Source organism: Spiribacter pallidus (assembly GCF_040838495.1).
Lineage (GTDB): Bacteria > Pseudomonadota > Gammaproteobacteria > Nitrococcales > Nitrococcaceae > Spiribacter > Spiribacter pallidus.
Window position 1 is genome coordinate 57,672 of the sequence record NZ_JBAKFM010000003.1, and the last position, 57,316, is coordinate 114,987.

A 57,316-nucleotide genomic window follows, 5' to 3' on the forward strand; every position below is an offset into this window, starting at 1 on the left:
GTCCTGCCCCCATAGACCGGAGATATGGCGCGAAATCCCTGGAACCCGCGATCGCGCAGCGGCTGGAAGTTGTCCGTGAAGTGCAGCGTATCGTGCCAACAGGCCTCACAAAGAATGACGATGACTTCATCGACACTGCTCGGCGGATCAGCCGACCGGCCGGCAGCCTGCTGATAGGCTTTTTGTTCGGCTTCTGTTGCCGCATCCGGCAAAGCGATGCGCCCGGTGTGCAGGACATGCCAGAAAAGGCCGTTGTAACGCACATTCAGCGACCAGTCGAAGGATAGATACCGTATGCCCATTTTGCTCAGCACCACTTCCATGGGCTGGGCCACCGGTTCCACGCTGCGGCTGAGCGGTGCATGCAACACCAGCGGTGTCAGGAGCACGGCCGTTAGGAAATAATGCCGGGAAGAACGCAGACAACGGCGGCGGAAGTAAAGCACAGAAACCGTGACTGCCGTTATGGCGAGGCTGATCGCCCCAACATCCAGGGCACTGGCGTAGGGCAGGACCACATCCAGGTTGGCGGTGCTGGAGATATCCGACCAGACCAGCGGTTCACCGGTCTCGGCAAACTTCACCTCATTCATGCGCGAGAGCACATACCCCGCCAGCAGGGCGATCGCCGCCGCCAAAGGCCGAGCCATCACCGTGGCAAGAGCGATATACAGCCAGACCAACGGCAGTGTGGCGAGAATGGCCTGCAGAGCCCGGCGCTCTCCGCGGAACACCAGGGAGAAGTCCTGCATCTCCACGGCAAAGAGCAGGCCAACAGCAGCGACGAGCGCGATAAAAAATAAAGACTTGGCGAGCGCTATTGGCTGCAGTGCGATGAAGTTCCTAAGCCCATCCACCACGTTTTCGGCAATCCATTTCCGACGGTGTCATACAATGGTAGCAATCTCGCCGGGGATTATTGAAAGACAAGATCGTAATCCCCATCAGCGCTCAGACAGGGATGCACACCTTCACCGGCCGGCCAGTCCGGCCAGCGCTCACGCCAGCGCCGCCGGTCCGACGCCGGTATCCGGGCGTCGACGAACAGGTCGGCCTTGCCCCGGCCGCGGCCTGGAAGGAGTTTGAGACTGGCCGCCGGCAGCCAGATATTGTGTAGCCCGGCACGGTGGGCGCGCAGCATGAGATCCACCGCGGCGAGATGGCTGTGGAAGCCCTCGTCAAATCCATCAAGGGACTCGAAGGTGCTGCGAGCGATGGCGACGGCCAATGGCGATAAAGCGGCGTAGCGCTGATGCAGCACCGCCCTCGCCCCATAGCCGTAAAGGCCCCGACGCCAGTCCTGGAAGACGAAATGCGCCGCATCGTTGTCTGAGAAAACAAGCCCACCATGATCCAGCCGGCGACGGGTCGACCACACCCGGGGGGCAACACAACCGATGCGCTCCTGCATCGCCCAGGCACCGAGATGCTCCAGCGCACCCGGCGAGGCACTGGCGATGCCATCATCAAGGAAGAAAAGGACATCCGCCTTCGAATGCGCAACCGCCCGGTTGAACCGGCGGGCATATCCCCCCTCTCCACGGGCGTCGAAGTAGTCCACCCGGGCATCTTCAACGGTTTTTTCGATCGGCGACTGGGACACCGGGTCGGCGAGGGCTGCGGTCACGGCAAGCCCGAAAGCGCCATGGCGGTAGTTGACCGACTGAAAGATAGTTAAATCCGGGCAGGGCTCAACCCGCGCCTGTTGCCCGGTACGCTGCAGGTGCTCGGTCACCGCGCGGGTGGCAATCCCCGTGGCGTATCCTTTTTCGTCGTTGGCAAGGGCTGTGCTGCCGGCAACGGCCCGCCAGTGGTAGAGCACCCGGGGGATGTGAATGACCTGCTCGGGGCGGATGCGCTCAATCACCCGCAGGGCGAGATCCAGATCCTGGGAACCCTCGAAGCCCTCGCGGAAACCACCCACCGCTTCCATCTCGCTTCGCCGGTAAACACCCAGATGACTGATGAGGTTCTGTGCGAGAAGCAGCTCATAGTCATAGTCCGCCTTGAAGTAGGGGTCGATTCGACAATCTGTATTCTCCGCGATACGGTCCTCATCGGAGTAGAGAATGACGGCCTCCGGGTGCGCATTAATGGAATCGGCAACCGCCAGCAACGCCTCCTCCGCGAGCAGATCATCCTGATCAAGCAACGCCACGTATTCACCGCTGGCCGCCTCAAGCGCTGTATTGGATGCCGCTGATATGTGGCCATTGCTCGACCGATAAACCGCTTTAATCCGCTCATCCCAACCCTCGGCTTCGGCAAGAAGCGCTGCCACCGCCGGGTCTGTTGAGCAATCATCGACAAGGCAGAGTTCCCAGTGCGGATAATACTGCCGGCAGACCGAGTCAATCGCAGCCTTCAACAAATCCGGCGGCGGGTTGAAAACGGGTACCAGCACGGAAATGCGGGGTTGGTAGGCGAGCGACTCAACGCCCGCGGTGTCGGCTCGCGTCGACTGCCGACCAATCCACCGCTGATAGGCCTCGGTGGTTTGCGGCTGATTAGGGCTGCGCCATGCTGCGATCAACGCCTTGATGGCCGCGAAGACGCCGTCGTGGCGATCAACTTTTTCAACCACGGTGGCCTGCCAGTCCCGTGCCCAGAGGCTGATCAGCCGCGGCCAACGCAGTGGTGCGCTGGCCCGCCAGCTTGCCGACCGCCGCAGGGCGCCCACCTCCTCCCGTGCTGCCTTGAGCCTTTCGGCCAGATCATCGCCGCGCTGCTCCGCCGCGAGCCGTGCCCGATCGGTCTCGAGGTAATCCCGCCTCAACGCCGCAAGCTCCCGACGGAGGGTTTTCACCTCTTCGGCTGGTGTTTGGCGCGGTTCATCCATCCGGCGCGCCACCCGTGTGTAACCCGTGGTCTGCCAACGCTAAGTCCTCCCTTGCCCTGGACAGGTTGGCATTGTAGAAAGGATCCGTGTTGAGCTTCTCACTCCAGCGCGCCCGCATAATTCGACTCTCTTCCGCCAGGCGTTCGGCCTTCCTGCCGGATACATCGCTTCCACGGGAAAGCGATTCATGGTGTTTCAGCCGAACACCGGGAACGAGCAGATTACTAAAACCATGACTCATCATCTTCAAGCAAAGGTCAACATCGTTGTAGGCCACTGATAGCGATTCGTCCATCCCACCGACCGCATCATAAGCAGTCTTGCGGGTGAAAAGCGCCGCACCGGTGACCGCACTGACCTCGCCGACACCCCCCAGCATCCCAGCGGCCTCTGTGCGTCTGGGATCAAGCCCCCGCATGGGATGCCCCGCAACACCCCCCAACCCAAGTGCGATCCCGGCATGTTGAATGCTGCCATTGGGATAAGTCAGCAATGGCCCGACACACCCAACGTTCCGCCAGGCGCATGGCACTGACAGATGGCCAAGCCAGTCACGCTCTTCTGGCGGTTCAATATCATCGTTTAAAAGACCAATGACTTCATTGCGGGCGTGATGCACGCCAAGGTTGATCATCGCTGCGAAGTTGAATGGTTCATTGAACGAAAGGATCGAAACCTGAAGGTGCGAGCCGGGCACATGGCCTTTTTGCCTCAGTTGATGCAAAGACTCGAGACTCTCCTCATCGCTCGTCTGATTGTCCACCAGAATCACCTCCGTCGAGTCTGCGGACACTGAGCCGGACAGACCTTCTAGCAGCCGCTTGAGGTGCTTGCCTCCGTCTTTAGTGGGGATCACCAGACTAACGGTGGGCTTTTCTTGCTTGGGTTCCGGTATTACCGAGACGGTCGGCTCCTGGGAAGATGCAGGCGACTTATGGAAAAGCACCAGTGGGATGTGAGCGATCTCATCAGCCGGCATGCTCTGGTCAATCGCAAAACCGCTTCGTACGAAGCGGCTCCGGTCTATGTAGTCACCATGGTCATAGCGCACTGGTGACCAATCAGGCTTCAATCGTGGATCATGACGGAATCCATTTTCATCCATCTGATCATGGTCGCAGTAGATGACTTTGAGCTCGGGACGGTCAGCAACCGTGCGCTCGAGACAAGCCAGGGCCTCGGGATGGAGCCGATCCCCCGGACACAGATCCATCGACCACTCCCCATTCTCACCGGTGCGCTCGGCGTCTTTTTCGTTAATCAGTCGAATGCGATGGTCTCGCCCCTCACCCAACCCTAAGTACTTGCCAACCTTTTCCAGGCCCGTCGACGAGCCAAAAACCACAAACTCCCAGGGACCATGCGTCTGTTGCCGAAGCGACTCGAGCGTCCTTTGGAGCAGGTCTTCCCGGGAACCCACCCGGCAACGGAACGTGCACGGACAGCCGGCTGACCTGGGAAGCGGTAGACCGGAGGCCACAACCCATCCAGCGATCAGCCTCGGCTCAACTTCCGCAATCCACCGGGCGTAACTCAGGCATTCATCCGGGCGACGTTCAAATTGGCCGTTGTACGACCACCAGTCGAGATTGGTGGTCGGCAACTTTTCCACGGAAAGGGCCTTAATCCGAAAGGGTCCTACGAATTCAACCGGATCGATGCGCAGCCTCGCCGGCCTTTCCAGGCGAAGGCGGCGCTCGGCCACTTCGCCACTTCGATATGGCAACCCCATGGCTGTGTCGGGCTCGTCACCACGATCGGTCGTCTTGTAGATCCGGGCATTTCCATGGATGCCATCAAGCTCACGGGAATGCGTTTCAATATGGAGGCGCAGCCAGTAATCACCTGGTTTCAACCGCACTACGGAGCGCAGATTCGCCCCTGGCTCAATCGTCTCTGCGACACGGCCAGAGGTCCAGGCAATACCCGTTGAATGGGAAAAATCCCTCACTGATAGCCGGCGCCGGAAAAAACCCAGTATGACGCCAGTCAGGCGATTCGAGCGGTAAACCAAACCAAATGTCACAAACAACCTTCTCCTCAGCCACCTGGCAGCAATGCCCGGTAGGCCTCGAATATTTCGTTGCTCGCGTAGTAGCGCAACATCAGTGTTTCATGAACAAGACCGGCGGTGTAAAGGATGACACCGGCGCTGACGGTGATGAACACCACGGCAATGAGACCGACCATCCGCACCCCGCGCGCGGCGAGCAGGGTGGCAATCGCCAGAAAGCTGAAGGGGAACAGGAAAATCGGCAGAAAATAGCGGCCCTGCACGCCAGGTCCCCAGTCGTTCGGGCCCGAGCCGTGGGCGTTATAAATTCCGTAGGCAGCCAACGCCACGGCAAGGGGTACGCACACAGCGACCATGGCTAGAACCGCGAGCCGGCCAACGGGGGCGGATGTTTCAGCCACCGTCGGCGTGCGGGCACTCCATAGCCGCCGCCACAGCCGCACCGCCATTGCAACGCCCGCCACAAGCAATCCACCAAAAACCCAGGACTTGTACGCGATGACGGCCCGCTCGGGCATCACGGTATCCAACTGCCCCAGCACCCCGAAAAAGCTGTTGTAATCGAGCAGGCCGAAGCTCACATTCAGATGCAGCATCTCAAGCAGGTGCATGTAATAGAGCCCCGGGTATTCCGCACCGGCCAGCGTGCCCGGCAAACGGAACGGGATGACGTGCCGATAAGCATCCATCAGCTGCAGCAGGACGGGCCCCGCGGCAATACCGCCCAGGGTGATCACGACCGGCAGCCACAGCCAGAGGGGATGCGGGCGCCATTGGTAGAGCCCGCGACCGGTCAACCAGAGCAGTAACACGCCGGCCACCGCCAGATAGGCGACAAGGTCGTTTGCGAAAAGAAAGAGCGCGAGGGCCAGCAAGACGGGGGTCACCAGTCGATGCCAGTAGAAAAATGACACGAGCAAAAACATCCCAATCGGCACGGCATAGCCTGAATCGTTGACCACACTGGTCATGAAAAGCATCTGCGGCATCGCCGCGTAGACAACCAGCGACACCCCAAGCCCCAGGCGCAATCGGCCATCACCGGCCTCACTCAGCCAGGGCCGCAGCAGTGACTGTCCACGGGCGAGCACCCAGAACAGAACGCCATACAAAAAGTAAGTGAGCAGCGTCTGTCCGTGACGCACCAGCGTTAAATAGTCGACAGCCGGTGTGTCGGGATTGGCACGAAACCACAATGCCGGCAGCGGGTTGTAGAGATAGGTAAGCGCATACTTATCGCCACAAGTTTGTCGACTCACCCGCTGCAGCGGGGTCTCGGCGGTGGGCGGTGCGTTTTCTCGCAGACGCTCGAGCACATCCACATGCGCCTGTGTCACGGGCAGTCGGTGCCGTCTTGCAAGCGGCATGTAGTCATCCCGCGCAACCACAAGATCCTCCCAGATATGCGCACATCGGCCCTCGCCATCGAACGCCATTTGGTGGAAGCCGGCGAACGCCACCGGGATCTGCGCCTCTTCATCCGGTCCCTGATAGAAGGGCACCATTCGGGCAAGCTCAAGCTGAAAGGCCAGCAGCAAAGGCAGCGCCACCAACCCGAGTATCCCCACAACCTGCTGCGGCCGGTTTTCAATAAGGGTGCCGATCGCCGCCAACAAACCACCCAGGCGCTGCCCAACGGCGATGACGCGCTGCCGTCCTGCCCATCGCGCCGCGAGCTCGAACAAACCCCACAACAACCCGCCCAGCAGCAGTGCCGGTAATACGGCCAGGGCTTTCTGCAGGGGGGCGGGTTTAAAGAGAGCCGGTTCAATCGCGATGCGGAACTGCGGGTCCCGACCGGTTCCCGGCAACAGCAGGCCTTCGCCGACCAATCGCGGCGGGCCAATGTCATGGCGCCCGGACATGGATTCAAGGAGACGGGCCGGTTCCAGCGACTGGGTGTTCCAGCGGCTCTCCAATTCGACACGGCCAATGATGACATCAATGGCCCGCTTGGCGGGATCCAGCCTCAGCTCACGCCAGGAATAGAAGACGTTGAAATCAAGACTGACGCCGACCGTACGACTAGCGTCGAGCCGGGCCTGACGACTGCGCTCGGCGACGTACTGACCGGGCTGCTCGGCCACGAACGCCTCCGCCATCGCCATCTCGGCGGATCGGGCATCAAACCGAATGGTCAGTGGCTGGTGGATGGAGATGAACGCCCACCAGAGCAGGGCGGCGGCGAGCGCGACAGCTACTACGCGTCGCGGCGCCGTCGCCAGCACGCTCACCCGGGGTTTGCGCGCCATCCGCTGTCAGTCTTGCGGATCGACGGGCCCGCGCTGTGCCCGGGCGTTGACGAGGAACTCAGCAAAAAAGGCCGCGAACACCCCGAGCATCAGCCCGAGCACCGCACCAATGGCGATGATCTGTTCCGGCCCGGAGCTCACCGGTTCATCGGAGGCGGTCGGCGGGCGCTGCACCTTCGTGGGGCCAGCCTCGGCACGCAGTCTATCCAACACCATGAGCCGGTCTTCGACGGCCCAAAGGTTCTCCATCTGTCTGGCCATGAGGGAGACGATCACCTCCTGCAAGCGGGGAGTCTCACCGCTGGCACCCTCCGCAACCCCCTCACGGCGCTCATCATCCGGTCCGCTGGCCGTCTGGCTGTAGCGCTCATCGATCCGCTCCTGTAGTTGTTGCAACCGCTGGATCCGGACATCGAGCGTTTCCGCTTTCGTTTGCCATTCCGCGTCATGCACCTGCACGAGCTCGGCAATCACTGCATCCATGAACGCCCGCGTCGGCGCTTTTGCGGCATCGACCACCTCCGCGCTCAGCCGCAGCAGCCTACCCTCGTCATCGGCGATGGCGGCGGTCACCTCGGCAAACCCGGCGTCCAGGAAACTGTCGCGCTCGCGCAGCTGTGGAATGATAATTTCATTAATCCGCGTCACGGCCGTTTTGGTGGCGGTGAGCAGCTCCATGCCACCCGCCGCGTTGGAGGCCGTTTCCACCACGCGGCCGGGAACCTCGCCGATCTCGATGATGGCCTCCATCTCTTAGACCGGCTCACGACTAAGGGCAAACACCGCCGAGGCGAGCGCGATCACGGCGGTGGTGATGATAACGACCATCCGCCGACGCTGCAGGATATCCCAGAGCTCGTAGAGACTGATCTCGTCATCCGGATAGTACTGAACGGGAGCGGGCGGCCGCGGGTCATTACTGCTCATCGATTACCGTCTCCTAGCATGACGGCAGTATCCACATATGGGGCCGGTTAGCAAGGCGGGACGTCAGCCGAGGGCGTGGCCAACCGGCCATGGCCAACCGCCTCAGGCCCTCACCACCGAGGCTTCGGGGAAGAGCATCTTCTGGGGCTGTTTCATGATCTCGAGCAGCAGCATCACCCGATCCTCGCCACAGCGGCCGTAGAAAAGCCCCTCATAGCCGGCGAAGGCCCCTTCCCGGATCACCAGCCGGTCGCCTTTTTTGTAGTCCGCCTGGGGCGTGGGGATGCAGCCCACTTCATCGACGTTTTCACGCAGACAGTCGACCACCGGGTCGGGGACGGAGGGTACCCGGTCGCCCCAGCGCACCAGACCGGCAACCCCGCGGGTGGACCGGATGGGCGCCCAGTTCTGAGTGATGTCGTCGAGGTGGATGAAAAGATATCGGGGGAAGAGTGATTCGATGAGGGTGGTCATGCCACCGCGGCGCCTGCGCCGGACCCGATGCTTGGGCCGGAAGACCTCGAAGTCCTGGTTCTGGAGATGCAGCTCGGCGCGCTCGTCTTCGCGGGGTTTGCAGTAGACCGCATACCAGTGTTGCACGCTGCCTTGGCCTCCTTATACGTTCATCCGCTGAACGATGATTACACACAGATTGCCAAGAGTTGCGGTGAATGGCAATCCCCCGAGGGGTGATGCCCGCGTCTCGTCGGCAGTGAGACGGGTGGGGGCTGAGGGCTCGGCTTTGGTGGCGCCGGACGTCCGCCCCCGGTATCGTTCCCCCATGAAGATCCTGGTCACCGGCGCGGCCGGTTTTATCGGTTATCACACCTGCAAGCGGCTCCTGGCCCGGGGCGATACCGTGGTCGGGCTGGATAATCTCAACGATTATTACGACGTCAGCCTGAAGGAAGCGCGCCTCGCCCGGCTGAGGGAAGAGGGCGGCGGTTGCGGCGATTTCCAGTTCCATCGCTTGGATCTCGCGGACGAGTCAGCCATGCAACGGCTTTTTGCCGAATCCGGTGTCGACCGCGTCATCCACCTCGCCGCCCAGGCCGGTGTGCGCTACTCGCTGGAAAACCCCCAAGCGTATGTGGACAGCAACATCACCGGCTTTTTAAACGTCCTCGAAGGCTGCCGCCACAACCAGGTGGAGCATCTGGTCTATGCCTCGACCAGCTCGGTGTATGGCGCCAATACGCAGATGCCGTTTACCGAACACGAGCCGGCGGACCACCCCCTGGCCATCTACGGCGCGACCAAGCGGGCCAATGAGTTGATGAGCCACAGCTACGCCCATCTCTTTGGCCTGCCCTGTACGGGGCTGCGGTTTTTTACCGTCTATGGCCCCTGGGGCCGGCCGGACATGGCGTTATTCCTTTTCACCCGCAAGATCCTGGCCGGCGAACCCATCCCTGTCTTCAACCACGGCCACCACCAGCGGGATTTCACCTTTGTCGAGGATATCGTCGAGGGCGTGGTCCGCGCCTGTGACAACCCGGCCACCGGCAACCCGGACTGGGACAGCGACGCGCCGGACCCGGCCACCAGCGCGGCCCCCTGGCGGATCTTTAACATCGGCAACAACCAGCCGGTGCAGCTGTTGCTCTACATCCGGGTGCTTGAGGACTGCCTGGGCCGCAAGGCGGAAATGGAGATGCTGCCCCTGCAGCCCGGTGACGTCCCCGACACCTGGGCCAGCGCGGACGATCTCGCCGCGGCCGTGGGGTATCAGCCCGCTACGCCGGTGGAAGAGGGCGTGCGCCGGTTTGTGGACTGGTATCGGGAGTATTACGGGATCTGAGCCCGCCGGCGCTCACTGCCAACGGCGGCGGCCACGCCCAGCGCCAGGACACCGTTCAAAAGAGCGGCGCCGGCCAGCGACATAACCAGCGGCGAGAAAAAGAGAAATGCCAGGACCATCCCCATTGCGCCATGCGCGGCAATGGCATGGGCAAGCGGCCAATGACCGCCGGCGCCGGCACGCGCGATGCCAACGACCGCACTGAACCCAATCAACAAAAACAGTCCTAGCGCCGTCCAACCCCCCATCAGCGCCAGCACGGCGTATGCCGATGATTTCTGGTCGGCAAGCGCGGACAGGTGAGGCGCCTCGCGGCCAGTCACCTCACCGACCGCTCCGTCTTGCACGCCATCCACGTCGGACACCGACAAAACACCCCAGCCGGCTAATGGCCGTTCCGCGACGGCCTTCCAGGCGCGACGCCACTGATCCAGGCGGACAGCCACGACCGGGTAACGCTCGCCCGCCAGTTCGGTTTCTCCGGCGGCATATAGCATCGCCGACTGCACCGGCTCCCAGTACTCTTCAGTAAGCGACAGGCCTGGGGGCTTGAAGGCGTTGGCGAGCAGACTGGTGGCTAACACCAGAATGATGGCGCAACCGACAATCCCGGCCCAGACCCGCTGTCCAACGCCATGGGCTGCCGATGCAATCACGAGCACGAAAAGCCCGATCAGTGCCGCAGCGAGCGCCGTTCGCGAACTGGTCCCAAGCAGCAATAACAGCGTAATCGCGATGGTCACCAATGCGGTCACCGCCACAGCCCTCGCACGCCAGCGCTGGCGGAAGGCTGCCAGGCCAGTCGCGGCGGCCACCGACAACGGCATCAAGACCAGCGCTAGCAACAGCCCGTCAGCCGTCGGGTTACCCCAGTGACTACTGGTCTGGATGAAGCCTGCTTCCAACGCCGGCCATTCGGCGGCGCTGCCTAGCGCAAGTAGGGTGCTCGCCACCAGCACAACCAATAGCGGCAGACCATGCGTACGAAGGCGGACCAGCCACCAGCCAAGTGGCAGCGCCAGTAACCCGCTCAAGGCAACGGGCAGCCAGCTAGCTGCCACTGCCGGTGTTGGACCTTGCCACATCGCCAGACTCAGCCAGACACACAACCCCAGCGCCAACCAGGTAAAAGGCAGGCGTCTAAGATCGGCTGCGACAGCCCTGATGCAAAGAGCACTGGCAAGCAGAACCAGGCTATAAGCGGCCAGCATCAGCCGCTCTGCGGCAAATGGCACCGCCGCGAGCCCGATGTATCCCCCGGCCAGCGCCATACGTGTCGGCCAGTCCATAGGGCCTGCCTGGGCTCGTAGACGTTTCAGTGCACGGGTGCTGCGCCAGGCATAGCGGACAAACAGATAATGGGCTCCGGCCACGGCGATCAGCGCGCTGCCCAGCACCACATCGGGCACACCGATGGCCGAGCCACCGACACCAACCGCACCCAGCCCGGCCGACAGGGCAATCAATATCGCTGCGGACTGCCCGGTGCTAAACCCGGCCCGTCCGAGAATGTGGTGCAGGTGATTACGGTCGGCATGGAACGGGTTCTGCCCCCGCAGCAGACGCCGAAGCATGAGGCTGACGGTATCCATGACCGGCAGCACCACAATCCAGGCAATGCCCACCGGCGAGATCACCCGCTGCGGCGCCTGCGAGATCTCAATGGCAAGCCAGGCCACCGCAAACCCCAGCGCCAGACTGCCGGCATCCCCCATGAACACGCTGGCGCGGCGCCGGAATGGAGAGCGCAGGTTGTGGAGCAGAAAGCCGAGCACGGCGGCGGCGAGCAGAAGCGACAGATAGGCGGCGTCCTGCGCGCCGGCAAGCGTTGCGGCATAGGCAAGCCAAAGCAGCATCACCGCAACGACTCCGCCAGCCAGACCATCCAGGCCATCGAGCATATTCACGGCGTTGACGAAGCCGACCAAGGCAAAGACCGTCAACGGAATCGCTGCACCGCCAAGCGCCATGCTCGAGCCCCCAGGCCAGGTGCCCAAATCTTCAATCACCAGACCACCCAGAACCGTGGCGATGAGTGCAGCCGCCAACTGCGCCATCAATTTTGGCCAGCTCCGAAGCCCTTTGAGGTCATCCAGATAGCCGACAAAGGCCAGACCCGCCAGGCCGATCCAGGCCGGCACGCTGATCTGTGCCGGTGGAGAGAGGCTGTAGGCGGTCGCGAACCCGGCGACAATGGCCAGCCCGCCGATGGTGGGGGTCGCACGCTTGTGCGCCTTGCGCCCGCCGGGCTGGTCCACCAAGCCCATACGCATGGCCGGCCGACGCAGAGCCTTTAGCAGCATCGCCACGGTGGCAAACGCCAGTAACAAGACCGGCCAGTGCTGCGTCGCTATCTCAATCAAGCTCACCGCCCTCCATTGCCGCGAGTCAGTATAGCCCCCGCGGGCGGCGTCAAGTGCTAGCCCAAGCGCAACGTTTACGTCTGCTCCGCGGCATTGGCGACAAACTCCCGGCCAAAGGCCGCAAAAACCCCTAGCATCAAGCCGAGCACAGCACCGAGGGCGATGATGGTGGTGGGGGGCTGACCCTCGGGAGAGTCCGCTATGGCCGGTGGACGGACCATGGCGGTTGACTGAAGCGATGACAAGCGAGCTTCAAGCGAGGCAACCGTCTCATTCAGTCGGACAAAGTCGCTGTTGATGTCGCGGGAAACCAACGTCTCGACGATGCCCTCGAGCATCGCGGCGAGCTGCCGATCGGCGTTGCTGCCGGGCTGCTCGGCACCGCCACCAGATCCACTGTCGGAATTAGGGCTGGCGATAGACACCCGCTCGCGGGTTTCTTTGAGCGTCTGCAACTCTGCCCGCAGATCAGCCACACGCTGCTCGAGACGCTCACGCTGAGTAGCGAGCTGATGGTCGTGCATGTCTACAACGGCGTCCACGATGCCGCGCAGCACCGGATTCATTGCCTCGGCTGCCTCCGCCGGGATAGCAACAGCCACCCGCAGAAGGCCAGCGTCTTCATTGAGCACTTCGGCGGCCGGCACTGGCAGCTGTCCCGGCACCTCGGCCTCCGACACCTGGGCGGCCGCCTCGCCTGCGCCGCGCTTTTCCATCACACGCGGGATGATGAGCTCGTTCAGACGGCTTGCCAGGGCCCTGGGGCTTTCGATCCGCTGCATTCCTGCCTCGTCGAAGCTCGGCACTTGCCCGACTTCGATCACCGCATCGAACTGGTAGGTCGGCGTCCGGGTGAGAGCGTAGGCAGCGGCCACGACAGTGGTCAGCAGGAACACCGCGCCAATCAGAAGACGGCGTTCGACTAGGGTGTTCCAGAGCTCATAGAGGCTGATTTCATCGTCTTGGTAAGGGTACGGGTACGGCGCTATTGGTGCCTGAGGCGGCTGCTGAGCCTGCTGTGGCTTTCCCTGCGGCTGCGAATTCGATCCCTGCTGCTCAGCCATATCAATGTCCCGTGAGTGCCTATCAGTTCAGTGCGACCTGGTTGGTACAACCTAGTCGATGCGATCCAGTCTTTGCGACCTAGCGCGGTATTGCGACCCGGTTATAACTCGAGATGTCGAATTTGTTTGAGTCGAGAGGATATCGTTTTCTATCGATCACAGGTAGGAGAGATGCCGTGGTGAGGCCTAACGACGGCACTGACCTTCAGCGTTAGTTCAGTTACGGATTGGGCGTGAACTCGGCGTGGTGTGGCGTGGGCATGCGCGCGGGGCTCGGGCTCGGGCTCGGGTGTAGGCGTAGGTACGCGGTCAGGGCTAGAGCTCGAGCTCGGGTATGGGCATGCGGTCGGGGGTCAAGCTTGAACTGGAGCTTGGGCTTGGGCATGCGGTCGGGGCTCGGGCTTAAGCTGAGGCTTGGCTCGGGCATGCGGTCGGGGTCGGGCTAAGGCTCGGGCTAAGGGTCGGGCTTGGTCTTGGGCATGTGCGATACGCATTCCGTAACTCGTCGACTCGGGCGGTACGGCCGATGCTCAATGCCTTCCGGCAGCCTATTCACGGCTGCCGTATAACGCCTCGACGATTAACGGAAACCGACTTCCGTCACGCGTAAAAAACTGGGCCCTAAACGCCCATCAGCACCGGTAAGCGATTGATTTATTGTGACATCAAGAGGCGCTCAGGCCCTATGACGCGTTACGGAAGACGTCATCCGTCGAGATGTTGTACGGCAAACCAGGAAATTGCCTGAGAAAGGGGGTACATCCTCCCCGGCAAGAAAGCCTGCCCCTCGATGTTTCGGTGATAGCGCCTGTCCCCCATTCCCGCGACGGTGTCCGCACCGGTGGCCCCGGGCCCCGCCAGCCGGGGGCTCCGACAATCGCCATCACGGCATCGCGCCCCCATGCCCCGGGGGCCTGCAAGCCCCCGATCCCTTGATCAATCACCGGTCAGCAGGGACTCCACGGCCGCTGCCAGTGACTGAAGCCGACGGTCAGCAGCACGGATTTGTTCGGAGACCGCATGCTCTTTCGCCTCTCCCGCCATATCCACACCCCCGATCTGCGCCGGCTCACCGCTCCGGGCCGCCTCATGAATCTGGTCCGACTCATCGCCCTGACCGGGCTCATCGGCTTGATCCGGCGCACCGATCTGACCTGGATCGCCCAGGTACTCCAGATAGACCTTGAGCTTGGGTTCGGTGCCGCTGGGCCGGATGCTGACCAGGCATTCGTCGAAGGCAAGCTGGATGAGGTCCGTGTTGGGGAGCGCGATCGGCTCGGCGTCCAGTCGCTCGCGGCGCGAACCCGATGGGATCTGTTTGGCCTGCGGGCTTTCCGCATCCGCCGGTTCCGCCTCGCCGGGTTGGAAGCTCTCGGCGCCGGCATAATCAAAGACCCGGCGGACCGGCAAGCCGTCCAGCGATGCGGGCGGGCAGGCGCGGAGGCCGGCGAGCTGGCGGGTCATGCGCTCGTGGGCATCGGCGCCTTCGAGCTTGAGGCTGACCTGGCGATTGACCGCAACCCCTAAGCGGGCATAAAGCCCCATTAATCGCTGGTGGAGGCTGCGGCCGCTGGCCAGGGTGTCGCGGGCGAGTTCCGCCATGACCACCGCCGCGGCGATGCCGTCCTTGTCGCGGACCCGGCGGGTGGGGCAAAAGCCGATGGCGTCCTCATAGGCAAAGATAAGCTGCTCGCCGGCGGCTTCGCGTTGCAACGCGCGATGCCAGATCCACTTGAACCCGGTGAGCGTTTGTTCAAAGCCAACCCCATAGTGCTCGGCGATGCGCCCCAGCAGACGCGAACTCACCACGGTGTTCACCACAAACCCGGCCGGCATGGCCCCGGCCGCAGGCGAGGCACCCCCCCGCTCGGCGTCGGCTGCCCGGCATGCCAACAGGTAATCCGCCATGAGCGCGCCGATCTGATCGCCCATCAGCACCTGCCAGTCACCGGCGGCATCGGGGATCGCCACGGCCAGGCGGTCGGCATCCGGATCGGTGGCAAGGGCCAGATCCGCCTCTACCATCGCGGCCAGACGGGTCAGCCGGTCCAGGGCGCCCGGCTCCTCGGGGTTGGGGAAGTTGACCGTCGGAAAATCGCCATCCGGCGCGGCCTGATCGGCTACCTCGTGCAGCTCGATATCTCCCTGGTTAGCCAGGGCCGTCTTGAGCAGTTCGCCACCAACCCCGTGCATGGCGCTGTAGGCGATTCGAAGGGGTGCCGGTCCGGCCGATGCCGCGGAACCACTCGATGCCACCGGCCCCGCCGATGTCTCCGATCCGGACGGATCCGTCGCCGTGGCGGCACCCTCCCCGGACCGCGGAATCGTCTTCTGGGGCCGCGGGATCACCTTCTGGGGCTCGGGGATCGTCCTCCGGGGCCGGGCGATCGCCTCTAGATACCGACGACGCAACGCATCGCCATGGACCTGCCAGTACGGCGCATCGCCCGGTTGCTCCGGCGTGGCCGTCGGCAGCCTTGCATCCAGCGGGAGTGCGGCGAGGGCGCGGGCGATTCGCTCATCGAGCGGCGAGACCAGCTGGGCGGCGTTGGACCAGTAGACCTTGTAGCCCAGATATTCCGGCGGGTTGTGGCTGGCGGTCAGCACCAGGCCGGCGGCGGCCTCGAGCTCGAGCGTGGCAAAGGCGGCCAGTGGCGTGGGGCTGTAGCCATCAAAGGTGTGTACTCCGATGCCCGCGCCGGCCACCGTGCGGGCGGCGGCCTCGGCCAGGGCCTGCGAGCCGTGGCGGGCGTCATAGCCGATCACCACGCCGCGGCGGACCGCGTCCGGGACTTCGGCGATGAGGACATCGGCGATGACTGCGGTGACCCGCTGGATGAGCAGCGCGTTCATATGCGCCGGCCCGGGCCCGGCAAGGCCGCGGAGCCCTGCGGTGCCAAAACTCAGCGGTGGATCGAAGCAGTCACGCAGCGCATCAAGGGCGCCGTCGGCGGACGCCGCCGCCTCAGCTGATGCTGGCGCCTCGGCGGGTGCCGCGCTTTCTGCGTTCGCTGGCGCGTCAACCAGAGTTGCCGCCTCGGCCCGTGCGATCAGCCGCGCCAGCTGCGATCGGGTATCGGGATCCGAATCAGCGTCGCGCCAGGCGCGGGCGCGTTGCAACAGCCTGGCGATGCCGTCCGTGCGCTTGCCCATGGCCGGGGGCTAGTCGGCGTTCTGCAGGGCCTGGAGCGCGGCGTCGTAGTCCGGCTCCTGGCGGATTTCCGGGACCAGCTCGGCGTGGATGACGGTGTCATCCCGGTCGAGCACCAGCACTGCCCGGGCGGTGAGCCCGGCCATGGGGCCGTCCAGCTGGAGGATGCCGTAGTCTCTGGCAAAGCTGTGGTCGCGCATCATCGACAGCGCCTCCACCCCCTCGATGCCCTCGGTCTCGCAGAAACGGGCCGCGGCGAAGGGCAGATCGGCAGAGATGTTGAGCACCACCGCGTCGTCGAGGGCTGCTGCCTTGACGTTGAACTGACGGGCGGACATGGCGCAGGTGGGCGTATCCAGGCTGGGGACAATGCTCAGCACCTTGCGCTTGCCGGCATAGTCGGCCAGCGTGACATCGCTCAGGTCGGTGCGCGTGAGGCGAAAATCCGGCGCCTTGTTGCCGACCCGCGGCAGATCGCCGCTCAGCTGTACCGTCTCACCCCGTCTTGTCACTGTGGTCATTGTTGTTCTCCTGTTGAGGGCCTCAAGCCGAGCCCTAGCGCTCCTCGGCTACCACCTCGGCGTAGCCGTCGGCGTCGAGCAGTTCCTCGAGCTCACCCGGGTCGGTGGCCTGCATGACAAAAAGCCAACCTTCGCCGTAGGGGTCCTGGTTGACCTGCTCCGGGGCGTCGGCAAGCGCTTCGTTGACGGCCACCACCTCGCCGTCCACCGGCGCGTAGATATCCGAGGCGGCTTTGACCGACTCCACCACCGCGCAGGTATCGCCGGCCTGGACGTTGCCCTGCTCCCCCGGCAGCTCGACGAAGACCAGATCACCCAGCGACTGCTGCGCATGCTCGGTGATGCCGATGGTCACACGGCCGTTGCCTTCGTCGCGGACCCACTCGTGGGTGCGGGCATAGCGTAAATCAGCGGGAATATGGCTCATCGACAAGGGCTCCTCGCAATCATCGGCGCATCATACGGGATCGCGGCAGAGTTCGGGGACATCGCCGGCGGCGCCGGTGGCCTGTTTAAGCAACGCCCGCCGCGCCGGCGGGAAGAGATCGAGCAGCGTCAGCCCGACATTGCGCGCCGCCACCAGCGGCAGGAATTCGTTGGAAAAAACCCGCACCAATCCGTCGGTAAAGGTAAAGGTGCGGCGATAGTCGCTGCGGCGGCTGCGGGCATAGGCGGCCAGCCGGTCCGGGTCGCCGGGGTCCGCGGGCCCGGCGGAACCATCCGCCTCGGCCGGTGGCCCCAACTCGCCCGTCTCCGCCGGCCGGCATGCGTCGTCGGTCTCGCCGGCCTTGCCGAGCGGCCTGCCACCGCCCAGCGCCTCCACCAGCCCGGCCACATCTCGCAGCGCCAGGTTGAGCCCCTGGCCGGCCACCGGGTGCAGGGCGTGGGCGGCGTTGCCCATGATCACCGCCCGCTGGGCGCAGAACTGATCGGCGGTGACCGCCCAGAGCGGATAGACCTGTCGCTTGCCCACCGCCTCGAGCCGGCCCAGCCGCCAGCCGAAGGCCGATTGCAGCGCTTGCAGGAACGCCGTCTCGCTCCACTGCGTCGCCGCCGCCTGGGCCTCGTCATGGGGCAGGGTCCAGACCAGCGAGGCGGCGTCCTCCCCCGCCGGCAGCACCGCCAGCGGCCCGTCCGGAGTGAACCGCTCGTAGGCAGTGCCGTGGTGGGGATATTGGGTGCGCAGGTTGGCGATGATCGCGCTCTGGCCGTAGTCGCGCTCATCAAGCCCGACCCCCAGGGCCTCGCGGGTGGTCGAGCGCATGCCATCGGCGACCACCAGCAGCCGGGTCGAGACGGTCTGCGGGCCGGACTCGGTTTCGATGACCACCTGACGGGCAACGGCCTGCGTCTCCGCCGGCGACGAGGTCGCATGGCCCGCCGGATCATCCGCCGGGGCGCGCGCCGCATCCGGGTCCGATCCCGCCTCGGCGGGTTCCATCACCGGATGGGTCTGGGTAATCCGCGCCGGGCAGAAGACATCCGCCGCCTCGGCCATGGCCGGCGCGAGCACCGCGCCCAGCACCCGGTTGGGGGCGACATGGCCGAGTGCCGGCAGGCCCTCCTCGGCGGCATCCAGCCGGGTGAACCCACCATGCCCCCGGTCCGAGACATGGATGCGGCGGATCGGCGAGGCGCCGGCCTCGATGGCCTCCCACAGCCCCAGGTTTTCAAAAAACCGCCGCGAGGTGGGGGCCAGGGCCGTCTGGCGATCGTCAAAACTGGGCTGAGACTCGGCCTGGGGCGGGACCGGTTCGACCACCGCCACCCGGTAGCCCGAGCCGCGCAGCGCCACCGCCAGACTGGCCCCCACCAGGCCGCCGCCGGCGATGACGATATCGTAGTCAAAGCCGCTCATCGCGCCGACTCCATCATCGCCTCGATCTCGTCGATGGCCTTGGGTGCGGCCTCGGTGAGGTTTTCATGGCCCTCGCGGGTGATCAGGCAGTCATCCTCGATCCGCACGCCAATGCCCTGCCAGCGCGCGTCGACATCGCTGCCCGGCGGGATGTAGAGCCCCGGCTCGACGGTCAGCACCATGCCGGGTTCGAGCTCACGCCAGTGGCCGTCGACCTTGTAGTCGCCCACATCGTGGACATCCATGCCCAGCCAATGGCCGGTGCGGTGCATGAAAAACCGCCGGTAGTCGCCCGACTCGAGCGCCTCGTCGACACCGCCCGAGAGCAGCCCCAGGTCAACCATGCCCTCGGTCAGCACCCGGGTGGCGGCCTCGTGGCCGGCGTTCCAGTGCTGACCGGGGCGAACCTGGGCCAGCGCGGCGCGCTGGGCATCGAGCACCACCTCGTAGACGGCGCGTTGCTCGGCGCTGAACCGGCCGCTGACCGGCAGGGTGCGGGTGATATCGGCGGCATAGCCGTCGATCTCGGCGCCGGCATCCACCAGGATCAACTCGCCCGGGCACAGCTCGGCCTGGTTGGCGATGTAGTGCAGCACACAGGCGTTGGCCCCGCTGCCGGCGATCACCGGATAGGCCGGGTGGCCGTTGTGGCGGCGAAAATCGTACAAAAGCTCCGCCTCGATTTCGTATTCGCGCATGCCCGGGCGGATGACACCTAAAAGCCGGCGATGGGCGGCCGCGGTCACCCGGGCGGCGTAGCGCATGCGCGACTGCTCGGCGCGGGACTTTAAAAGCCGCATCTCGTGGAGGACATGCTCGAGGGCGACATACTCCATGGGCACCCGCACCCCGCTGCGGGCCCGGCCGCGCAGGGCGTTGACCCAGCCGATGAGGCGCTGGTCGAAGGCCGGGTCGGCGCCCATGGTGCAGTAGACCTTGCTGCGGCCTTCCATCAGCCCCGGCAGGATGTCGTCGATATCATCGATGGGAAAGGCGTCATCCGCGCCGTAGACATCCACCGCGGCGGTCTGGCCGATGGTCCGGCCCTGCCAGACCTCTCGGTCGGGGTCGCGTTCGCGCGAGAAAAGGATGTAGGCGCCGGCCTCGCGGCCGGGGACGAGCACCGCCACGGCGTCGGGCTCGTTAAAGCCGGTGAGATAGAAAAAATCGCTGTCCTGCCGATAGGGGTGGTGGACATCGCGGTTGCGCGGCCGCTCGGGCGCGGCGGGCAGAATGGCGATGCCATCCTCGCCAAGATGCGCCATCAACCCCTGGCGGCGTTTTCGATACTCGAGCATTTCCATGGTACTTGGACGCCCTAGCTGTCCAGAAAATCCCCGCCCGCCGGCCCGGCGCCGGCCACCGGCTGGGCCGAGGAGGGCAGCGCGGTGTGTTCACGCAGCAACAAGGTCGCCGCCCGCAGGTACTCGACCAGCTCGGTGAAGGCCATTTCGTTGTCTTCATCGGCGCTCAGATCCGTATCCACCCGGGCGATCTCGGTGAGATCATTGACTACTTCGTTGGCCTCCCGCGGCAGTTTGGCCGGCTGGTGGCTGCCCGCCACCCCCAGGCCAAACAAAAACCCCTCGCACCACTGGCCCAGCTCGCGGGCCCGCTCGGGCAGGGGCGCCGCGTCGTCGGGCAGCAGCGGCTCGAACTCGAGGCTGTCATTGCGCAACCGCTCGCGGGTGTCCTGGTAGGTCTCGGTGAGCGCCTCGAGCACCTCGCGGGCGGCATCGCCCTTGGGCGAGAGGCCGTCGAGGACCTGGGCGATCCACTGGGCAGTCTCGGGCTCGTCGGGGCTGCAGAAAAGCCCGCAGAGCATCCCCTGCGCCCCGGCGGCGGTGACATCGGCGTCGATCGCCTGCAACGCGGCGGCGAGCTTTGTGTAGCTTTGTGTCTCGGTCATGGGGCAATATCCTAGCATTCGTGCTAGCCTCCGGGGGGTCGAAGGGAGGTCGCTCAAGTGGTTGATTCCGTTAGCGAACAGATCGCACAGCTGGAGACGCGGGTGGAAGAGCTCATGCGGCTTTGCGATCGGCTGCGCGAGGAAAACCGTCTGCTGCTTGAGGCCCAGGAGTCCCTCAACGCCGAACGCGCGGCGCTGCTTGATAAAAACGAAACCGCCCGGGCCCGGATCGAGGCGATGATCAGTCGGCTGAAAGCGCTGGAGCAAAACGCATGAGCGAACCGGTCAAAGTCGAAATCCTCGATCGCGAGTTCATGGTGGCCGCCCCGCCGGAAGAGCGCGAGGGGCTGATGGCCTCGGCCCGACAGCTCGATGCGCGCATGCGCGAGGTCCGGGATACGGGCAAGGTGGTGGGCATCGATCGCATTGCCATTATGGCCGCGCTTAACATCACCCACGAAATGCTCCAGGCCCAGGCCTCGGCATCGACGGCGAGCGACGCCGGCGAGCGCATCGGCCGGCTGAGCGAACGGCTCGAGGCGTATCTAGCCGAGGCCAACGGCGGCGATGGGCCCACCGATCGGGGCTGAGCGGTCTCATCGATGACAGCGCTGGACGGCCCTCGCTGGTGTATGCAGACTGGAGGTGGGTTTCCTGCGGCGTTCGAGAACGGGCTTTCAGCATTCTTGACCCTACAATCATGCGCCTCAGGGGAGTTGTTGTTTTATCGCCAGTGTGCAGGTCCGCCACGCAGCGGAAAGCCTAAGGCGGTATTCGCCCTCCCCGACCTGAACCACAGGGTTCAAGGGCGTTGCCCGAACGGCGCTGCGGGACCCATCCATTGTCTATCGGGGCGACAGGGCCCCGTTATCTGCCATGACCCTCGAGGATAAGCCCGGCCTGCGTCGCTGGCTGCGGCAACGACGACGCGCCATCTCCCCGGTCGATCAGCATCGCGCCGCCCAGGCCGCGGCCGAGCGACTGAGCGCGCTTGCCCGTTGGCGTCATGCAAAGCGCGTGGCGGTCTATCTGCCGGCGGATGGCGAGATGGGCACCGCCGCGGTGATGGACGCCGCCTGGCAGGCCGGCAAGGCCATCTATCTGCCGGTCATCCAGCCCCCGCGGGGACAGCACGGGGCCGCCGCGGCGCGACGCGCCGGGCATCTGGTCTTTCGCCGCTACCAACCCCGCACCCCGCTGCGGCCAGGGCTGCTGGGCATTCCCGAGCCGGTCCGCGGTGCCGCGCCATGCCTGCCGCTGGCAGCGCTCGATGTCCTGGTCATGCCGCTTGTCGGGTTTGATGCCCGGGGTCGGCGGCTTGGCATGGGCGGTGGGTTTTATGACCGCACCCTCGCCGGCCGTAACGGCCATCGACGCCCCTGGCGGGTGGGGCTTGCCCATGCCATCCAGCAGATACCCGCCCTGCCCGAGGACCCGTGGGATCAGCGGCTCGATGCCTGTGTCACAGAATCGTCGACGTGGCTCTGGTAAACTGATCGGTTATGGCGTATTGGTTGATGAAATCCGAACCCGATGTCTATGGCATCGACCACCTGGCCGCCGAGCCCGGCGGGCGGGACCACTGGGATGGCATCCGCAACTACCAGGTGCGGAACATGTTCCGGGACCAGTTCAAGGTCGGTGATCAGGCGTTTTTCTACCACTCCAACACCAAGGTCCCGGGGATCGTGGGGGTCATGGAGATCGTCAGCGAGGCCTACCCCGACCACACGGCCTTTGACCCCAACGAGAAGTACTACGACCCGAAAAGCGATCCGGACAAGCCGCGCTGGCTGATGGTGGATGTGCAATACCGCCGCCACACCCGCCGGGTGATCCCCCTGGCGGAACTCAAGGCCGATCCCGCCCTCTCACAGATGAAGCTTGTGCAGCGCGGCAACCGCTTGTCGGTGATGCCGGTCAGCGAGGCCGAGTGGCAGCACATCCTGGATCTGGAAAAGCAGGGCGAGACAGGTGAGTGAACCGGCAAAGGCGTTGAATCAACTGCGGGCCTTGATCGATGCCATCCCCCTGACCGCACTGGTCCTGGGGCTGGCGTTGTGGTGGATGGGCTGGCCGGGTATTGCCAACAGCGACGGCGAGATCCCGCCGCTTGAGCCCGTCCAGGCCCAGAGCGTGGAACAGCTCGAGGGGATTTTCAGTCAGGCGGGCTATTTCTGGCCGGCCCGGCAGGTGCCGCCGCTGACCTTAAAGGCCTTCCCCAACGACATGGGCGAGGCGCCGAGCGAGCAGCGCAAGGCGTTGTTCTTTCGCGCGCTGATGCCGCTTGTCCTCGCCGAGAACGAGCGTATCCGGCGCCAGCGGCATCAGCTCCATCAGGCGCTCAGCGAATCGCTGCCCGAGCAGCGGCGCAAGAACATCCTCAATCGCCTGGCCCAACGCTACCGGGTGGATGGCCCGCCCCTTGCGGCCGAGACCTGGCAGGCGCTGGAGCGGCGCATCGATACGGTGCCCGCGGCGCTGGCCCTGGCCCAGGCGGCCAAGGAAAGCGGCTGGGGCACATCGCGGTTTGCCCGCGAGGCCAACAACCTCTTTGGCGAGTGGACCTGGGATGCCTCGCAGGGCCTCAAGCCGCTGGATCGGCCCGAGGACGCCGATCACTATGTGCAGGTGTTCGATAACCTGCGCGACTCGGTGCGCAGTTATCTGCAAAACCTCAACAGCCACCCGGCCTATGCGCGTTTTCGCGCCATTCGCGCCCGGGCGCGCGGCGAGGGCCGGGCCATGACCCCCGCCGAGATGACCGCCGGGCTCGAGAACTACTCGCAGCGCGGGATGGCCTATGTCGAAGAGGTCCGCGCGATGATCCGCGCCAACCGCCTCCACCGGCTGGCCACCAACACCACCCTGGCCCGCAAGTCCAAGCGGGTCGCGCTGCGCTGATCCGCCGCTAGTCCGGCGTCAGGGCCTTGGCAAGCACCCGGGACGCCCGGTCGGGCTGATAGTCCGCACGCCGGGCCGGCGGCAGCGCCTCGGGGTCGGTGGGCTGATACCCCCGCTCGACAAACCAGTGACTGGCCTGGGTGGTGAGCACGAAAAGCTGCCGCCAGCCCCGCGCCCGCGCCTGTGTCTCGAGTTTTTCAAGCAACTGCTCGCCCCGCCGGCTGTGGCGGTATTCCGGGTGCACCACCAGGCAGGCGATCTCGCCACCGCTCGGGCTGCCATCACCTCCATCGATGCCATGGAGGGCGGCACAGGCAACGATGGTGCCTTCGCGCTCCATGACCAGAAAATCATCGATCTCGGTCTCGAGCCGCTCGCGGGTGCGGGCCACTAGCACGCCATCGGCTTCGAGGGGCCGGATCAGCGCCAGAATCCCCGGGATATCGCCGGTGCCGGCGGTGCGCAGCTGCTCGAAGGGCCGCGCCGCCACCAGTGTCCCCACCCCGTCCCGGGTGAAGAGCTCGCCCAGCATGGCACCGTCCTGGCGCCGGGGCAGCAGATGCACCCGGGGCACACCGCCGCGGCAGGCCGCCACGGCCCGGGCCAGTTGCTGGCGGATCATCTCTGGCATGGCCTCTGCCTCGGCGCTTGCGAGCAGCCCCCGGGCCTCGTCCAGGGTGAGTTCGCCCCGGCGGTGGCCCTCGCCGTCCACTAACCCGTCGCCTTCGTGGAGGAACAAAAGCTTGTCGGCCTGCAGCGATCGGGCCACCGCCACCGCCACGTCGCCGGCGTGGAGGTTGAAAAGCTCGCCGGTGGGCGAGACCCCGAGGGGGCTGACGATGACCACCGCCCGGTCGTCCAGGCGCTGGCGCAGGGCATCGGCATCCACCCGCCGAACGGTGCCGGTGTACGCATAATCAACCCCCTCGAGCACGCCCAGGGGCCGAGCGGTGACGAAGTTGCCGCTTGCCACCTGCAGCCGCAACCCGGCCATGGGCGAGTTGGCAAGGCCCATCGAGAAAAGCGCCTCGAGCTGCAGCCGCACCGCGCCCACCGCATCGCGGACACCGTCCATGGCCGTGGCATCGGTGATGCGAAGGCCATTGGCCCGTCTAGGCTCGATGCCGGCCCGGGCCAGGCGCTCGTCCACTTGGGGCCGGGCCCCGGGGACCAGCACCAGCCGGATACCCAGCCCGCTTAAAAGCGCCAGGTCGTGGACCAGAGCGTCCGCGGCCTCGGCATCGATCAGCGCCTCACCGTCGAACCCCACCACAAAGGTGCGGTCACGATGGGCGTGGATAAACGGTGAGCTGTGCCGAAACCAGGCCACCAGCTGTGCAAGGGATTGCGTCATCACCGGCCTCTAGAGATCGCCCCAGCTGCTGCGCCGCCGCCAGCGAACGCGCGTCACGGCAATGCCAAGCAGCATGCCAAACACCACCACCGCGGCGCCGGCGACAAACCAGTCCTGGCGCTCGCGCTCGGCCATGCGCTCGGCGCCGCGTTGCAGATCCTGCACCTGCCGCTCGAGGTCGATGACCTGCTTGCGCAGACGCTGGTTTTCATCGGCAAGGGCCAGGCCCTCGCCGGCCTCCTCGAGGCGTTGGGCCATCCGCTGGTTGTCGGTCTCGAGGGTTTCATTCTGCTGCGAAAGGGCCTCGAGCCGCTCGCGGGCACGGGCCAGCTCGGCCTCGAGGCGACGGTTATCGGCACGCACCCGCTCGAGCCCGGCTTCGGTCTCGGCCAGCCGGGCGGCGGCAACGGGCTGGTCATCCAGATAGATGCTGCGCACGAACCCCTCATCCTCGCCCACCTGCACCCGGGTCCAGGTCTCGCCCCGGCTTAAGACGCTCACCTCGGCCCCCGAGCGCAGCAGGCGGATGATGCGATAGTCATTGCCCTGGCCGCTGCGCAGGGTGATCTCGAGCTCGTCGGTGACATAGGCGCGGGTCTGGGCCTGGACCGCGGTGGCCGCGAAAAGGCCCACCACCAACAGCATCAGCAGCATCCCAGCGATTTTTCCTGACACACGCCGCACCGGCGAACTCCCCGTTGAACAGTCACTTCGGAACAAGTGTTGCAGTCTAGCGTAAGCCCGGTGGCCGGGACACCCGAAGTGCGTGTCATCAAGTGCCTCGATCGGTCACAATGCGCGCATGCTGCAGTATCCGGCAATCGACCCGGTGGCCATCTCGATTGGCCCGCTGGACATCCACTGGTACGGGGTGATGTACGCCATCGGCTTCGGGCTTGCCTGGTGGCTGGGGCGGCTGCGCGCCCGCCGGCCGGACACCCCGGTGGGACCGGCGCAGATGGACGATCTGCTGCTCTATGGCGCCATCGGCGTGGTGCTGGGCGGCCGCATCGGCTACATCCTTTTTTATGCCGCCGACGCGTGGCTGGCCGACCCGCTGTCGCTGCTGCGCGTCTGGGAAGGGGGGATGTCATTCCACGGGGGATTGCTGGGGGTGATCGTGGCCATGGCCCTCTATGCCCGGCGCCACCGCATCCCGGCGCTGGCGCTGGGGGATTTCATCGCGCCGCTGGTGCCGCCGGGGCTGGCGGCCGGGCGGCTTGGCAACTTCATCAACGGCGAGCTCTGGGGTGCGCCCACCCAACTGCCCTGGGGCATGGTCTACCCGCCCCTAGGGCCGGAACCCCGTCACCCCTCGCAGCTCTACGAAATGGCGCTCGAGGGCCTGGTGCTGTTTGCGCTTTTGTGGTGGTTCTCGCGCCGTCCCCGGCCGGCCGGGGCGGTGACCGGGTTTTTCCTCATCGGCTATGGGCTGGCGCGCTTTGCGGTGGAGTTTGTGCGGCTTCCGGATGCCCACTTGGGGTATCTGCTCGCCGGAATGACCATGGGCCAGCTGCTGTCGCTGCCCATGATCGCCATAGGCGTTATGCTAATCGCCGCCGCGCGACGGCAGACGCCGTCATACTGATCGGTCGCTAGAAGGGATATCCGCACCGCCATGCAGCAATACCAGACGCTCCTCGGCCATGTCCGTCACCACGGCGTGGAGAAATCCGATCGCACCGGCACCGGGACGCTTTCCATCTTTGGCTGGCAGATGCGCTTTGATCTGGCCGATGGCTTTCCGGTGGTGACCACCAAAAAGCTCCACCTGCGATCGATCATCCACGAGCTGCTGTGGTTTCTGGCCGGCGAGAGCAACATCCGCTATCTCAAGGAAAACGGGGTGCGGATTTGGGATGAGTGGGCCGATGAAAACGGCGATCTGGGCCCGATCTACGGGGTGCAGTGGCGCTCGTGGCCGGCGCCGGATGGCCGCGCCATCGACCAGATCCGCCAGGTGGTCGAGCAGATCAAGACCCACCCCGACTCGCGCCGGCATATCGTCACCGCCTGGAACCCGGCCGAGATCGATCGCATGGGGCTGCCGCCGTGTCATTGCCTGTTCCAGTTCTATGTGGCGAACGGGCGGCTTTCGTGTCAGCTCTATCAGCGAAGCGCGGATATCTTTTTGGGCGTGCCCTTTAACATCGCCTCGTACGCGCTTTTAACGCATATGGTCGCCCAAGTGACCGGCCTCGAGCCCGGGGAATTCGTCCACACCTTTGGTGATGCGCATCTGTATCTCAACCACCTCGAACAGGCCGATCGGCAGCTTGCCCGCGAACCCTTGCCGCTGCCGCGGCTAAAGCTCAACCCAGAGGTGGACAGCCTGTTTGATTTCCGCTTTGAGGACATCGAGCTGGTGGGCTACGAAGCGCATCCGCATATCCCCGCGCCGGTGGCGGTTTAGCCCGTCACCGGGCCACCAACCAGGAGCCCGCTCATGACCGAGACCGCCAACCACTCGCCCCGGATTGTCATGGTGGTGGCCATGGCCATGAACCGGGTCATTGGCCGGGACAATGACCTGCCCTGGCGTCTGCCGGATGACATGCGGCATTTCGTGGCGCTGACCCGGGGCAAGCCGATCATCATGGGCCGCAAGAACTTCCGCTCCATTGGCCGGCCCCTGCCCAACCGGCGCAACATCGTCATGACCCGCGACCCGGACTGGCACCACGAGGGCTGCGAGGTAGCCGGCGGGGTGGACCAGGCCCTCAAGATGGTGGCGGATGCCGACGAGGTGGCCATCATCGGGGGCGCGGATATCTACGCGGCCTTTCTGCCCATGGCCCATCGCCTGGAACTGACCCGGGTTCATGCCGAACCCACCGGGGATGTGTTTTTTCCGCCATTCGAGGGGCCGGCGTGGCGCTGCACCCAGACCACCCACCACCCGGCGGATGCCGAACACGCCTACGCCATGGATTTCGAGACTTGGGAGCGGGTCGATCACTGACCGCGCGCCGGCGCCCGCTTCACCCAGTTCGAACCCGCATAACCCACGATATGCACGAAAACCGTCTGTGACGGATCATCGACCGTAAACGCAACCACCGCTTTCCGGCCCGCGGGAATGGCCCGAAGCCCCGGAGCAATCTCATCACGTAGGCTGCCTTTGTGGGGGGTATCCGCAAGACCTAGGACGGCGCTTTCGATCTCCGCCAGGCGACGCTTCGCGGCTTCCGGCCCGGCATAATCGGTAATCATCTCTGCGATGGATTGGAGATCTTCGGCGACTGCAGGGTGCAGTCGGATCCGGTAGGTCATTCTGAAACGGCGCTAGCGGTCGTCTTTTTTTGCAGCAGCAAATACATCTGCGGGATCAACATACTCGTCAGAGGGTGTCTGCAAGCGCGCCCGGACCGTCTCTGCCACGAAGTCGAGCCACAAGGCCCGCTCCTCTTCATCACGCATCATTTGCTCAAGGGCGGCTGCCACAGCGGCACTTTGCGAGGCAAAGACCCCCTCACCCACTTTTTCGCTTAAAAAGCGGTGGTGACGCTCGGTAAAGCTAAGGGTCGTTTTATAAGTCATGCCGCACCTCCCGGTATGACTTAGTAGTCTGCCCGGGTCTCAACGACGTCGCAATACCGACACAAGGTCTTCCCACTCGCCGTGACGAGATCACCTAGCGCTTCATCGCCTGGAAGAACTCGTTATTGGTCTTGGTGTCCTTGAGCTTGTCGAGCAAAAACTCGATAGCGGCAAGCTCATCCATGGGGTGCAGGAGCTTGCGCAGGATCCAGACCTTCTGGAGCTCGTCCGGGGTCATCAAAAGCTCTTCGCGCCGGGTGCCGGAGCGATTGATGTTGATGGCCGGGTAGATGCGCTTCTCGGCGATGCGGCGGTCCAGGTGGACCTCCATGTTGCCGGTGCCCTTGAACTCCTCGTAGATCACATCATCCATGCGCGAGCCGGTCTCGATCAGCGAGGTGGCGATGATGCTCAGGCTCCCGCCCTCCTCGATGTTCCGGGCCGCACCGAAGAAACGCTTGGGCCGGTGCAGGGCGTTGGCGTCGACACCCCCGGTGAGGACCTTGCCCGAGCTGGGCACCACCGTGTTGTAGGCCCGCGCCAGCCTCGTGATGGAATCAAGCATGATCACCACATCGCGCTTGTGCTCGACCAGGCGCTTGGCCTTTTCGATGACCATCTCGGCGACCTGCACGTGGCGGTTCGCCGGCTCGTCAAAGGTCGAGGACACCACCTCGCCGCGCACGGTGCGCTCCATCTCGGTAACTTCCTCGGGCCGCTCGTCGATGAGCAGGACGATGACGTAGGCCTCGGGGTTGTTGGCGGTGATGGACTGGGCGATGTTCTGCAGCAGCATCGTCTTGCCGGCCTTGGGCGGCGAGACGATGAGCGCGCGCTGGCCCTTGCCGATGGGCGCGGAGAGGTCGATCACCCGGGCGGTGAGATCTTCGGTGGAGCCGTTGCCCCGCTCGAGCACCAGCCGTTCTTTGGGGAACAGCGGGGTGAGGTTTTCGAAAAGCACCTTGTGCTTGGCCGCCTCGGGCTTTTCGAAGTTGATCTCATCGACCTTGAGCAGGGCGAAATAGCGCTCGCTGTCCTTGGGCGGGCGGATCTTGCCCGAGATGGTATCGCCGGTGCGCAGCGAAAAGCGCCGGATCTGGCTGGGCGAGACGTAGATATCGTCGGGCCCGGCCATGTAAGAGCTGGTGGTCGAGCGCAGAAAGCCGAAGCCGTCCTGGAGGATCTCGAGTACGCCATCGCCCCAGATATCCTCGCCGTTTTTGGCATGGGCCTTGAGCAGCGCAAAGATGACCTCTTGCTTGCGCGAGCGGGCCATGTTCTCAATGCCAAAGGACTGGGCGAGTTCGACGAGTTCAGCAGCGGGTTTTTGTTTGAGTTCGGTGAGATTCATCGCTGGTTCCAGGCCGCCCGGCGGGCGACCGTGACACGGGTGGATAGGGCCCTGTCGCTACAGATTGCTGTCGATAAAGGCAGAGAGCTGGGCCTTGGACAGGGCGCCAACCTTGGTGGCCTCGACATTGCCGTTCTTGAACAGCATCAGGGTCGGGATACCGCGAATGCCGTACTTGGGCGGCGTCTCGGGGTTTTCATCTATGTTGAGCTTGGCGATCTTGATCTTGCCGTCGTAACCGGCGGCCACCTCTTCGAGGATGGGCGCGATCATCTTGCACGGCCCACACCACTCGGCCCAGTAGTCAACCAGCACGGGGGCGTCGGATTGCAGGACCTCGGTCTCGAAATCGGCATCGGAGACATGGACGATGTTGTCGCTCACGGAACAACCCTCCAGGGGAAACAAGCTTGTGAGTGTCGGGGGTGGAGTGCCCGCCTTGGCTGCGGCGCTATGGCTGAAATCATGACGGGGGAATCCGCCCCTTAGGGCGCGATGTGCGGACGATAGCCCCCTGGCCCGGGCATGTCAACTGACCCCCCGCCAAGGTAGGATGATGGGCTGATTGAAAGGCCAAAGGCACACCCAATGTCCGCCACCGCTACACCGAGCCTGCTCGACCCGGCCGTTCAAATCGCCGAGGCCGCCGGCCGCGAGATTCTGTCGATCTATGCCGCCGGCTTCGAGGTCGAGACCAAAACCGACGACTCGCCGCTGACAAGCGCCGACAACGCCGCCCACCGCTTGATCCAGACCCAACTCCAGGCCCTGACCCCGGCCATCCCGGTGCTCTCCGAGGAAGGCGGCATCCCCGCCTTTGCCGAGCGCCGGCAGTGGCCGCGCTACTGGCTGGTGGACCCGCTGGACGGCACCCGTGAGTTCATCAAGCGCAACGGCGAGTTTACCGTCAATATCGCGCTCATCGAGGCGGGCCGGCCGGTGCTGGGGGTGGTGCATGCCCCGGTGCTGAGCCGCACCTACACCGGCATGATCCCCGCCGATGCCCCGGCGGTGGCCGAGCGACAGGACAGCGAGGGGCGGGCGGCGATTGCCACCGCCAGGATCGACGCGGGGCCGCTGCGACTGGTGGTCAGCCGCTCGCACCGCCACCCCCAGGTGGAAGCCCTGCTCGAGCGGCTGCCGGCGTTCGAGACCGTCTCGATGGGCAGCTCGCTGAAGTTCTGTCTGGTGGCCGAGGGGGCGGCGGACTGCTATCCGCGATTCGGGCCCACCTCAGAGTGGGACAGCGCCGCGGCGCAGTGCGTGGTCGAGGCGGCCGGCGGCAAGGTCATGAGCCCGGACGGGACGGCGCTTTGCTATAACACCCAGGATTCGATCCTCAACCCCAACTTTGTGGTGGTGGGCGACCCGCAATGGCGCTGGATGGACTACCTCGAAGGCCTGCCAGTGGAGCGACGCTGAGCCCGGCTCAGCGCATTAGCACATACTCGCCCGGGGCATCGGCGAAGGGCGCGTAGCCGGCCCCGGGCGCGCCCATGGCCGGCGGGTCGACGGGCTCGCCGCTGAGATCGGCCAGCCATTGCTGCCAGGCCGGCCACCACGAGCCCGGCTCGGCGACCACCTCGCGCTCGAAACGCTCGGCCGGGCAGGTCGGATCATCCGGGCTGAAATGGGCCAGCTGGTATTCCCGACGCGGATGGCCGGGCTCGCTGACCACCCCGGCGTTGTGGCCCCCGGCGCTCAGGGCAAAGGTCACATCGGTTCGCGCCAGGCGCACGATCTTGTAGACCGACCGCCAGGGGGCGATGTGATCGCGCCGCGTTGCCAGTGAGAAGATCGGCACATCGATATCGCCCACCGACACCGGCCGGCCGTCGATGTCGTATCGCCCCTCGACCAGGTCGTTGTGCAGGAAAAGATCGCGCAGATAGTCACTGTGCATGCGATAGGGCAGCCGGGTGGCGTCGGCGTTCCAGGCCATGAGGTCGAACATGGCCTCGCGCTCGCCCATGAGGTAGTGCCGAATGTGACGCGACCAGATCAGATCCTGCGAGCGCAGCAAGTGAAAGGCGCCGGCCATCTCGTCACGACCCAGATAGCCCCGGGCCCACATCACGTCTTCGAGAAACGAGACCTGGGACTCGTCGATGAAAAGCTCGAGTTCGCCCGGCTCGGTAAAATCAGTCTGGGTGGCCAAAAGCGACAGGCTGGCCAGCCGCTCGTCCCGGTCGCGGCCCATCGCCGCGGCGGCGAGCGTGAGCAGCGTCCCGCCCAGGCAGTAACCCACACCGTGGACCCGCTGGCCGGGGCAGACCGCGTTGACCGCCCGCAGGGCCGCCTCGACCCCCAGGCGGCGGTAATCGGCCATCCCCATCTCGCGGTCGCGGGCATCCGGGTTTTTCCACGAGACCATGAACACCGTATGGCCCTGGTTGACCAGGTATTCCACCAGCGAGCGCCTCGGCCGCAGATCAAGGATGTAGTACTTCATGATCCAGGCCGGGACGATCAACACCGGCTCGGGGTGGACGGCGCCGGTGGCCGGCTCGTACTGAATCAGCTCCATCAGCGCGTTGCGATGGATCACCCGGCCCGGGGTGGTGGCGAGATCCTCGCCCACGCGGAATGCCCCGGTGGGGTGTTCATCGCCGCCGGCCAGGGTCTGCTGGGCATCTTCCAGCCAGTTGGAAGCGCCCCGCAGCAGGTTCCAGCCGCCATCCTCGGCGGTGCGATGCAGGACCTCGGGGTTGGTGGGCAGAAAGTTGGACGGCGAGGCGATATCCAGCATCTGCCGGACACTGAAATTGACCACCTCTTCGTGGTGGGGATCGACCCCGGGGACCCCGGTGGTGGCCACATGCCACCACTGCTGCTGGAGCAAAAACCCCTGGTGGAGCAGCGAAAACGGCCACTGCTGCCAGGCCGGATCCTCGAAGCGATCATCATTGGCGAGCGGCTCGATGCAGCGGCCCCCGGCGTCACCGGCGAGGCAGTGACCGGAGTAGGCGGCAAGCCGCATGGCCTTGCGCATGCCCTTTTCCACCAGCGCCAGCTGACGGCCGGGGTTGAGGGCAAGATGGGCGGTCCAGTCAAAAAAGGCGAGCTGCAGCGCGGTGGGTGACAGCCCGCCGGTCAGGCGCCCGATGCCGGCGTGAAAGAGCCGGTCCCAGGGCACGGGACCGGCGACGTTTTCTTCAAAGGCATGCTCGAGGCGCGTCATGGCGGCTCCGCTCCAACCCGCGATTCCTTTTGGGCTGCGTCGCCCGCGCCTCAGTTCCTCATGCGCTGTAACCGAATCTATCCGCCCTCGCGCAACAGACGCATGGGTGAGGCGCGGTAGTAGCGCCTCGCTCCCAGGCTCCCCGCCGCCCAGACGGTCACCACTCCCACCAGGGCGCCGACAATCAGCGTCAACGGCCGGAACGGGTAATCAAGGCTGAAAAGCACCTCGGCCACCACCGCCCCCGCGGCGGTGGCCGCGCCACCGGCAAGGCCGCCGGCCAGCGCGCCAATGAGCAAAAACTCCAGCCGCGCCATGCCCCGAATACGCCGTCCCGAGGCCCCCAGCGCCCGCAGCAGGGCGCTTTCAAAGCGGCGCTGCTCGCCGGTGATCTGCAACGCCGCCAGCAGCACCAGCACCCCCGCGGCCAGGGTCAACAACGCCATCAACTCGACCACCCGCACCCCCTGGTCGATGATATCCCGCACCAGGCGCAACACGCTGGTGACATCGATGGGGGTGACACTGGGGAAGTCGCGGATCAGCTGGTTCAAAAGCCCGGTCTGGTCATCGGGCAAATAAAAGCTGGTCAGCCAGGTCCGCGGCAGATCATCGAAAGTACCCGGCGAGGCGAGGACAAAGAAATTGACGTTAAAGCTCTCCCAGCGGACCTCGCGCAGGCTGGTGATCGGCGCGGTCACCGACTGCCCCCCGGCGCTGAAGGTCAGGGTATCGCCCAGGCCGACGCCGATCTCCTCGGCAAAGTCGGTCTCCACCGACAGCTGCGGGGCCGGATCCGGCTGCCCGCCCCACCATTGACCGGCGGCGATGCGGTTGTCCGGCTGCAGGGTATCGGTCCATGAGAGATTGAACTCGCGGGTGGCCAGCTGCCGGGCCCGGGGGTCATCGTAGTCGCGGGGGTCCACCGCATCGCCGTTCAACTCGGTCATCCGGGCCCGGACCATGGGGTAGAACACCGTCTCGATGCCGGCATCGGCAAGGGTCTGACGAACCCCGTCCACCTCGTCGGACTGGATATTGATCAAAAACTGGTTAGGAGCATCCGGGGGGATTTCGGCCTGCCAGGCACTGAGCAGATCATTGCGCACCACCGCCAGCAAAAAGAGGCTCATCAACCCGACCCCGACGGCCACGGTCTGGATGATGGCGGTCACCGGTCGGCGGGTGAGCCCGGTGAGCCAGAGCAGCCGGCCGCTGTCGCTGCGCCGCGACCACCGCCGGGCGCCATAGACCAGCGCCGCGGCACCTGCCCCCAGCAGGGCCAGTGTGGCCACCACGGCGGCGAAGACACTGCCTGTCACCCGCCAGTCTCCGGCCTGCCAGGCCATGAGCGCGACGATGATCACCACCGCGGCGAGCAGCGGATAGCCTGCCCGCAGCAGCCCGCCGCCCAGGTCCTGGCGCAGCACCCGCATGGGCGGGGCGTGCCTGAGGCGGACCAGCGTGGGCAGGGCAAAGCCAAGCAATGCGGCGGCGGCGGTCAACCAGCCGGTGGCAAGCGGCTGCCAACCCGGTGCCGGCAGCTGGCCACCCAGAAGATCCGCCACCAGCGCCAGCATGGCGAGATGCAGCCCGTAGCCAAGCGCCGCCCCTAGCGCCCCGGCAAAAAGGCCCAGCCAGACCAGCTTGCCGATGAATAGCACCATGACCCGGCTTCGGGTGGCACCCATCGCCCGCATCACCGCCACGCCGGTGATCTGGCGCTCGGCATAGTGACGGACGGTGAGCAGCACCGCCACCCCGGCGACAATCACCGTCAACACCGCCGCCAGGCCCAGGAAACGCTTCGCCTGGTTGATGATCTCGGCCGTTCCCCGGCCCTGCTCGGCCGGGGTTTCGATTTCGACCTGGTTGCCGAGCGCCTCGGCAATGCCATCGGTATAGGCATTGACCGTCTCGAGCGGGCCGGCCAGCAGCAGCTTGTGTCGCACCCGGCTGCCCGGGCCGAGCAGTTCGGTGGCCGCCAGATCGGCCTGATTGAACATCACCCTTGGGGCCAGGTTGCCAAAGCCCTGGCCGCGGTCCGGTTCAAAGCTCAGGATGGCCGCCACCCGCAGCTCGCGCGCGCCGAGGGTCAGGATCTCCCCAACGGCCAGATCCAAAAGCCCCAGCAGCCGCGACTCGACCCAGGCGGTGCCCGGCGCCGGGCCCTGGGGGGCGCGCTGTTCCGGCCCGCCGGGCTGGCGCTGGATACGCAGCTCGCCGCGCAGCGGGTAACCCGGGCTGACCGCCTTGGCCGAGACCAGCCGATTGGCGCTTTCGGTGAGCACCACCGTGGGGAACACCGCGGTACGGGCGGTCTCGAGGCCCTGGGCCGTGGCGCGCTGGATCCATTCGGCGGGGATCGGCTCGGTGGATTCGACGGCCCGGTCCGCCGCCAGCAGATCCGCGGCCCGGGCCTCGGTGGCCCCGGCCACCCGATCGGCCAGCCAGGCCACACCGGTCACCGCCGCCACGGCAATCACCACCGCCAATGCCAGCAGCCGCAGCTCGCCGCCGCGCCAGTCCCGATAGAGCAGTTTGAGCGCCAGCATCAGCTTGCGTCCTCGACCAGCCGGCCTTCCCGGAGATAGGCCACACGCTGACACCGGCCGGCCACCGCCCGGTCGTGGGTGACCAGCACCAGGGTGGTGCCATGGTCGCGGTTGAGGGCAAAAAGCAGGTCGATGATCTGCTCGCCGGTCTGGTGGTCCAGGTTGCCGGTGGGCTCGTCGGCAAAGAGGATCATGGGCTCGCCCAGAAAGGCCCGGGCCAGGGCCACGCGCTGTTGCTCACCCCCGGAGAGCTGGGCCGGATAGTGGGCGGTGCGATGCGCCAGTCCCACCCGCTCGAGCGCCTCCCGGGCCTGGGTGCGGGCGCGGCTGTCGCCGGCGATCTCGGCCGGCAGCATGACGTTCTCCAGCGCGGTCAGCCCGGGCAACAGGTGAAAGGCCTGAAAGACAAAGCCCACCCGACCGGCCCGCTGTCGGGCCCGGGCATCCTCATCGAGGGCATTGAGATCGGCGCCATCCAGGGTGACACCGCCCCCGGTGGGCAGGTCCAGGCCGGCCAACAGCCCCAGCAGGGTGGATTTGCCCGACCCCGAAGTGCCCAGGATGGCCAGAGAATCGCCGGGTGCGATGCTAAGATCGAGATCTTCGAACAGACTGATGCGACCTTCCGGTGCCTCGAACTGCATGGTCAGGGAACGCGCCTCGAGGACGGCGGTCTGTGGATTTGCCCCATTGGGTTGCGTGGCCATGGCGATGAGACTCCTGATCCTTTTGTTTCTACTGCTTGCAAGCGGTGCCGGCACGGCGGCCGAGACCCGGGTACTGGTCATCGGCGACAGCCTCTCCGCCGCCTACGACATGCCCACCGAGCAGGGCTGGGTCGCGCTGCTGGATGAGCGGCTGGGCGAGCGGGCCGAGGTCATCAACGCCGCCATCAGCGGCGATACCTCGGCCAGTGCCCGGGCGCGGCTGCCCCGAGCCCTCGACGCCCATGCCCCGGATGTGGTCATCATTGCCGTGGGCGGCAACGACGGCCTGCGCGGCATCCCGCTGGCGGCCCTGCGGGGCAACCTCACCGCCATGATCGACCAGGCCCGGGCCGCCGGCGCCCGGGTCCTGATGGCCGGGGTGCGGCTGCCCACCAACTACGGCCCGGCGTTCATCGACCGCTTTCTGGCCACCTTTCAACAGGTGGCCGATGCAACCGGTGTCGCCTTTGTCCCCCGCATCCTCGAGGGCGTGGCCGGCGACCCGGCATTGATGCTCGACGATGGCATTCATCCCAATGCCGATGCCCAGCCCATTATCCTCGACAACATCTGGCAAGCGCTCGCGCCCATGCTTGCCACCCAGCACGCCGGCTGATCAGACCCGCAACGCCGCCGGCAGGCGGATGGCCATGGTCAGCGGCAGATGATCCGAAAGCGGCGCATCGAGCACCCCCACCGACTCCACTGCCAGGTGAGGAGACACCAGAATGTGGTCAATGTTGCGCTGCGGCCGCCAGCTCGGATAGGTGGGCTGGTCGTGGTGGGGCTCGCTCAACCCCGCCTCGGCGCAAAAATAACGCAGCTCCGGGCTGTCGGCGTGGCAGTTCATGTCACCCATGACGATCACATGCTCGGCCTCCGCCACCAGGCCGGCCACGAATGCCAGCTGCCGCAGCCGCGCCCGCTGGCCGAGCGCAAGATGCAACAGCACCACCACCAGTTCGGCGCCGGGCGCGCCCAGATGCAGCACCAGCGCCCCACGGCCCGGCACCGGTCCGGGCAGGCGGTGCTCGGTGACCTGATAGGCGCCAAAGTGGCTGAGCACCCCATTGGCGTGCTGGGCCAGTCGCCCCAGGGGGCGGTTGGTCTGCTGATACCAGTGCGGAAACCCGCCCTGCTCGGCCAGAAACCGGGTCTGCTCGACAAAGCCACTGCGCAGGCTGCCCCCGTCGAGCTCCTGCAGCCCCACCAGGTCGTAGCCGCTCATCAAATCGGCGATCCGCTGGAGGTTGGGCAGCCGCCCGGCGTCGGGCAGCACATGCCGCCAGCCGCGGGTGAAGTACTGGTAGTAAAAACGGGTCTCCATCCCGGCCTGGATGTTGTAGCTCATCAGCCGCAGGCGCGGCGGCAGCCCCGGGCCGGGATCGGCGGCGATGGCGGTCACTTAAGGGGCGTCGCCGGCCTCTTCGACCAAGCCCTCGGCCACCTCGAGCATGCCCTGCTGGCCGCCGGCGGCGCGGACATCGATCAGATAGCGCCCGGCCACGCCCACCGCCGGGGTGCCCCGCACTCCGTAGGCGGCCACCAGCCGCTCGGCGCGGTTGACGCTAGCGCCGACGGCAAAGCCGTTAATGGCCGCCAGCGCATCGGCCTTGGCCACATCGGCCACCTCGGCAAAGAGCGCGGCGACATCCTCGGGACGGCGAAAGCGCCGGCCCTGGTCGTGGATGGCCTCGAACATCGCCCCATGGGTGGTATCCAGAATCCCCAGCGCTTCAGCCGCGTAGTACGCCCTCGAGAGCAGCCGCCAGCTGTCGCGGCCAAAGGTCACCGGGGTGTGGACCACCTCGATGCGCTCGCCCATGCCCTCGGCCCAGCGGCTGAACTGCGGCTCGAAGTCCCGGCAGTGGGGGCAGCCGTACGAGAAGAACTCGCGCACCTCGACGCCCTCGCCGCCGGTGGACTGAGGCACCTCGAGCACGGTGTAGGGCTGGGCCTGGGCCGCGGTGGCGGTGAGCAGCACGGCGGCGAGCATCAGCCACCGCCGGATGGGTTGTGCCATTGGCATGCCTTGTCTCCGTTATCTAGAGCTCGCCATAGGAGTGGAGTCCCGAGAGGAACATGTTGACCCCCAAAAAGGCGAAGGTGGTGACGAAAAGGCCGATGATGGCCCACCAGGCCATGGGCTTGCCGCGCAGTCCCTTGGTAAAGCGCATATGCAGCCAGCCGGCGTAGTTCAGCCACACAATGAGCGCCCAGGTCTCTTTGGGGTCCCACGACCAGTAGGCGCCCCAGGCCTCGGCGGCCCACAGCGCGCCCAGGATGGTGGCGACGGTGAAAAAGGCAAACCCCAGGGCGATGGCCCGGTAGCTGACATCATCGATCTGCTTGAGCGTTGGCAACCGCGCCGCCCACGGACTGTCATCGGCCACCCGGGCGCGGATGAGATAGGCCACCCCCAGCATGGCGGCGATGGCAAAGCAGCCATAGCCGATGAAGTTGGTGGGCACGTGGATTTTCATCCAGTAACTCTGCAGCGCCGGGACCAGGGGCTCGATCTGATAGGCCTGGCGGTCGAAGTGGTACCACAGCAAAAAGCCCACCGACGCGGCGATCACCAGCGAGACAAAAAAGCCCATGGTCCGGGCGCGGTAGGCGCTTTCGTAGTAGAGGTAGATCAGCGCGGTGATCACCCCGAAGAGCACGAACACCTCGTAGAGGTTGCTCACCGGGATATAGCCGATGCCGCCTTCATAGAGATGGGTCTCGTGCCAGCGCACCAGCAGCCCGATCAACCCGGCGCCGGCGGCCAGCCAGGTAAAGCGACTGCCCAGCCGGCCCATGAAGTCGTTGCCGGTGAAAAGCGCCGCCCCGTAGGCCAGGGTCGCTGCCGGGAAAAGCGCGCTCATCCACATGATCGCCGACTGGCTGGAGAGCAGGTATTTCAAAAAGAAATCCGCCTCGGCGGCGGCCAGGTCGGGATAACGACTGATGGCAAAAAGGCTCAGGCCACACACGGCGATCATGTAGCCCCGCGAGGCCGGCCAGTGCCACCCGAGGCCGATCATGGTGGCGGCGGTAAAGGCGGTGATCACCACCTCGTAGCCATTCATGACATCGCCCAGGACAATGTAGGTGCCGGCGGTGGCGGCCACCACCAGCGCCGCCCAGGCCCAGTCCAGCACGCCCAGCCGCTGCCAGAGCGAGGGCTGCCGCATCTGCCGAATCATCTCTTCACGGGAAGCCACCATGCCTGATCCCTCACTGATCCTCGGTTCGGGCCGATCCCGCCTCGGGCCGGCCGATCTGTCCGTCCACCGCGTTGGCGATGGTCTCGAATTCCTGCTCGAAGGCCTCGGGGCTTCGCTGGTTGACCCCGGCCATGATGAGCTCGCTGCCGCCCCCCTCACCGGGCCGGACCATGGCCCAGACCCGGCGCTGCGAGACGTAGAAGAGCATGAAAAGCCCCGCCACCAGCATCGCCGAGCCGGCGTAGACCACGTTCTTGCCCGGTGCCTTGGTGATCTGAAGCCCGGTGGCCTGGCGGTGGTTGAAATGATCGATCTCAAAGATGATGGGCGCGCCGTAATCGGCCACGCCCGAGACCGCATTCACCGCATCCTCGAAAAACGCCTGTTCGTCGGCACCGATCTGTAGCTGATCCGGGCTCACACCGCGGCGGGTCGCGAGCGATTCGCGATAGAGCTCGAAGAGCGTTCGCTGCAGCACCGCCTGCGAGAACTGCCGCAGCATCTCGGGTCGCGAAGCATCGGCGAGGCGCGCTTCGAGCCGGGCGTTGACCGCCCCCAGGCCGGCCTCGACCAGGGTGGCGACCATGTCATCGGTGGTCCCCGCCACGCGGCTTGCCAGATCCGGGTTGGCCACCCCCATCTGGGCGAGCACCGCATCCGCCGCCCGCTGTCCGGCCCGGCGGACCCGGTCGCGCTGGTGGAGGGCCTGATGGAAGGCCATGAAGGTATCCATCGAGGCGTTCTCATCGGCGGGGATATGCAGATAGCGGAAGGGCTGGCTGGCGTCGGTGCGCATGCCGTGGAGGTAGTACCAGCGCTCCTCGACTTCCACCGGGGCCATGTAGGTGTGGAAATCGCGGGCCTGGCCGGCTTCGTCGCGCAGGCTGTAGTTGAACGACGGGCCGACGTTGACAAACTCATCCCGCGCCCCGGTGCGCTCGACCGAGCGCGGATCGCGGTTGACGTTGAATAACTGAAAGTCATTGATCTCGAGTACCCGCTCAACACCGCCGAGCTGCAGCCGCATGTCTTCGAAGACCCGGCCGTCGATGGGCAGCGTCTGGCCCGAGCCATCCAGGATATGGCCGGTGAGATCAAGCTGGGTGCCGCCGTCGGTAAAGCTGGCCTGATAGATGGTATGCCCCCGGTGGGTGAGCGGGTGGTTAACCGAAATGGTCTGCCGGATGGGTTCATCCAGGGCCGGGTCGTGCAACACCAGATCGCTTTCGTAGGACCGCGGCATGCCGTTGGGGTAGTGGTCGATGCGGAAATCCTCGACGACAATCTCAAAGGGCAGTTCCTGGACCACATAGCCATCGCGCAGCTGCAAAAAGACCACGCCGCTGTTGCTCTGCTCGGGGATGGTGACATTGCCGCGGAACGAGCCGCTGCCCACCGGCAGCCAGCTGTCCCCCGGCACCTGCGAGAGGGGCAGATCCCGGGTCTCGACGGCGAGGTTGCCGGTCATCTCGCGGATCTTAAGCCCGATGTTGCCATCGGCAAGCGCCCCCAGGGCGATCACCACCACCGCCACATGGGTGAGCACATACCCCATGCGGGTGGCAGCACCTTTCATGCCGGCGACGATCACCGCATCGCCACGCCGCTCGGTGCGGGTGCGAAAGCCATGCCCCTGGAGTGCGGCAGCGGCGACGTTCTCGGCGTCATCCGGGCCCTCGGCAAGACGCCAGCGGCGCTTTTGCGAAAGCGCCATGAGGGATTGTTCACGCACGTGGGTGCGGTAGCGGGTGATCTCGCGCCACACCGAGGGGATGTGCCGCGAGATGCACACCCCGGTGGAGAGCACCAGAAAGCCCATGATGGCCAGAAACCACCAGGCGGAGTAGACATCGTAGAGGTTGAGCAGCCGGAAGACCTCGAACCAGAACGGCCCGAACTGGATCAGGTACTCGGTATAGGCCTGGTTCTGCGGCAACACCGTGCCGATGACCGAGGCGATGCTCACCACCACCAACAGGGTGATGGCCAGGTTCATCGAGCCGAGAAACTCCAGCCACACCCCCGCCAGCCCGCGGCGCGTCTGGCGGCGCGCCGGGGATTCCGTCTGAGATAGGGTGGCGGCTGTCTGGACCATGGCGCTCGATGTGGTTAAAGGCTGGGCGTGACCAACGTGACTGATCGATTAAATAGACCACAAACCGAGGCGATAATTCTTGCCCGGGATCAACCGGGCGGCCAACGGTTATTCGGCGGCCATCTCCGCAGGATACAGGCCACGGACATAGGCGGAGACGGCCTGGATCTCGTCATCGGTGAGATTGGCGGCGATGCCGTTCATCACCGAGGCCTGGCCGTAACCGGAACGCTCACCCGAGCGGTAGAGCATGAGCTGATCCATGGTGTACTGGGTTTTCTGGCCACTGAGGCGCGGATACCCGCTGCTGGGCAAACCCATGCCGGCCGGCCCGTGGCAGCTGACACAGGCCGGTACACCCTTTTCGGCGATCCCGCCCATGTAGATGCTCCGCCCGGTGGCCAGCAGCTCTTCGGGGGTCTCGCCGATCTCGGCCTCGAGGCCTTCGTAATACACCGCCAGATCGGCCATGGTCTGCTCGTCCAGGCCAGCGGCCTGGCCCAGCATGATGGCGTTGGCCCGCTCACCGGATTTGTAGTACTTGAGTTGCTCGAAGATGTAATCGGCATGCTGCCCGGCCAGGTTCGGCCATTCCGGCGACATGCTGTTGCCCTGCTGGCCATGACAGGCCGCGCAGGCCGCCGCTGCGTTCTCGCCGCGCTTGGGATCGGCATTGTCCAGTTGCGCCCAGGCCACCGGGGTCAGCAGCAGAAAGGCGAACAGCGCGGGGATCAGATGTTTGGTCATGGTCGGCACAACTCTCGAGTACAATCGTCGGATTTATACCAACGACCCCTCGAGGGGTCAATTTGAATCGGGGATTTTGCCGTGTCGCTGGACTACCGTCAGGCCGCTTTCTCGCTCTCTGCACCGGACAGGCAACAGCTGCCGGCGGACACCGGGGCCGAGGTGGCCTTCGCCGGGCGCTCCAATGCCGGCAAATCCAGTGCACTGAATGCCATTACCGATCAAAAGCAGCTGGCCCGGGTCAGCAAGACCCCGGGCCGTACCCAGCAGATCAATGTCTTTCCGCTGGATGCGACCCACCGGCTGATCGATCTGCCGGGCTACGGCTATGCCAAGGCACCACCAGCGGTCCGCGAGCACTGGCAGCAGGCCCTGCCCGCCTATCTGGAATGCCGCCAAAGCCTGCGCGGGCTGATCCTGATCAGCGATATCCGCCACGCCCTCAACCCGCTGGACGAGCAGATGCTCGCCTGGTGCGAAGCCGCCGGGCTGGCGGTGCATATCCTTTTGAGCAAGGCCGACAAACTCCGCCGCGGCCCGGCGGGCAACACCGCCGCGCGCATCGCCCCGGCAGCGGCGCGCCTTTGTCCCGGTGCGACGGTGCAGCTTTTCTCGGCGACGACCCGGCAGGGCGTGGACGAGGCCCGGGCCCGTCTGGACGAGTGGCTTTTGGCCGATGATCGGGCATAAAAAACCCCGGAGCCCATGGGGAGTGGGCCCCGGGGACCTTGGGGCCGGCCTTGGGGGCAGAACCGGCCCCGAGTGGCCCGCTAGCAAGGGAGGGAGTAGCGGGCCGCGCCGGGCACTGGCGCAACTGTAATGACAGCAGCCGGTGGCGATGAGTTCAGTGGGCGGCGTCCCAGTTTTCGCCCACGCCGATATCCACCTCCAGCGGCACATCCAGCTCGGCGGCGTGGGTCATGAACTCGCGGATGCGCTCGCCGACCGCCTCGGCCCGATCGGCCGGGACCTCGAGTACCAGCTCGTCATGGACCTGCATGACCAGCGCCACATCGCTCGCCTCGGACTCAATCCATGCGTCCACGGCAATCATGGCGCGTTTGATGATATCCGCCGCGGTGCCCTGCATGGGGGCGTTGATGGCCGTGCGCTCGGCGTACTGACGGCGCTGGTTGTTGCGGCTGTAGATCTCGGGCAGATAGAGCCGCCGACCGTAGACCGTCTCGACATAGCCCTGCTCGCGGGCCTGGGCGCGGATTCGGTCCATAAAATCCCGCACCCCGGGGTAGCGCTCGAAGTAGCGATCCACATAGGTCTGGGCCTCGCCGCGCTCGATGCCCAGCTGCCGGGCCAGTCCCCAGGCGGACATGCCGTAGATCAGCCCGAAGTTGATGGCCTTGGCCGCCCGGCGCTGCTCGTCGCCGACCTGGCCGGGCTCACCGCCGAAGACCTCGGCGGCGGTGGCGGCATGGATGTCCTCGCCCTGCTCGAAGGCCTTGAGCAGCCCGGCATCCCCCGAGAGATGGGCCATGATCCGAAGCTCGACCTGGGAGTAGTCGGCGGCCATCAGCACGTGGCCGGCGGCCGGGACGAAGGCACGCCGGATACGCCGGCCCTCGGCCGAGCGCACGGGGATGTTCTGCAGATTGGGGTCGGATGAGGAAAGCCGCCCGGTGGCCGCCACCGCCTGGTGATACGAGGTATGCACCCGGCCCGTTTCGGTGTTGATGAGCTGGGGCAGTTTTTCGGTATAGGTCGAGCGCAGCTTGGAGACCCCGCGATAGTCAAGGATCAGCCGGGGCAACTCGTGGCCCTGGGCGGCGAGCTCTTCGAGCACCGACTCGGCGGTGGATGGCGCACCCTTGGGGGTTTTGGCGAGCACCGGCAGGCCCTGGCGCTCATAGAGGATCTCCTGGATCTGCTTGGGCGAGCCCAGGTTGAACGCCCCGCCGGCGGCTTCGTGAGCCTCGCCCTCGAGGCGCTGCATGGTCTCGGCCAGCTCCTGGCTTTGCTGGCGCAGCCGATCGGCATCCACCCGCACTCCGGTCCGCTCGATGCGCGAGAGCACCGGCAGCAAAGGGATCTCGATGTCTTCGTACACCGATCGTGGGCCTTCGAGGTCGGCGAGCTGCGGCCAGATGGCCTGGTGCAGCCGCAGGGTGATGTCCGCATCCTCGGCGGCATAGTCCACCGCCTGGTCCAGCGCCACCTGGTCGAAGGTGATCTGCTTGGCGCCCTTGCCGGCCACCGCCTCGTAGGCGATGGGCTGGTAGTTGAGATACTGACCGGCCAGGGTGTCCATGTCGTGCCGCGAGGCGGCGGCGTCCAGGCAATAGGACTCGAGCATGGTGTCGTGGACCACGCCCCGCAGGGTGATGCCGTGGTTGGCCAGAACGCTCATGTCGTATTTGAGGTTCTGCCCCAGCTTGGGCCGGTCCGGGTCCTCGAGCAGCGGCCGGAGCCGCTCGAGGGTGGCATCGCGGTCGAGCTGCTCGGGCTGGTCAGGGCCGGTATGGGCAAGCGGCAGGTAGGCGGCCTCGCCGGCTTTCACGGCAAACGACACCCCCACGATGCGGGCTTTCATGTACTCGAGGCTGTCCGTCTCAAGGTCAAGGGCAAAGCACTCGGCCTCTGCCAGGCGCGCCAGCCAGTCATTGAGGCTTGCCTGATCCTGGATGCCGACATAATCGGCATCGGGGCAGTCGCTGTTGTACCGGTCCACGGCCGGCTGGCCGGGCGGGTCGCCGGCGTCATCGCCTGCGAGTTCGCGCAGCCAGGTGTTGAACCCCAGCGACTTGAACCACCCCACCAGGGCCTCGCGATCGGGTTCGCCCAGGCGGATATCCAGCGGCGCCAGGGGCAGGTCGACATCGCAGTGGATGGTGGCCAGTTGCTGCGAGAGGGCCAGCTCGTCGAGATGGGCGCGCAGGTTTTCGCCCACCTTGCCGCCAATCTCCTCGGCGTGCTCGCGAATGCCCGCCAGCGAACCATACTGGTTGAGCCATTTGACCGCGGTCTTGGGCCCCACCTTGGGCACACCGGGGATGTTGTCGACGCTATCCCCCACCAGGGCCAGATAATCGATGATGCACCCCGGCGGGATGCCGAATTTCTCGACCACCCCATCGTGGTCGAGCACCGTGTTGGACATGGTGTTGAGCAGGGTGACATCGCCGTTGACCAGCTGCGCCATGTCCTTGTCGCCGGTCGAGATCAGCAGACTGAGGCCGGCCTCGCGACCGTGCACCGCCAGGGTGCCGATGACATCGTCCGCCTCGACGCCACCGACCTCGATCAGCGGCAGCCCCATGGCCTGGACCACCGATTTGAGCGGCGCGATCTGGCAGGCCAGATCCTCGGGCATGGACGGGCGGTTGGCCTTGTATTCGGCGAAAAGCTCATCGCGAAAGGTCTTGCCCGGGGCGTCGAAGACCACCCCCATGTGCACCGGCTGGTAGTCCTGGATCAGCCGCCGGAGCATGCTGATGACACCATAAATGGCGCCGGTGGGCTCACCGGCGGGGTTGGTCAGCGGTGGCAGCGCGTGGTAGGCCCGGTAGAGATAGGACGAGCCATCCACCAGCAATAACCGTTTGTCGGGATCAACCATGAGCGCCTCCTGCTGACTGTATCGGCATGATAACCGCGCAAGCGGCTCAGGTGGGTTGCCCATCGCCGGCAACGCCCATGCGATCATGGGGTCTGACAGGTGTGAGGAGCGCAGCAATGAGCGTCGAACCCGGACATCCATCCAACCCCGACCCGGACGGTGGCCTGCTCAAGGGCGAGTCCTGGCGGATCTTTCAGATCATGGCCGAGTTTGTCGAAGGCTCGGAGCGGCTGGCGGCGCTGGGGCCGACGGTGAGCTTCTTTGGCTCGTCACGGGTGGCCGCGGATCATCCCTGGTATGAAAGCGCCCAGGACACCGCCCGGCGGCTGGCCGAGGCCGGGTTTGCCATCGTCAGCGGTGGCGGGCCGGGCATCATGGAGGCCGCCAACAAGGGAGCCCAGCAGGGCGGGGCGACCAGCGTGGGGCTCAACATCCAGCTGCCCCGCGAGCAGATCCCCAACGCCTATCAGGACATCCGGCTGTATTTCCGGCATTTTTTTGCCCGCAAGGTGATGTTCGTGAAATACGCCTCGGCCTATGTGGTCTACCCCGGCGGCTTTGGCACGCTGGATGAGCTCGGCGAGATCCTCACCCTGATCCAGACCGGCAAGAGCCGCCGCATCCCGGTGATCCTGGTCACCCAGTCCTACTGGCAGGGGCTATTGGACTGGATGGCGCAAAGCCTGGTGGCCGAGGGCAGCATCGACCGCACGGATCTGGATTTGCTCTGCCTGGTGGACCGGCCCGAGGCGGTCCTCGAAGCGGTGCTCGATCATTACCGCGGCCGGGGGATCGAGCCTTCGCAGGAAGAGCGCGAGCGCCAGCTCGATCTCTAGAGCCGCTCGAGGTTGGCGTAGGCAGCCACCAGCCACTTGGCGCCGACATCATCGAAGTTGACCTGGATGCGGGCATTGGGGCCGTTGCCCTCACAATCGAGCACCACCCCCTGGCCAAAACGGCTGTGCTGGACCCGCTCGCCCAGGCCGAACGCTGCCTCGGCCACCGCGCCGGCCCCCAGGCCATCGCCAGCGCCGGCCGCGCCCGGGCCGGTCACCGAGAACCGGGCCCGGACCTCGTCCACCAGCTCGGCGGGCAGCTCGCGGATAAAGCGCGAGGCGATGCCAAAGTCATCCCGGCCGTGTAGCCGGCGACGCTCGGCGTAGGTGATGACCAGCTGGCGCCGGGCTCGGGTGATGCCCACATAGGCAAGCCGCCGTTCCTCCTCGAGCCGGCCGGGCTCCTCGACGGACATGCGATGGGGGAAAAGCCCTTCCTCGACGCCCACCAGAAAGACCACCGGAAACTCCAGGCCCTTGGCCGAGTGCAACGTCATCAGCTGGACGCAGTCCTCCCAGGCGTCGGCCTGACCCTCGCCGGCCTCGAGTGCGGCGTGGGCCAGAAAGGCGGTGAGGGTGTCCATGCCCTCCTCGATTTCACCGTCCTGCTCAAAGCTGCGAGCGGCGGTGATGAGCTCATCCAGGTTCTCCAGCCGGTCCTGGGAACGTTCGGAGCGGTCCTTGGCCACATGGGCGCGCAGACCGGTTCGCTCGAGCACGGTTTCGATGCGATCGGGCAGGGTCATCTCGGCGGTCTCGGCGGCCAGCCGGTCGATCAGCCCGACAAAGGCGCCCAGGGCATTGACCGCCCGGGCCGAGAGGCTGCCGCGGTTTTCCATCAACCCCCGGGCGGCCACCCAGAGGCTGACCGCCTGCTCGCGGGCGGTCAGGCGGATGGCCTCGAGGGTGCGATTGCCGATGCCCCGGGTGGGGGTATTGATGACCCGCTCCAGCGCGGCGCTGTCATCCCGGTTGGCAAGCAACCGCAGGTAGGCGAGCGCGTCCTTGATCTCGGCGCGCTCAAAAAAGCGCAGCCCACCATAGACCCGATACGGGATACGACGGGCCAGCAACGCCTCTTCAAAAGTCCGCGACTGGGCATTGCTGCGGTAGAGGATGGCGATGTCGCTGCGGCGCAGGTTGTCCTCTTCGACCTGGCGCATCAGCCGTTCGACCACAAAGCGGGCCTCGTCCTGTTCGTTGAACGCCGCATAAAGGGCGATGGGCTCGCCCCGCTCGCCCTCGGTCCAGAGCTTTTTGCCCAACCGGTCGCTGTTTTGGGCGATCAGCGTGTTGGCCGCCTCGAGGATGGTGGCGGTGGAGCGGTAGTTCTGCTCCAGCCGCATGACCTGGGTGTTGCTGTAGTCGTTGCGAAAGCGCTGCAGGTTCTCCACCCGGGCGCCCCGCCAGCCATAGATGGACTGATCGTCGTCGCCGACGATAAAGACATCGGCCTCGGGGCCGGCGAGCAGCTTGAGCCACTGATACTGAATGCCATTGGTGTCCTGGAACTCGTCCACCAGGACGTGGCGGAACCGCCGACGGTAGTGGCCGAGCAGCTCGAGGTGGTTTTGCAGCATCTCGACGGTGCGCAGCATCAGCTCGGCAAAATCCACCACCCCGGCGCTGCGGCAGGCGGATTCGTAGGCCTGATAGACCCGGCCCATCTGGCCGCTGTAGGGATCATCCAGGTCCAGGTCCTCGGGCCGTTCGCCGGCATCCTTGCGGGCATTGATAAAGCCCTGGACCTGGCGGACCGGCCAGCGGTTTTCATCCACCTCGAGATCGCGCATGACCCGTTTGACCAGCCGGCGCTGATCCTCGCTGTCGAGGATCTGAAAGCCCTGGGGCAGACCGGCCTCGTGCCAGTGAAGCCGCAACAGCCGGTGGCTGAGCCCGTGAAAGGTCCCCACCCACATGCCTGAGCCGGAGACCCCCAGCAGTGACTCGATGCGACCGCGCATCTCGCTGGCGGCCTTGTTGGTAAAGGTCACCGCCAGCAGGTTGTACGGGGTGGCACCCTCTACCCGGACCAGCCAGGCGGCCCGGTGGGTGAGCACCCGGGTTTTGCCACTGCCGGCGCCGGCCAGTACCAGGGCGTGGCCGAGCGGGGCGGAGACCGCCTCGCGCTGGGCGGTGTTGAGCGGGTCGATGAGATCAGAGACATCCATGGGCGGCGAGTATATCAACCGGCCCGGGGCAGGGTGTCGGGCAGATCACGCACCGGCGGCAGCTCGCGAATGAGGTCGGCGAGGGCGTTGATCACCGGCTCGCGGGCACAGCCCCGGCGGCGGTAGATGGCAAGCTCACGGACCGGTGGCTCGCCGGCGAAGCGTCGTACCACCAACCCCTCGGTGGCGGTGCCCGGCGGGTCCACCGCCAGCGCCGGCAACAGCGTCACCCCGGCGCCCGAGGCGACCATCTGCCGCAGGGTCTCCAGGCTGGTGGCGCGAAAATCCTGTTGCTGCTGAGCGCCCACCCGTGAGCAGAAATCCAGTGCCTGATCGCGCATGCAATGGCCTTCCTCGAGCAACAGCATGGGCGCGGCGTCCAGATCGGCTCGCCGGATTTTGCGCTGCCGGGCCAGGGGGTGGTCCGCCGGCATGGCCACCTCGAAAGGCTCACGGAAAAGCGACTGGGCGATCAGGCCTTCATCAGGTACCGGGGCGCCCATGATGGCGGCATCCAGGGTGCCCTCCTGCAGCCGCTGGGTGAGTCCACTGGTGCGCTCTTCATGCAGCAGCACCCGCAGCTTGGGGTAGCGCTCGCGCAGCACCGGGAAGAGATGCGGGATGAGGTAGGGCCCCAGGGTGGGGATGATCCCCAGGCGCAGCTCACCGCTCATCGGATCACCGGCGGCCCGGGCCACATGCACCAGATCGTCCACCTCGGCGAGGATCTGCCGGGCCCGCTCGGTGACCACCCGGCCGATGGGGGTGACCAGCACCTTCTTGCTGGTGCGCTCGACCAGCTGGACTTCGAGGTAGTCCTCGAGCTTTTTGATCTGGGTGCTGAGCGTCGGCTGGCTGACATAGCAGGCCGCGGCGGCGCGGCCGAAGTGCTGGTGATCGGCCACCGCCACCAGATAGCGCAGGTCACGGAAGTTCACCTGAATCATGATGCCGCTTAGAGCTCCCGTGCGAGTTCGGACCACAACCGCGCATAGGCCACACTCGCCGGCGAACGCGGTGCGAATGCCATGAGCGGCTCACGTCGTAGACTCATCTTCTCTACCTCCGTCGAGTAGGGAATCCATGTCTCGTAGCACCGGCGCAACGAGGTGGGCCTGGCCGCCACCCAGTCACGATGGAGCCGGCGCCGTCGGTCGACCATGGTTAAAAACGCCCGCAGTTTGTCACGCCCGTAGCGCCTCCGGTCAAAATGCCCCTCCATCTGCCGCCAGGCATTGAGCGATAACGGGGCGGGGATCAACGGGCAAAGGACCCGGTCGGCGGCCCGGACGACCGCTTCGGCCAGTCGCGAAAAACTCGGCGGGCAGTCCAGGAGCAACAAGCCATAACTCTCGGAGAAGGGCTCGAGCAGCCCGTGCAAAAGCCGCCCGCCATCCTTGCCCTTTTCGATCAGCGCATCGAGATGACGCAGCGACTCGTCGGCGGGTAACAGATCCAGATAGGGCCAGCGGGTGCGCTGACGCTCTTTGCCAATCGGCGCGTTGCGGCGGAACAGCTTCTTGGGTGCCCGCCCAAGCCCCGGGCGGGCGTTCAGACACCAGGTCGCAGCAGCCTGCGGATCGAGATCCCATAGCAGCGTCGGCAACCCACCACGAGCCGCCTGGTCGGCCAGATTGACCGCCGCGGCGGTTTTACCGACGCCGCCTTTTAGATTGTGCAGGGCAACGATATGCATGACCCGGCCACGCCGACTTGAAAAGCCGATAGTCTAGCGCGCTGACCGGGTCTTTTGGCGGCTTCGCCAATCCGCGAGCCGCAATCGTTAATTGCCGAGGCAATCCATCATGCGGTCGGCGAGATCACGCAACAGCGTCGGGTAGAACGACGCACCGCTTGGGATGTCGCTGCCAAGCGGGTCGAGTACCCCGGTGTCCGCATCGGTGCCGTCAACCACGCTGGCCACCAGTCCGGGATTGAACTGGGGCTCGGCGAACACACATCGCACGTCAGCCTCGGCGACGGCGTCGCGCACCCGGGCGATGCGCGCGGGGCTGGGGTCGCTGGCATCACTCAGCGCAATGGCGCCGGCGTGGTTTAACCCGAAGCGCGCCTCGAAATACTGATAGGCGTCGTGGAAAACGATGTAGGGCGTGTCGCGGACCGGCGCCAACTGCTGGTCGATCGTCGCGGTAAGTTCCGTTAACCGGGACTGGGCCGCGCGGGCGTTTCGCTGGTAGACCGCCGCGTTGGCCGGATCGGCGTCAGCGAGGGTATCAGCGATTAGGCCCAGCCAGGCCCGGGCATTGCCTGGATCCAGCCAGGCATGGGGGTCGACCCCGTCGTGGGCATGATCGTGATCATGGGCGTGTGCATCCGAGTGATCATCGTGATCGTGCGCTTCGTGTCCGTGCGAGTCATGAGTCTCATGGTCGTGCGAGTCATGATCGTGGGCTTCGTCTCCCTCGGGCTCATGCGCTTCGTGGTCGTGGGCGTCGTGATCGTGGGCATCCGCGTGATCGTGGCCATCTTCACGGAACATCCGCTGATCGGTCACCGAGGCGGCCAGCAACCCAACCTGCCGGGCGTCGCCGGCCAGGTTGCCGAGTCCGTTGGCAAGCCAGGGGGTGAGCGCCGGCCCGATCCAGAAAACGATCTCGGCATCCTCCAGCGCCGCGGCCTCGGAGGGGCGCAGCGAGTAGCTGTGGGGTGAGGCGCCCCGCTGGATGACGAGCGCGGGCTCGCCGACGCCGTCCATCACCTGGCTGACCAGCGAGTGAACGGGGGTGATATCCGTGGCGACCTGTGGCGCGGCCTGCGCCGACAGGCCCATCACCAGCATAAGGGCGGTTGCAGCGCCCATAAGCCGGCTGATCAATGCTCGGGGTGATCGGTTGATGGTTGACATCATGACCTCCTGCCGAAAACGTTATGTTATACTATAACACTACCGATTGCGTTATCGTCCACGGGCTCTCACAGATGGATACCGGCGCCGCCATGCACCCGACCCACTCACCCACCGCGCTGATCGAAGCCACCGACCTCTGCGTGGGGTTTGGCGGTCGCTCGGTGCTCGAGCATATCGACCTCGCCCTGAACCCCGGTGAAATCGTCACCGTGGTGGGGCCCAATGGCTCGGGCAAATCGACGCTGCTGCGCGCCCTCATCGGCGCCATTGATCCTGACCGGGGGCAGGTGCGCAAGGCGGCGGGGCTGCGCATCGGCTATGTCCCCCAGCGACTGCACATCGACCCGACGCTGCCGCTTAGTGTGCGGCGGTTTCTCAACCTGCCCGGTCGCCACCCCCGCGCGCAGGTCGACAAGGCCCTGGCTCGGGCGGGCATCCCGCAACAGGGAGACATCGCCATGACCCAGCTCTCGGGCGGGCAATTCCAGCGCGCATTGATGGCCCGGGCGCTGATGGACGAGCCGGATCTTTTGATGCTCGATGAGGCCTCGCAGGGGCTCGATCAAACGGGCACCGCCGATTTCTACCGACAGCTCGAAGTCATCCGTGATGAGATTGGCTGCGGCATCCTCATGGTCAGCCACGATCTGCACGTGGTGATGCGGGCCGCCGACCGGGTGATCTGCATCAACCACCACATCTGCTGCCAGGGCCGGCCCGAGGCGGTGACCGCCGCGCCGGAATACCGCGCGCTCTTTGGCACCGACGACGAGACCGCACTCGCCATCTTTCGCCACGATCCCCACCAGCACCCCCACGATCATGACGACGAGGTGCGGGATGCTGGATGATTTTATGGCGCGCGCGGCCCTGGCCGGGCTGGGCGTGGTCCTGGCGGCGGCACCGCTTGGCTGTTTTGTGGTCTGGCGCCGGATGGCCTTTTTTGGCGCCGCCACGGCCCATGCCGCGGTCCTGGGTGTGGCGATCTCGCTGGCGCTGTCGATCTCGGTTTTTGCCGGCGTGCTGGCGGTGGCTTTGCTCATGGCCATTCTGGTCACCCTGACCAGCGGCCGGGGCTATGCGATGGACACCCTGCTGGGGGTGATGGCGCACTCGTCGCTGGCCTTCGGGCTGGTGGCGGTGTCGTTTCTCACCGATGTGCGCATCGATCTGATGGCCTATCTATTCGGGGATATCCTGGCGGTGGGCCGGGGCGATCTGGCGGTGATCTGGAGCGGCTCGCTGCTGGTGCTCGCGCTCATGGCCTGGCGTTGGCAACCGCTGCTGCTGGCCACGGTCAGCGAGGATCTGGCCTATGCCGAGGGCGGCACCCCCCGGCGCGAGAGCCTGTATCTGACCGTGGCCCTGGCCGTGGTGGTGGCGGTGGCCATCAAGGTGGTCGGGGTGTTGCTGATCGCCGCGTTGCTGATCATCCCCGCCGCCACCGCCCGGGCCTTTAGCACCACCCCGGAGGCCATGGCCGGCGGCGCGGCGGTGGTGGGTGTGGGATCGGTCCTGTTGGGGCTTTGGGGGTCGTGGGAGCTGGATACCCCCACCGGCCCGACCATTGTCTGCGTCGCCACGGTGGCGTTTTTGCTGATCACCTCGCTGGCGCGGCTCACTCGCGCCAGAGCCCTGCACTAAGCCCGGTGGCCCGGCGTATGCGGCGGCGGACCGCGGCATCAAAGCCCCGCCGCCCGCCGGGGAGCACCAGCGTGACCCGCTGACGGGCCCGGGTTACCCCGGTGTAGAGCAGCTCCCGGGTTAAAAGCGGGCTGTCGCCCGGCGGCAGGACCAGGGCCACGGCGTCAAACTCCGAGCCCTGGGATTTATGCACGGTCATGGCATAGACGGTCTCGGCACTGCCAAGCCGCAGCGGGCTGACCCAGCGGACCGTCGCCCCCCCGGCCGCCGGCGGGAAGGCCACCCGGGGGCGTCCATCGACGCTCAGGGTGACGCCCACATCACCATTCATCAGTCCCAGGGCATAGTCGTTGCGGGTCATCATCACCGGCCGGCCCGGGTACCAGACCGATCCGGCAGGGATCAGCCCGGCGCGCATCAGCCAGGCCTCGATCTGCTCATTGAGCCCCAGCACGCCCCAGGGCCCGTGGCGCACCGCGGCGAGCACCTGAAACCGCCGGTGTTCGGCCAATACCCGGCCCGCCCATCGGTCACGCTCGGCCGCCGTGGGCGGGGCGGCGGCCGCCTGCTCGAGATAGGTCCGATAACCGGCGACCACCGGCTCGCGCAGGGCCGCGGTATCCGGGGTTTCCGGATAGCGGGTGTCGATGCCGCCCTCACCCCCGGCGACGCCATCCAGCGCGTCCGCCCGGCCGTCATTGATGGCCCGGGCCAGCCGGCCAACATCGCTGTCGCCGGCAAACCGATGACTGTCCCGCAGCATGACCACCGCCTGATCCAGCGGCTCGCCCCGGGGGTCGAGCTGCTCGGCGGGGAGCGCCTCGCCGGTGGCAAGCGCTAGCCACTGACAGGTCGCATCGTTGTAGTGGCCGGCCTCGGCCCGGGCGCAGAGCTCGCCGAGCACCGCCCCGGCCTCTACTGAGGCGAGTTGATCCCGATCACCCAGCAGCACCAGCCGAGCCGACGCCGGCAATGCGGCGAGCAGCGCGGCCATCATGCGCAGATCCACCATCGAGGCCTCATCGACCACCAGCACATCCAGCGGCAGGGGCCGGTCGGGATGATAACGGGGCCGGCCGCCACCGGCGGTCAAGCCCAACAATCGATGCAGGGTTTGGACCCGGCTGGGGATACCGGCCTGGATCACGCCGGGGTCATCGCTGACCTCGGCCAGCGGCAGCGCCTCGAGCCGGCCGCGGATGGATTCGTCCAGCCGGGCGGCGGCCTTGCCCGTGGGCGCGGCCAACCCCATGCGCGGGGCGGGCTCGCCCTGGGCATGGGCGGTGGCCTGCAGCAGCACCAAAAGCTTTAACACCGTGGTGGTCTTGCCCGTCCCCGGCCCGCCGGTGATCACCGCCAACCGCCCCCGGGCGGCCAGGGCGCAGGCGATGCGTTGCCAGTCGGTGCCCCCGGCACCCGCGGTCTCGGCAAAAAGCGCGTCGATGCGCGGCCGCAACGGCGCCGGCGACGGTGTTGCCGGATCGCGCAGCCGATCGGTGAGCCCGTCGATCACCTGCTGTTCGTACTGCCAGTACCGGCGCAGGTAGAGCCGATGGCCCACCCGGACCAGCGGGGTGCTGCCCGGCCCGTCGCCGACCACCGCCGGATCATCCAGGGCGCGCTGCCAACCGGCGAGATCCAGTCCACCAAGCACCGTGGCCGGCGCCGGGATATCCGCCTCGGCGGTGGTGCCCGCCCGGTCCTGGGGCGGGAGCGAGAGCACCGAGCCCGGATCGGCCAGGGCCGCGGGCAGATCCAGGCAGACATGGCCGCGGCCGAGTTGATGGCTGGCCAGGGCGGCGGCCAGCAACAACGCCTCGTCTACGCCGGCGCGTTGGCCGTGGATAAACCGGGCAAGCGCCAGGTCCACCGATCGGATCCATCCGGCATCCCGCCAGGCCTGGAGGACGTTGAGAATGTCCCGCGGTTCAGTCATGGCCGAGCTCCCGGTCCAGGCTGTCGATCACTGCCGGGTCGGGGCGCTCGACGTGCACCCCGGCCCCGGGGGCATCGATCCCCCGCAGAAAAAGCGAGATGGCACCGCCCAGGTGGTGATCGGGGTCGTAGTCCGGCAGGCGCACCCGCAACAGCCGGTGCAGGGCCAGTAGATAAAGCGTGGACTGCAGGTCATAGCGACGGCTGAGCAGCTCGGCCTGGATGGTGGCCGGCGTATAGGCCTGATCATCCGGGCCCAGCCAGGTGGATTTGTAATCCAGCACGTAATACCGGCCCTGATGGACGAACACCAGATCGATAAAGCCCTTGAGCAGGCCGTTGAGCTTGCCGGGGGCGAGCGGTGGGCGGGCGGCACCCCCCAGGGTGGCAGCGGTGATCTGCGTATCGAGTCGCTCGATGGCGCCGTTGCTGGCGCCCAGATAGAACTCGAGCTCCGCCACCTGGGCGGCGGTCTCACAAAGGGCGATGGCCCCGACGTCATCGTTGAGGGGCAAGGGGGTGGCGATCACCCGCCACAGCCAGTCGCTGATCGCGGATGCATGATCCTGCCAGCCGCGCAGCTGCGCGCCCTGCTCGACCCGGCGGGCCAGCGGCGAGGCATCGTCGCGAAGCCGCCGCAGCCCCTGCCGGGTGGCCCATTCCAGGCAGTCATGAAGAAAACTGCCCGTGGCCGCGCCGCGGGGCAGACGGTGGCAGATCGTGATCTCGGCGGCCGTCGCGGCACCGGCCGAGCGGTGGGGCGTGGACTCGTCGGCCAGCAGGGTCTCGGTGCGGGCGGCGGTGGTCATCGCTGCGCGGCGATCGCGCAGGGCGGAGTAGCTGGCGATCCACCAGTCCACCCGGGGCGTGCCGGTGTAGCGCCGCCCCGGCTGGGTGGCCGGCGTCTCGGCCGGGCCCTGATAGCGCTCGGCCCGGGTGTCGGGGGCGGGCGCGATCACCCAGTGGCCTGTGGTGGGCTGAACATCATCGGGGCGGTCGCCCAGCAGGCTGGCAAGGGCACTGTCGGGCAGGGTCTTGCGCGGGCAGATGCCGACAAACGCCGCGTATTCCGCCCGGGTCAAGGCCACATACAGCTTGCGCACGGCCTCGGCCAGGGCCGCTTCGGCCGCGTCCGGCCCGGCCTCGGCATCGTTGTGACCGCTCACGCGTACCCGCCCTTCGTCATCGTGCCAACGAACAATGGCATCGCCTGTTCCCGACTGGGGCCCTTCGGTGGCAAAGGGCAGAAACACCACCGGATACTGCAGGCCCTTGGATTTATGCACCGTCACCACCCGCACCAGGTGGGCATCGCTCTCGAGCCGCATCTGATGGGCATCCCCGGCCGCCTGATCATCGGCGGCCTCGATGGCCTCGAGCAGGTGGCGCAAAAGGGCATGTTCGCCATCCAGCCCGCGACCGGCCTGCTGCAACAGCTCGGCGATATGCAACCAATCGGTCAGCGCCCGCTCGCCGGCGAGCGGGTCCGCAAGCAGCCGCGCCGGCACCTTAAAGCCATGGAGCAGGTCATGGACCATGGGCAGCACCCCCTGTCGCCGCCAGACCCGGCGCAACCGCCGCAGATGCTCGATCATCGCCTCGAGGGCCGATTCGTCGTAGTTGAGGGCGTCAAGCTCCGCCGCCGTCCAGCCCAGGCTGCGAGTGGCGAGCGCCGAACGAAGCGCCACCGGATCATCGGGCTCGGCGACCGCCCGCAGGCAAAGGGCCATCTCGGCAGCCTGGGGCGTGGCATAGACCGAGTCCTTGTCCGAGAGATAGACACTGCGAAGCCCCCGCTCGCGCATGGCCTGGCGGATCAGCGCGGCCTCGTTGCGGCTATTCACCAGCACGGCGATGTCTTCGGGACGCAACGGCTGCTGCCACCCGGTATCGTCGCCAAAGCCGGCCTCACCGGCCTGAGCCGCGTTGAGCAGCCGGACGATGT

Annotated in this window: 51 protein-coding genes and 1 other RNA gene (2 of these 52 only partly in view); 16 read left to right on the top strand and 36 right to left on the bottom strand. The window is 66.0% G+C overall.

The annotated features are described in order from the left end of the window. From V6X73_RS06715 to rfaH, 7 genes are all read right to left on the bottom strand, one after another. Window positions 1-860 carry the start of a sulfatase-like hydrolase/transferase gene (locus tag V6X73_RS06715; RefSeq protein ID WP_367959277.1) on the bottom strand. 910 nt of this gene lie to the left of the window's left edge, so 860 of the gene's 1,770 nt are visible here — the first part of the coding sequence; the start codon lies at window positions 858-860; its stop codon lies beyond the left edge, outside the window. Window positions 861-916: 56 nt separating this feature from the next. Further along, window positions 917-2,839 carry a glycosyltransferase gene (locus V6X73_RS06720; protein WP_367959276.1) on the bottom strand — a complete coding sequence of 641 codons (1,923 nt, stop codon included), beginning with the start codon at window positions 2,837-2,839 and terminating at the stop codon, window positions 917-919. Beyond that, a complete protein-coding gene (locus V6X73_RS06725) occupies window positions 2,832-4,865 on the bottom strand; it encodes a glycosyltransferase family 2 protein (RefSeq protein ID WP_367959275.1) in 2,034 nt (677 codons plus the stop codon). Before V6X73_RS06725 ends, V6X73_RS06720 begins: the two co-directional genes overlap by 8 nt. Window positions 4,866-4,879: 14 nt before the next feature. Next, window positions 4,880-7,105 (bottom strand): hypothetical protein, encoded by a 2,226-nt coding sequence (locus tag V6X73_RS06730; protein ID WP_367959273.1) that lies wholly within the window; start codon window positions 7,103-7,105, stop codon window positions 4,880-4,882. Window positions 7,106-7,111: 6 nt separating this feature from the next. Next, window positions 7,112-7,855, bottom strand: coding sequence for a GumC domain-containing protein (locus tag V6X73_RS06735; RefSeq protein WP_367959272.1), 744 nt, complete (start codon window positions 7,853-7,855; stop codon window positions 7,112-7,114). Window positions 7,856-7,858: 3 nt separating this feature from the next. Beyond that, window positions 7,859-8,032, bottom strand: a complete 174-nt coding sequence (locus tag V6X73_RS06740; RefSeq protein ID WP_367959271.1) for a Wzz/FepE/Etk N-terminal domain-containing protein — start codon at window positions 8,030-8,032, stop codon at window positions 7,859-7,861. Window positions 8,033-8,134: 102 nt separating this feature from the next. Then, the gene (rfaH, locus tag V6X73_RS06745; RefSeq protein ID WP_367959269.1) at window positions 8,135-8,632 is read right to left on the bottom strand and encodes a transcription/translation regulatory transformer protein RfaH; all 498 of its coding nucleotides are present in this window, start codon (window positions 8,630-8,632) and stop codon (window positions 8,135-8,137) included. A 181-nt stretch (window positions 8,633-8,813) separates the two neighbouring features. On the opposite strand from rfaH, the gene V6X73_RS06750 reads away from it, so the two are divergent. Further along, a complete protein-coding gene (locus V6X73_RS06750; RefSeq protein WP_367959268.1) occupies window positions 8,814-9,833 on the top strand; it encodes an NAD-dependent epimerase in 1,020 nt (339 codons plus the stop codon). Here V6X73_RS06750 and V6X73_RS06755 read toward each other — a convergent pair. The 8 genes from V6X73_RS06755 to V6X73_RS06790 form a co-directional block, all read right to left on the bottom strand. Next, the gene (locus V6X73_RS06755; RefSeq protein ID WP_367959267.1) at window positions 9,821-12,196 is read right to left on the bottom strand and encodes an O-antigen ligase family protein; all 2,376 of its coding nucleotides are present in this window, start codon (window positions 12,194-12,196) and stop codon (window positions 9,821-9,823) included. The two genes, V6X73_RS06750 and V6X73_RS06755, sit on opposite strands and share 13 nt — an antisense overlap. A 74-nt stretch (window positions 12,197-12,270) precedes the next feature. After that, a complete protein-coding gene (locus V6X73_RS06760; RefSeq protein WP_367959266.1) occupies window positions 12,271-13,260 on the bottom strand; it encodes a Wzz/FepE/Etk N-terminal domain-containing protein in 990 nt (329 codons plus the stop codon). Window positions 13,261-14,196: 936 nt separating this feature from the next. Continuing rightward, the gene (locus V6X73_RS06765; RefSeq protein WP_367959265.1) at window positions 14,197-16,413 is read right to left on the bottom strand and encodes a phospho-sugar mutase; all 2,217 of its coding nucleotides are present in this window, start codon (window positions 16,411-16,413) and stop codon (window positions 14,197-14,199) included. Between the two features lie 9 nt (window positions 16,414-16,422). Beyond that, window positions 16,423-16,932: a thiol peroxidase gene (tpx, locus tag V6X73_RS06770; protein ID WP_367959264.1), complete on the bottom strand. Its 510-nt coding sequence runs from the start codon at window positions 16,930-16,932 to the stop codon at window positions 16,423-16,425. A 34-nt stretch (window positions 16,933-16,966) separates the two neighbouring features. Continuing rightward, window positions 16,967-17,359, bottom strand: a complete 393-nt coding sequence (gene gcvH, locus V6X73_RS06775) for a glycine cleavage system protein GcvH (RefSeq protein WP_367959263.1) — start codon at window positions 17,357-17,359, stop codon at window positions 16,967-16,969. Between the two features lie 30 nt (window positions 17,360-17,389). Continuing rightward, complete coding sequence (locus tag V6X73_RS06780) at window positions 17,390-18,790, bottom strand: FAD-dependent monooxygenase (protein WP_367959262.1); 1,401 nt, start codon at window positions 18,788-18,790, stop codon at window positions 17,390-17,392. Then, a complete protein-coding gene (locus V6X73_RS06785) occupies window positions 18,787-20,094 on the bottom strand; it encodes an aminopeptidase P N-terminal domain-containing protein (protein ID WP_367959260.1) in 1,308 nt (435 codons plus the stop codon). Before V6X73_RS06785 ends, V6X73_RS06780 begins: the two co-directional genes overlap by 4 nt. 14 nt (window positions 20,095-20,108) lie before the next feature. Beyond that, complete coding sequence (locus V6X73_RS06790; RefSeq protein ID WP_367959259.1) at window positions 20,109-20,699, bottom strand: UPF0149 family protein; 591 nt, start codon at window positions 20,697-20,699, stop codon at window positions 20,109-20,111. Window positions 20,700-20,756: 57 nt separating this feature from the next. Here V6X73_RS06790 and V6X73_RS06795 point away from each other — a divergent pair, with 57 nt between their 5' ends. The 6 genes from V6X73_RS06795 to V6X73_RS06820 all read left to right on the top strand — a co-directional run bounded on the left by V6X73_RS06795 (window position 20,757) and on the right by V6X73_RS06820 (window position 23,603). Continuing rightward, window positions 20,757-20,975, top strand: a complete 219-nt coding sequence (locus V6X73_RS06795) for a TIGR02449 family protein (protein WP_367959258.1) — start codon at window positions 20,757-20,759, stop codon at window positions 20,973-20,975. Beyond that, window positions 20,972-21,289 carry a cell division protein ZapA gene (locus tag V6X73_RS06800; RefSeq protein WP_367959257.1) on the top strand — a complete coding sequence of 106 codons (318 nt, stop codon included), beginning with the start codon at window positions 20,972-20,974 and terminating at the stop codon, window positions 21,287-21,289. Before V6X73_RS06795 ends, V6X73_RS06800 begins: the two co-directional genes overlap by 4 nt. A gap of 58 nt (window positions 21,290-21,347) precedes the next feature. Further along, window positions 21,348-21,537, top strand: a non-coding RNA gene (ssrS, locus tag V6X73_RS06805) — 6S RNA. A 38-nt stretch (window positions 21,538-21,575) separates the two neighbouring features. Then, the gene (locus V6X73_RS06810) at window positions 21,576-22,190 is read left to right on the top strand and encodes a 5-formyltetrahydrofolate cyclo-ligase (RefSeq protein ID WP_367959256.1); all 615 of its coding nucleotides are present in this window, start codon (window positions 21,576-21,578) and stop codon (window positions 22,188-22,190) included. 11 nt (window positions 22,191-22,201) lie between these two features. Continuing rightward, complete coding sequence (locus tag V6X73_RS06815) at window positions 22,202-22,681, top strand: EVE domain-containing protein (protein ID WP_367959255.1); 480 nt, start codon at window positions 22,202-22,204, stop codon at window positions 22,679-22,681. Next, window positions 22,674-23,603, top strand: coding sequence for a glucosaminidase domain-containing protein (locus tag V6X73_RS06820; RefSeq protein ID WP_367959254.1), 930 nt, complete (start codon window positions 22,674-22,676; stop codon window positions 23,601-23,603). Before V6X73_RS06815 ends, V6X73_RS06820 begins: the two co-directional genes overlap by 8 nt. Window positions 23,604-23,610: 7 nt before the next feature. Here V6X73_RS06820 and argA read toward each other — a convergent pair whose 3' ends face one another. Then, the gene (argA, locus tag V6X73_RS06825; RefSeq protein WP_367959253.1) at window positions 23,611-24,957 is read right to left on the bottom strand and encodes an amino-acid N-acetyltransferase; all 1,347 of its coding nucleotides are present in this window, start codon (window positions 24,955-24,957) and stop codon (window positions 23,611-23,613) included. A 9-nt stretch (window positions 24,958-24,966) separates the two neighbouring features. Continuing rightward, window positions 24,967-25,611, bottom strand: a complete 645-nt coding sequence (locus tag V6X73_RS06830) for a TIGR04211 family SH3 domain-containing protein (RefSeq protein ID WP_367959252.1) — start codon at window positions 25,609-25,611, stop codon at window positions 24,967-24,969. Window positions 25,612-25,759: 148 nt separating this feature from the next. On the opposite strand from V6X73_RS06830, the gene lgt reads away from it, so the two are divergent. Genes lgt through V6X73_RS06845 form a run of 3 tightly spaced genes read left to right on the top strand, consistent with a single transcriptional unit; the run spans window position 25,760 to window position 27,919 of the window. Next, window positions 25,760-26,545: a prolipoprotein diacylglyceryl transferase gene (gene lgt, locus V6X73_RS06835; protein ID WP_367959251.1), complete on the top strand. Its 786-nt coding sequence runs from the start codon at window positions 25,760-25,762 to the stop codon at window positions 26,543-26,545. A gap of 30 nt (window positions 26,546-26,575) precedes the next feature. Beyond that, window positions 26,576-27,370 (top strand): thymidylate synthase, encoded by a 795-nt coding sequence (locus V6X73_RS06840; protein WP_367959250.1) that lies wholly within the window; start codon window positions 26,576-26,578, stop codon window positions 27,368-27,370. Between the two features lie 33 nt (window positions 27,371-27,403). After that, a complete protein-coding gene (locus tag V6X73_RS06845; protein ID WP_367959249.1) occupies window positions 27,404-27,919 on the top strand; it encodes a dihydrofolate reductase in 516 nt (171 codons plus the stop codon). On the opposite strand, the gene V6X73_RS06850 is transcribed toward V6X73_RS06845, so the two are convergent. The 4 genes from V6X73_RS06850 to trxA all read right to left on the bottom strand — a co-directional run bounded on the left by V6X73_RS06850 (window position 27,913) and on the right by trxA (window position 30,232). Continuing rightward, entirely contained in the window at window positions 27,913-28,230 is a 318-nt protein-coding gene (locus V6X73_RS06850) for a type II toxin-antitoxin system RelE/ParE family toxin (protein WP_367959248.1), read from the bottom strand. The two genes, V6X73_RS06845 and V6X73_RS06850, sit on opposite strands and share 7 nt — an antisense overlap. A 12-nt stretch (window positions 28,231-28,242) precedes the next feature. Further along, on the bottom strand, window positions 28,243-28,497 hold the full coding sequence (locus tag V6X73_RS06855; RefSeq protein WP_367959247.1) for a hypothetical protein: 255 nt from the start codon (window positions 28,495-28,497) through the stop codon (window positions 28,243-28,245). A 94-nt stretch (window positions 28,498-28,591) separates the two neighbouring features. Continuing rightward, window positions 28,592-29,848 (bottom strand): transcription termination factor Rho, encoded by a 1,257-nt coding sequence (rho, locus tag V6X73_RS06860; protein WP_367959246.1) that lies wholly within the window; start codon window positions 29,846-29,848, stop codon window positions 28,592-28,594. 57 nt (window positions 29,849-29,905) lie between these two features. Beyond that, window positions 29,906-30,232 (bottom strand): thioredoxin TrxA, encoded by a 327-nt coding sequence (gene trxA / locus V6X73_RS06865; protein WP_367959245.1) that lies wholly within the window; start codon window positions 30,230-30,232, stop codon window positions 29,906-29,908. Between the two features lie 204 nt (window positions 30,233-30,436). On the opposite strand from trxA, the gene cysQ reads away from it, so the two are divergent. Next, window positions 30,437-31,270, top strand: coding sequence for a 3'(2'),5'-bisphosphate nucleotidase CysQ (gene cysQ / locus V6X73_RS06870; RefSeq protein WP_367959244.1), 834 nt, complete (start codon window positions 30,437-30,439; stop codon window positions 31,268-31,270). A 7-nt stretch (window positions 31,271-31,277) separates the two neighbouring features. On the opposite strand, the gene V6X73_RS06875 is transcribed toward cysQ, so the two are convergent. From V6X73_RS06875 to V6X73_RS06885, 3 genes are all read right to left on the bottom strand, one after another. Then, window positions 31,278-33,029: a PHA/PHB synthase family protein gene (locus V6X73_RS06875; RefSeq protein WP_367959243.1), complete on the bottom strand. Its 1,752-nt coding sequence runs from the start codon at window positions 33,027-33,029 to the stop codon at window positions 31,278-31,280. Between the two features lie 77 nt (window positions 33,030-33,106). Continuing rightward, complete coding sequence (locus V6X73_RS06880) at window positions 33,107-35,584, bottom strand: ABC transporter permease (protein ID WP_367959242.1); 2,478 nt, start codon at window positions 35,582-35,584, stop codon at window positions 33,107-33,109. After that, window positions 35,584-36,291 carry an ABC transporter ATP-binding protein gene (locus V6X73_RS06885; RefSeq protein WP_367959241.1) on the bottom strand — a complete coding sequence of 236 codons (708 nt, stop codon included), beginning with the start codon at window positions 36,289-36,291 and terminating at the stop codon, window positions 35,584-35,586. The genes V6X73_RS06880 and V6X73_RS06885 overlap by 1 nt, the downstream gene beginning before the upstream one ends. Between V6X73_RS06885 and V6X73_RS06890 the strand changes: the two genes are divergently transcribed. Next, window positions 36,290-36,907 carry an arylesterase gene (locus tag V6X73_RS06890; protein ID WP_367959240.1) on the top strand — a complete coding sequence of 206 codons (618 nt, stop codon included), beginning with the start codon at window positions 36,290-36,292 and terminating at the stop codon, window positions 36,905-36,907. The two genes, V6X73_RS06885 and V6X73_RS06890, sit on opposite strands and share 2 nt — an antisense overlap. Here V6X73_RS06890 and V6X73_RS06895 read toward each other — a convergent pair whose 3' ends face one another. The 5 genes from V6X73_RS06895 to V6X73_RS06915 form a co-directional block, all read right to left on the bottom strand. Beyond that, complete coding sequence (locus V6X73_RS06895) at window positions 36,908-37,696, bottom strand: endonuclease/exonuclease/phosphatase family protein (protein ID WP_367959239.1); 789 nt, start codon at window positions 37,694-37,696, stop codon at window positions 36,908-36,910. Next, window positions 37,697-38,314, bottom strand: a complete 618-nt coding sequence (locus tag V6X73_RS06900; RefSeq protein WP_367959238.1) for a thiol:disulfide interchange protein DsbA/DsbL — start codon at window positions 38,312-38,314, stop codon at window positions 37,697-37,699. 22 nt (window positions 38,315-38,336) lie between these two features. Beyond that, window positions 38,337-39,503: a c-type cytochrome biogenesis protein CcsB gene (gene ccsB, locus V6X73_RS06905; protein WP_367959237.1), complete on the bottom strand. Its 1,167-nt coding sequence runs from the start codon at window positions 39,501-39,503 to the stop codon at window positions 38,337-38,339. Between the two features lie 10 nt (window positions 39,504-39,513). Beyond that, entirely contained in the window at window positions 39,514-41,598 is a 2,085-nt protein-coding gene (locus V6X73_RS06910) for a cytochrome c biogenesis protein ResB (RefSeq protein ID WP_367959236.1), read from the bottom strand. Between the two features lie 108 nt (window positions 41,599-41,706). Next, entirely contained in the window at window positions 41,707-42,345 is a 639-nt protein-coding gene (locus tag V6X73_RS06915) for a c-type cytochrome (RefSeq protein WP_367959235.1), read from the bottom strand. 81 nt (window positions 42,346-42,426) lie between these two features. On the opposite strand from V6X73_RS06915, the gene yihA reads away from it, so the two are divergent. Further along, on the top strand, window positions 42,427-43,035 hold the full coding sequence (yihA, locus tag V6X73_RS06920) for a ribosome biogenesis GTP-binding protein YihA/YsxC (protein WP_367959234.1): 609 nt from the start codon (window positions 42,427-42,429) through the stop codon (window positions 43,033-43,035). 154 nt (window positions 43,036-43,189) lie between these two features. Here the strand turns inward: yihA and polA are convergent, their stop codons facing one another. Continuing rightward, a complete protein-coding gene (gene polA / locus V6X73_RS06925) occupies window positions 43,190-45,916 on the bottom strand; it encodes a DNA polymerase I (RefSeq protein ID WP_367959232.1) in 2,727 nt (908 codons plus the stop codon). A gap of 116 nt (window positions 45,917-46,032) precedes the next feature. Here polA and V6X73_RS06930 point away from each other — a divergent pair, with 116 nt between their 5' ends. Continuing rightward, the gene (locus V6X73_RS06930) at window positions 46,033-46,752 is read left to right on the top strand and encodes an LOG family protein (RefSeq protein WP_367959231.1); all 720 of its coding nucleotides are present in this window, start codon (window positions 46,033-46,035) and stop codon (window positions 46,750-46,752) included. On the opposite strand, the gene uvrD is transcribed toward V6X73_RS06930, so the two are convergent. The 4 genes from uvrD to V6X73_RS06950 form a co-directional block, all read right to left on the bottom strand. Further along, window positions 46,749-48,923 carry a DNA helicase II gene (gene uvrD, locus V6X73_RS06935; protein WP_367959230.1) on the bottom strand — a complete coding sequence of 725 codons (2,175 nt, stop codon included), beginning with the start codon at window positions 48,921-48,923 and terminating at the stop codon, window positions 46,749-46,751. The genes V6X73_RS06930 and uvrD overlap by 4 nt on opposite strands. Window positions 48,924-48,937: 14 nt before the next feature. Next, window positions 48,938-49,870 (bottom strand): LysR substrate-binding domain-containing protein, encoded by a 933-nt coding sequence (locus V6X73_RS06940; RefSeq protein ID WP_367959229.1) that lies wholly within the window; start codon window positions 49,868-49,870, stop codon window positions 48,938-48,940. Window positions 49,871-49,878: 8 nt separating this feature from the next. Beyond that, a complete protein-coding gene (locus tag V6X73_RS06945) occupies window positions 49,879-50,619 on the bottom strand; it encodes a ParA family protein (protein ID WP_367959228.1) in 741 nt (246 codons plus the stop codon). A gap of 87 nt (window positions 50,620-50,706) precedes the next feature. Further along, window positions 50,707-51,789: a zinc ABC transporter substrate-binding protein gene (locus tag V6X73_RS06950; protein WP_367991081.1), complete on the bottom strand. Its 1,083-nt coding sequence runs from the start codon at window positions 51,787-51,789 to the stop codon at window positions 50,707-50,709. A 74-nt stretch (window positions 51,790-51,863) separates the two neighbouring features. Between V6X73_RS06950 and V6X73_RS06955 the strand changes: the two genes are divergently transcribed. Both V6X73_RS06955 and V6X73_RS06960 read left to right on the top strand, forming a co-directional pair. Further along, window positions 51,864-52,643 (top strand): metal ABC transporter ATP-binding protein, encoded by a 780-nt coding sequence (locus V6X73_RS06955; protein WP_367959226.1) that lies wholly within the window; start codon window positions 51,864-51,866, stop codon window positions 52,641-52,643. Next, window positions 52,633-53,436, top strand: a complete 804-nt coding sequence (locus tag V6X73_RS06960) for a metal ABC transporter permease (protein ID WP_367959225.1) — start codon at window positions 52,633-52,635, stop codon at window positions 53,434-53,436. The genes V6X73_RS06955 and V6X73_RS06960 overlap by 11 nt, the downstream gene beginning before the upstream one ends. Here V6X73_RS06960 and recD read toward each other — a convergent pair. Both recD and recB read right to left on the bottom strand, forming a co-directional pair. Beyond that, window positions 53,411-55,372, bottom strand: a complete 1,962-nt coding sequence (gene recD / locus V6X73_RS06965) for an exodeoxyribonuclease V subunit alpha (RefSeq protein ID WP_367959224.1) — start codon at window positions 55,370-55,372, stop codon at window positions 53,411-53,413. The two genes, V6X73_RS06960 and recD, sit on opposite strands and share 26 nt — an antisense overlap. Further along, window positions 55,365-57,316, bottom strand: the 3' portion of a protein-coding gene (recB, locus tag V6X73_RS06970; protein WP_367959223.1) for an exodeoxyribonuclease V subunit beta. 1,669 nt of this gene lie beyond the right edge of the window; only the last 1,952 of its 3,621 coding nucleotides appear in the window; its start codon lies off the right edge, out of view; it ends in the stop codon at window positions 55,365-55,367. Before recB ends, recD begins: the two co-directional genes overlap by 8 nt.

Coding starts and splice junctions, on each gene's coding strand:
- ccsB (WP_367959237.1), bottom strand. CDS start 39,503: ATGGTGGCTTCCCGTGAAGAGATGATTCGGCAGATGCGGCAGCCCTCG.
- recD (WP_367959224.1), bottom strand. CDS start 55,372: ATGACTGAACCGCGGGACATTCTCAACGTCCTCCAGGCCTGGCGGGAT.
- V6X73_RS06930 (WP_367959231.1), top strand. CDS start 46,033: ATGAGCGTCGAACCCGGACATCCATCCAACCCCGACCCGGACGGTGGC.
- argA (WP_367959253.1), bottom strand. CDS start 24,957: ATGACGCAATCCCTTGCACAGCTGGTGGCCTGGTTTCGGCACAGCTCA.
- V6X73_RS06900 (WP_367959238.1), bottom strand. CDS start 38,314: ATGGCACAACCCATCCGGCGGTGGCTGATGCTCGCCGCCGTGCTGCTC.
- V6X73_RS06880 (WP_367959242.1), bottom strand. CDS start 35,584: ATGCTGGCGCTCAAACTGCTCTATCGGGACTGGCGCGGCGGCGAGCTG.
- lgt (WP_367959251.1), top strand. CDS start 25,760: ATGCTGCAGTATCCGGCAATCGACCCGGTGGCCATCTCGATTGGCCCG.
- rho (WP_367959246.1), bottom strand. CDS start 29,848: ATGAATCTCACCGAACTCAAACAAAAACCCGCTGCTGAACTCGTCGAA.
- V6X73_RS06915 (WP_367959235.1), bottom strand. CDS start 42,345: ATGACCAAACATCTGATCCCCGCGCTGTTCGCCTTTCTGCTGCTGACC.
- V6X73_RS06790 (WP_367959259.1), bottom strand. CDS start 20,699: ATGACCGAGACACAAAGCTACACAAAGCTCGCCGCCGCGTTGCAGGCG.
- V6X73_RS06840 (WP_367959250.1), top strand. CDS start 26,576: ATGCAGCAATACCAGACGCTCCTCGGCCATGTCCGTCACCACGGCGTG.
- V6X73_RS06955 (WP_367959226.1), top strand. CDS start 51,864: ATGGATACCGGCGCCGCCATGCACCCGACCCACTCACCCACCGCGCTG.
- polA (WP_367959232.1), bottom strand. CDS start 45,916: ATGGTTGATCCCGACAAACGGTTATTGCTGGTGGATGGCTCGTCCTAT.
- V6X73_RS06735 (WP_367959272.1), bottom strand. CDS start 7,855: ATGGAGGCCATCATCGAGATCGGCGAGGTTCCCGGCCGCGTGGTGGAA.
- V6X73_RS06785 (WP_367959260.1), bottom strand. CDS start 20,094: ATGGAAATGCTCGAGTATCGAAAACGCCGCCAGGGGTTGATGGCGCAT.
- V6X73_RS06960 (WP_367959225.1), top strand. CDS start 52,633: ATGCTGGATGATTTTATGGCGCGCGCGGCCCTGGCCGGGCTGGGCGTG.
- V6X73_RS06885 (WP_367959241.1), bottom strand. CDS start 36,291: ATGGCCACGCAACCCAATGGGGCAAATCCACAGACCGCCGTCCTCGAG.
- gcvH (WP_367959263.1), bottom strand. CDS start 17,359: ATGAGCCATATTCCCGCTGATTTACGCTATGCCCGCACCCACGAGTGG.
- V6X73_RS06810 (WP_367959256.1), top strand. CDS start 21,576: ATGACCCTCGAGGATAAGCCCGGCCTGCGTCGCTGGCTGCGGCAACGA.
- V6X73_RS06855 (WP_367959247.1), bottom strand. CDS start 28,497: ATGACTTATAAAACGACCCTTAGCTTTACCGAGCGTCACCACCGCTTT.
- V6X73_RS06760 (WP_367959266.1), bottom strand. CDS start 13,260: ATGGCTGAGCAGCAGGGATCGAATTCGCAGCCGCAGGGAAAGCCACAG.
- V6X73_RS06815 (WP_367959255.1), top strand. CDS start 22,202: ATGGCGTATTGGTTGATGAAATCCGAACCCGATGTCTATGGCATCGAC.
- V6X73_RS06800 (WP_367959257.1), top strand. CDS start 20,972: ATGAGCGAACCGGTCAAAGTCGAAATCCTCGATCGCGAGTTCATGGTG.
- V6X73_RS06765 (WP_367959265.1), bottom strand. CDS start 16,413: ATGGGCAAGCGCACGGACGGCATCGCCAGGCTGTTGCAACGCGCCCGC.
- V6X73_RS06780 (WP_367959262.1), bottom strand. CDS start 18,790: ATGAGCGGCTTTGACTACGATATCGTCATCGCCGGCGGCGGCCTGGTG.
- tpx (WP_367959264.1), bottom strand. CDS start 16,932: ATGACCACAGTGACAAGACGGGGTGAGACGGTACAGCTGAGCGGCGAT.
- V6X73_RS06845 (WP_367959249.1), top strand. CDS start 27,404: ATGACCGAGACCGCCAACCACTCGCCCCGGATTGTCATGGTGGTGGCC.
- V6X73_RS06945 (WP_367959228.1), bottom strand. CDS start 50,619: ATGCATATCGTTGCCCTGCACAATCTAAAAGGCGGCGTCGGTAAAACC.
- V6X73_RS06720 (WP_367959276.1), bottom strand. CDS start 2,839: ATGGATGAACCGCGCCAAACACCAGCCGAAGAGGTGAAAACCCTCCGT.
- cysQ (WP_367959244.1), top strand. CDS start 30,437: ATGTCCGCCACCGCTACACCGAGCCTGCTCGACCCGGCCGTTCAAATC.
- V6X73_RS06890 (WP_367959240.1), top strand. CDS start 36,290: ATGGCGATGAGACTCCTGATCCTTTTGTTTCTACTGCTTGCAAGCGGT.
- V6X73_RS06730 (WP_367959273.1), bottom strand. CDS start 7,105: ATGGCGCGCAAACCCCGGGTGAGCGTGCTGGCGACGGCGCCGCGACGC.
- V6X73_RS06950 (WP_367991081.1), bottom strand. CDS start 51,789: ATGTCAACCATCAACCGATCACCCCGAGCATTGATCAGCCGGCTTATG.
- V6X73_RS06830 (WP_367959252.1), bottom strand. CDS start 25,611: ATGCTGCTGATGCTGTTGGTGGTGGGCCTTTTCGCGGCCACCGCGGTC.
- V6X73_RS06875 (WP_367959243.1), bottom strand. CDS start 33,029: ATGACGCGCCTCGAGCATGCCTTTGAAGAAAACGTCGCCGGTCCCGTG.
- V6X73_RS06910 (WP_367959236.1), bottom strand. CDS start 41,598: ATGGTCCAGACAGCCGCCACCCTATCTCAGACGGAATCCCCGGCGCGC.
- V6X73_RS06750 (WP_367959268.1), top strand. CDS start 8,814: ATGAAGATCCTGGTCACCGGCGCGGCCGGTTTTATCGGTTATCACACC.
- V6X73_RS06850 (WP_367959248.1), bottom strand. CDS start 28,230: ATGACCTACCGGATCCGACTGCACCCTGCAGTCGCCGAAGATCTCCAA.
- V6X73_RS06740 (WP_367959271.1), bottom strand. CDS start 8,032: ATGAGCAGTAATGACCCGCGGCCGCCCGCTCCCGTTCAGTACTATCCG.
- uvrD (WP_367959230.1), bottom strand. CDS start 48,923: ATGGATGTCTCTGATCTCATCGACCCGCTCAACACCGCCCAGCGCGAG.
- V6X73_RS06940 (WP_367959229.1), bottom strand. CDS start 49,870: ATGATTCAGGTGAACTTCCGTGACCTGCGCTATCTGGTGGCGGTGGCC.